The sequence below is a fragment of the Streptomyces sp. NPDC001668 genome (genome assembly GCF_042893155.1).
Lineage (GTDB): Bacteria > Actinomycetota > Actinomycetes > Streptomycetales > Streptomycetaceae > Streptomyces.
This window is the reverse complement of record NZ_JBIAUQ010000002.1, coordinates 747,865-805,535: the sequence shown is the minus strand read 5'-3', so window position 1 is coordinate 805,535 and position 57,671 is coordinate 747,865. Positions and strand designations below refer to the sequence as shown.

Below are 57,671 nucleotides of genomic sequence, written 5' to 3'. Positions count from 1 at the left end.
TACACGACCAGGTGGTCCGGCAGAAGTCCCAGGACCCGGGCCAGTTCGACGGCCTCGCCGAGGCCCAGCCCGTGCGAACTGGTGGACCGCGGTCCGTCCATGCGTCCGGCGTCGAGTTCGAGCCGGTGGATGCGGCCGGGGGTGCCCGGGTGCGCGTGGGCCGCGTCGATGACCACGGCCAGGGCGGCGCTCTCCCACAGCGCGATCAGTCGGCCGGGATCACCGTCGCAGGTCGCGAACACGGTGCCCGAGGGGAGCGGTCCGGCCTCGGCCCGGTCCCGGAGCCGTTCGACCACGGCCCAGCCGACGCCGTCGTCGCGCCGGAACTCGTTCCCGACGCCGATCACGGCGATGTGCGTACGCGTCCTCATGCTTCCCACCGCCCCCGCCCCCGCCCCCGCCTACGACGGCACGACGGCGACCGGGCACCGCGCGTGCTCCAGGAGGGCCAGTGCGGTGGAGCCCGGGGCGGTGTGCCGTCCGACCACCACCAGTCCGGACGTCTCCGAGGCGTGGGCCAGTGCCTCGGCCGGCGGGAACAGCAGCACGTCCTCCCGGACGTCGACGTCCGGGTACTTCCCGCGCCACGGGCGCAGCGCGTCGGACAGCAGATCCTCCTCGTGGTCCTCCCAGGTGCCACGGTCCGTCTCCGGCACCGGGACGGGCGACGCGGCGGCGCCCGCGGGCAGTGCCCAGGCGTGCACCGCGTGCAGTCGGACGCGGTGCAGCCGGGCGGCCTCGAAGGCGAAGCCGAGCGCACCGCCCGCCGGGTCCCGGGCGTCGACACCCACGGTCACGGCGTTGTGGCCCGGGACGTCCCTCCCCACGAGGGTGCCGGGCACCAGCACCAGTGGTCCGGCGCACCCGGTGGCCAGGGCCGCCCCGGTCGAACCGAGGGCGACCCCGGCATGCCGGCTCTCGCCGCGCAGACCGAGCACGACCAGTTCCGCGTGCGCGCTCGCCGCCCGCAGCTCGGGGACGGGTGCCCCGGTGAGGCTCACCGCACGGGCCGTCAACGACGGGTGCCGTGCGGTGAGTTCGGCGACCACGTGGTCCGCCACGGTGTCCGGGCGGTAGGGCCACTGCTCCACGGGGTCGAGGTTCTCGGGGGGTGCCACATGCACCACCCGCAGGGGCAGCCCGCGCCGCAGCGCCTCTCGGGCGGCCCAGTCCGCGGCGACGCGACTGCGCGCCGACCGGTCGACGCCGGCGATGATCACTCGTTCCATGGTGTGCCGCCCTCCAGGTCCGTGGCTCTACCACCATGACGGTCCGGGACGGGCGCGCGCTGGGGCCGAACGGACCCCGGTTGGAGACCTGGCGGCCCATACCTGCCGGTAGCCCGCAGGACGACGCTGGAGGGGAGGAGCAGACCGAGCGCAGGAGGTGCGGATCATGCTGCCGCCCGTCATCGCCGGAGTCGACGGTTCCGTGGAGAGTCTCGCCGCCGCCGACTGGGCCGCCCGCGAGGCGGCACGCCGCGACAGGTCGTTGCGGCTCGTGCACGTCTGGAACTGGCACCCCCGCCAGGAGGACGGCGAGCCCGTCACAGCCGCGCAGCGGCATCAGGCCCAGCGCGTCCTGCGACAGGCCAAGGCGAGGGTCCGTGCCGTTGCCCCGAACGTCCGCCCGTACGACGAGCAGGTGGAGGGTCCCGCGACCGCAGCCCTGCTGAAGGCGGCCGAGGGGGCCGAGGTGCTGGTGCTGGGTTCGCGCGGGCTGAGCGGTGTCACCGGGCTCCTGGTGGGCTCGGTCGCGCAGGGCGTGGTGGCCCGCGCCACCCGTCCCGTGGTTCTCGTCCGGGCGGACGAGGAACCCGCCGACGAACACCTTTTGGCGCGCGACGGACGTCCCTCCATCCTGACCGGCTTCCGGGACGTAGTCCTGGGTGTCGACCTGGGCGACCCCTGCGACGCGGTGATCGAGTTCGCCTTCGAGGCGGCACGGCTGCGCGGCGCGGGGCTTCGTGTGGTCCACGCCTGGCGGCAACCGTCCCCGCTGGGGCTCGGCCCCGGCGACATCGGCCTGGTGAGCGGACCGCAGCGGGCCGAGGAATGGCTCGGCTTCCTGTCCGCCGTACTCCAGGTGTGGCGCGACAAGTACCCCGGCGTCGAGGTCACCGAGACGGTCGCGGAGGGCCGGGCCCAGTCCGCGCTGCTCCGGGCCGCCTCGGGAGCGAGCCTCCTCGTGGTCGGCCGACACCTCACCGACCGTCCGGCGGGACCGCGCATCGGCCCCGTCACTCATGCCGCCATCCATCACGTCGGCTGCCCCGTGGCCGTCGTACCCCACGAGTGAGAGGCCCGAGTCCTGATGACCGTACCGACCAAGTACGTGTACGAGTTCGCCGAAGGCAACCGGGACATGGCCGCCCTGCTGGGCGGCAAGGGAGCGGGCCTGGCCGAGATGACCCGGCTCGGGCTGCCCGTGCCGCCCGGATTCACCGTCACCACCGAGGCCTGCACGGCCTACCTGAAGACGGGCGATGAGCCGCCCGAGTTCGGCGTCGAGGCGGCTCGCGCGCTCGCCGGACTGGAACGGGCCATGGGCCGCACCCTCGGCGCGTCCGACGACCCGCTGCTGGTGTCCGTGCGCTCGGGTGCCCGCTTCTCCATGCCCGGCATGATGGACACCATCCTCGACATCGGCCTCAACGACCGGTCCGTCACCGGGCTCGCCAAGGCATCCGGCCAGGAGCGCTTCGCGTGGGACTCCTACAGGCGGCTCATCCAGATGTTCGGCCACACGGTGATGGGCGTCGACGGCGACCTGTTCGAGGAGGCCATCACCGCACACAAGGCACAGCGTGAGGTGACCGGCGACCACGACCTTGACACCGCCGAACTCGCCCTGATCACCGAGGAGTTCAAGGCGATCATCCGCAAGGAGACCGGCGAGGACTTCCCCCAGGATCCGGCCGAGCAACTGGCCCGCGCCATCCGCGCGGTCTTCGACTCCTGGAACGGCGAACGCGCCCACATCTACCGCCACCGCGAACACATCTCCGAGGACCTCGGCACCGCCGTCAACGTCCAGGCGATGGTCTTCGGCAACCTCGGCGCCGACTCCGGCACCGGCGTCACCTTCACCCGCGACCCCGCCACCGGCGAACGCGGGATGTACGGCGACTACCTGCCCGACGCCCAGGGCGAGGACGTCGTCGCGGGCGTCCGCGACGCCCTGCCCCTGATCGAACTGAAGAGGCTCAACCCGCGCGTCTACGTCCAACTCGCCGATCACCTGCGCACTTTGGAGCAGCACTACCGCGACCTGTGCGACATCGAGTTCACCGTCGAGCGCGGCAAACTGTGGATCCTGCAGACCCGCGTCGGCAAGCGCACCGCCGAGGCCGCCTTCCGTATCGCCCACGACCTGCGCGAGGAGGGCACGATCACGCCGGACGAGTCCCTGGTCCGCGTCGACGGCGCCGAACTGACCCGCCTGATGTTCCCCCGCTTCGACACCACCCCGGCCGACATGCCCCTCGCACAGGGCATCCCCGCCTCCCCGGGCGCGGCAGTCGGCGTCGTGGTATTCGACTCCGCCGAGGCCGTACGACGGGCCGCGGCCGGCGAGGACACGGTCCTCGTCCGCCGCGAGACCACCCCCGACGACCTCCCTGGCATGATCGCCGCACAGGCCGTCCTGACCAGCCGGGGCGGCAAGACCAGCCACGCGGCCGTCGTCGCACGCGGTATGGGCAAGGTCTGCGTCTGCGGCGCCGAAGCCCTCACCGTCGACCCGGCGGCTCGCCAATTCACCACGGAATCAGGCGTGGTCGTGCACGAGGGCGGCACCGTCTCCGTCGACGGCACAGCGGGCACCGTCCACCTCGGCGCACTCCCGCTGACCGCGTCCGACGTCGGCCGCGCTCTGGAGACCGGCACCGCGAGTGGTCCGCTCACCGAGGCGGTCCTGGGCGCTCTCACCCACGCCGACTCCGTACGACGCCTCGAAGTGCGGGCCAACGCCGACACCCCCGAGGACGCCGTACACGCCCGCAGCCTGGGCGCCCAGGGCATCGGCCTGTGCCGTACCGAGCACATGTTCCTCGGCGAACGCAGGGCCCTGGTCGAGGCGATGATCCTGGCCCGCGACGACACCGCCCGCCAGGAAGCCCTGGCAGCCCTGCTGCCTCTGCAACGCGAGGACTTCACCGGAATCCTGACGGCGATGGACGGCCTGCCGGTGACCATCCGGCTCATCGACCCGCCGCTGCACGAATTCCTGCCGGACCGCACCGAGTTGGCCGTACGCCTGGCCCGCGCCGAGCACCCGGACCCGCACGACCGCGAACTCCTCGCCGCCGTCGAGCGCATGCACGAGCAGAACCCCATGCTCGGCCTGCGCGGTGTCCGGCTCGGCCTGGCCGTACCCGGTCTGATGGCCATGCAGGTGCGGGCGATCGCCGAGGCCGTGGTCGCGCGACTGCGCGCCGATGGCCGGCCACGCGCCGAGATCATGATCCCGCTCGTCGACGCGGTCGAGGAACTGCGCCTCGCGCGCACCGAGGCGGAGGCAGTCCTCGCCGAGGTCGAGGCGGAGACCGGCACGACCCTAGACTGCCCGATCGGCACGATGATCGAGCTGCCGCGCGCCGCGCTCACCGCGGGACGCATCGCCGAGTACGCCGACTTCTTCTCCTTCGGCACCAACGACCTGACCCAGACCACCTGGGGCCTGTCCCGCGACGACGCTGAAGCCTCCTTCTTCCCCCTGTACCTGGAGAAGGGCATCTTCACCGTGTCGCCGTTCGAGACGATCGACCAGGAGGGCGTGGGCCGACTCGTGGAACTGGCCGTCGAGGCGGGCCGCGCCGTCAACTCCCGCCTGGAGACCGGGGTCTGCGGCGAACACGGCGGCGACCCCGAGTCCATCCACTTCTTCCACCGGGTGGGCCTCGACTACGTCTCCTGCTCGCCGTTCCGCATACCGGCGGCACGGCTGGAGGCCGGACGGGCGGCCCTCATGGACACGACCGGAAACAGCGACAGCAGGTAGGTATAGCCGTAGGCACAGGTCTCACAGGTGGCCGAAGAGCGTCGTAACTCCAAGGCCACGGGACTTGTGCCAGCCTCGTTCAAGGTGGCTTCGCCGGTGATCCTGCGGGCCCACGAGGCCGATCCTCGCCAGATGGGGGGGCGCCGTCGCGCAGGAGCACATTGGCTCCGCAGGCCGACGAAGTTTTGGAATCCGCTCGAACTGGCCTTCGGCGTCGGGGAGGCGGCTTTCACGCGGAGGCTGAAGCGCTCCGGGATCGATGGAGGCTCAGGAGCGCCTCACATCGCACTCCATCGCGCCGTTCAACCGCGTCAGCCTCTGATCGTCAGCCGTTCAAACGTAGATGCTCAGGTAGCGGTGTTACTGCGGAACGTCTCCCGCATCCCCTGTCCTGACCTCTTCTGGGCGGTGCGCGGGGTCAGGGAGGGGGAGCGCGAACCATACGGCTTTGCCTTCCTGGGTGGGCAAGGTGCCCCAGGCGGCGGCAAGTTGGTTGAGCAGGGTCAGTCCGCGGCCCGACTCCTCGTCGAGGCCTGCGGTCCTGGCGTGGGGCAGGACGGGGCTGCCGTCGCTGACTTCGATGTGGAGTTCGTCCCTGGTGCGGCGCAGGCGCAGCCGTAGGGGGTCACAGGCGTGGCGCACCGAGTTGGACAGGAGTTCGGAGGCCAGGAGGCAGGCGGTGTCGGTCAGGGTTTCGCAGTCCCAGTCCCGCAGGGTGCGACGCAGGAAGCGGCGTCCGTCGCCCACGCTGACGGGCTGGGCCGGCAGGAGCGCGGAGACGGCGGTCACCGGAGTCGGAGGGATGCGGGCGAGCAGGAGGGTCACGTCGTCGGCGTAGTCCTGGGGGCCCGGCAGCAGGGCGGCGAGTACGGAGTCGGCGGCCGTCTCCAGGCAGGGAGTGTCGGCGGTGGCTTTTTCCAGGGCGATGGCGAGGGTGTCGATCTGCTCTTCGATGTCGCTGGTGGGGGTCTCCACCAGGCCGTCGGTGTACAGGGCGAGTACCGAGGCTGGTGGCACGGTGAGCCGGGTTTCCTGGTGGGGTACCTCGCCGACGCCCAGGGGGACACTGACGGGCACCGGGAGCCTGCGGACCTGTCCGGTGGAGTCCACCAGCAGGACCGGCAGATGTCCGGCTGAGCATACGGTCAGGGCGCTGTCGTCGGGGTCCAGGATCAGGTAGCAGCAGGTGACGAGTTGGTCGGGCAGTTCGCTGACGACCGCGTCCAGGGCTCGCATCAGCTGCCAGGGCGGCATGCCGGTCTTGGCCAGGGCGTGCGAGGCCGAGCGCAGTTGTCCCATGACGGCGGCGGCTTCCAGCCCGCGCCCCATGACGTCGCCGATCAGCACTCCTACCCGGCCGCCGCCCAGTGCGATGAGGTCGAACCAGTCCCCGCCGACGCCGGGGCCCTGCCGGGCGGGAAAGTATCGGCTGGAGGTGTCCATGCCGGGCACCGGGGCCGGTGAGCCCATCAGGCTGCGCTGCAGGGTCAGGGCGACGTGGCGCTGCTGTTCGTAGAGTTCGGCGAGTTGGGTCTCAGCGGCCTTGCGTTCGGTGACGTCGCGGATGGCGGCGGAGACCAGGGTGCCCTCCGGGGTTTCCAGGGGGCTGAGGCTGATCTCGACGGGGAACTCGACGCCGTCCTTGCGTAACCCGTACAGGTCCAGGCCGGCGCCCATGGGGCGTACACGGTGGTTGTCGACGTAGCCGTGGCGGTGGGCGGGGTGGTGGTGATGAAACCGATGGGGCACCAGGATTTCCACCCGGTGTCCCAGGAGTTCTTCGCGCCGGTAGCCGAAGAGGGCTTCGGTCTGTGCGTTGACGAGCTGAATGGTGCCGGCGTCGTCCACGATGACAATGGCGTCCGGGGCGGCCTCCAGCAGGGCGCGGAAACGGGCCTCGGCGGCCTTGCGTTCACTGACGTCGCGCACGGCGGCGGAGATCAGGAGTCCGTCGGGGGTCTGCAAGGGACTGAGGCTGATCTCGACGGGGAACTCGGCTCCGTCCCGGCGCAGTCCGTACAGTTCGAGGTCGGCACCCATGGGGCGGACCTGCTGGTTCGCGGAGTAGCCCAGACGGTGGCCCGGATGCTGGTCCCGGAAGCGCTGCGGGACCAGGATTTCGATGGGACGGCCGAGCAGTTCACTGCGGGGGTGCCCGAACAGCGTCTCCGTCTGGGCGTTGACCAGACGGATCACCCCGGCGTCGTCCACGATCACCATCGCGTCGGGAGCCGCCTCCAGCAGCGCGCGAAACGGCTCCTCGGATACGGGGATCGTGCGGAGTTGCGCCCTGCGCCTGCCCGGTTCCATGGAATATCTCAGCATCCATGAGCCCCCTTGCGGGACTTTTGTCGCTAAGCGTCTATTCATGATGCCTTACTTGCCGGAATGAACGCCGAATCAGCGCCTCCGGCAAAGTCGGACGTGATTTGATCGAGGGCTCCCGCAGTCGCGGCGGCTGCCGGCACCTTCCTGCGAGTCCCGCAGCTGCGGCTCGTTGTTGAGATGCGGCTTGCCCAACGTCTCGCGGCCGTTCGCCGGCAGAGCCCTGCCGTGGTGCTCGGACGTGCCCACGTCCAGAGCACAGGACACCTCGACCGACTTGAAGTCGCTGCTCACCTGGCTTCTCTCCCGGATTCGTGCCGGGTGGCCTGCCAGGGGCACCGGCGGTCGGCAGCCGTGTCGCGCAGCCCGCCCTCCGGCGGACACGTTCTCATCAGCGATCCCCCGGTGCCACCAGGATCGGCGACCGCGCCCCGGATCATCACCAGTCCTGTTGCCCGGGTCTGGCCGGGCAGCTGTTGAGAGGCCGTCACACACGCGAACGGCCTCAGGTCGACGAGTCACGTCGGTGGGCCGTTCGGGACGCGGCGGCCGGGACCAATGGTCCCGGGTGGGGATATTCGGCCACTGACCACGATCAGCGCCGCCGAGAAGGATCGTGCACAGATCGATCCCCCGTAACGACCCGCACAAGGAGCACCACCATGCCCAGGACCTCAAGAAGCAGTGAGGGAGCGGTTCCCAAGGCGGCACTCGGCCTCTCCGGTGCGACCGCGCTCGTGGTCGGCACCATCATCGGGACCGGGGTGTTCGCACTTCCCTCGGCTCTCGCGCCGTACGGGCCGATCGCGCTCGTGGCGTTCGGGGTCGTCACGCTGGGCGCACTCGCGCTGGCGGTGACCTTCGGGGCGCTGTCGAAGCGGGTTCCGGGGAGCGGCGGACCGTACGTCTACGCTCGTGAGGCATTCGGTGAGTTCGCCGGATTCCTCAACGCCTGGTCGTACTGGATCACCGCCTGGGCGGGGAACGCCGCGATCGTGGTGGCCTGGGTCGGCTATGTCGAGGTGTTCGTCAACACCGGCCACAAGACGGCGATTTCGATAGGCATCGCGCTGGTGGGGCTCTGGATACCGGCCGCGATCAACCTCACCGGCGTACGGAACATGGGCGCCTTATCCCGCTGCTCTTCATGGCCACCATCGGCCTGCTGTTCGTCGACCCGCACAACTTCGGTCCGTTCAACGCCAGCGGCCAGTCGGCGATGGGCGCGATCTCGGCCGCCGCGCCGATCGCGCTCTTCAGCTACATCGGCCTGGAGGCCGCCTCGGTGGTCGCCGGGCGCGTCCGCGAGCCAGACCGCAACGTGCCGCGCGCCACCGTCTACGGCACCCTCGCCTGCGCCGTCATCTACATCCTGGGCACCCTCGCCGTCTTCGGCACCGTCTCGCACGGCCGACTCGGCGTCTCCACCGCCCCGTTCACCGACGCCGCCAACAACATCCTCGGCGGCACCTGGGCCGGCAACACGGTCGCCGTCGCCGCGATCGTCTCCGGAATCGGCGCGCTGAACGGCTGGACCATGCTCTGCGCCGAGATGCCGTACGCCGCCGCCCGCGACGGACTCTTCCCCAGCGCCTTCGCGAAGCTGCGCGGCGAGAACGGCGTCCCGGTCTTCGGCATCGTCGCCTCGACCGTCCTCGCCTCCCTGATCACGATCTTCAGCTACACCCGCTTCGACGACGTCTTCACCAAGATCGTGCTGCTGAGCGTGCTCACGGCCGTGATCCCGTACCTGTTCTCGGCCGCCGCCCAGCTGTACTGGCTGCTGGCGCGCGGACGCGAGAGCATCGCCGGCCGACGCCTGGCCGGCGACATCACGGTCTCCGGCCTGGCGATGCTCTTCTCGTACTGGGCGATCCAGGGAAGCGGCTACCAGACCGTCTACTACGGCCTGTTCGTCCTGCTGCTCGGCCTGCCGGTGTACGTGTGGCTGAAGCGGGGCCAGGGCGTGTACGGCGAGGAGCCGGCCCCGGCGGCCGTCCCCGAGGTGCGGGCCCCCGAGACCGTGACGCCGCCGGTCAAGCGGATCTCCCGCGCGGTACCGACCGGCCGCATCGGTGGCCTCCGGCGCGACCGCCTCCGCAACCGCGATTGACCGCGCCCCGCGCCAGGCACCCACCCGTACGACCAGAGGAGCAGCCCCGCCATGAACGCCACCGCCTTCCACGTCGACTCCGAGGTCGGCCGCCTCCGCCAGGTGATCCTGCACCGCCCCGGCCTGGAACTCTCCCGGCTGACCCCGCGCAACGTCGACGCCCTCCTGTTCGATGACATCCTGTGGGCCAAGCGCGCCCGCGAGGAGCACGACGCCTTCGCCCAGGTCCTGCGTGACCACGGCGCCCGCGTCCACTACTTCGCCGACCTGCTCGCCCAGACGCTCGCCGATCCCGAAGCCCGCGACTGGCTGCTGGAGCGGGTCGTCACCCCGGCCACCGTCGGCCCGGCACTGATCGACCCCCTGCGAGAGCTGTGCATCGACCTCGACGGAGAGACGCTCGCCGGCCACCTCATCGGCGGCATCCTCAAGAGCGACCTGACGCTCCCCACCCCGCACAGCCTGGTCTGGAACACCCTCGACGCCGAGGACTTCGCGCTCACACCGCTCCCCAACCACCTCTTCCCGCGCGACAACTCCTGCTGGATGTACGACGGCCTGTCGGTCAACCCGATGGCCAAGCCTGCCCGGCGCCGCGAAAGCCTGCACGCCGAGGCCGTCTACCGCTACCACCCGATGTTCGCCGGCACCGTCACCACACCACTCCTGGACGGCGAGGTCGGCACCCTGGAGGGCGGCGACGTCCACGTCCTCGGCCACGGCGCCGTCATGGTCGGCATGGGGGAGCGCACCACCGCCCAGGCCGTGGAGAACCTGGCCTCCCGGCTCTTCGCCACCGGCACGGCAAGCCGGTTGCTCGCCGTCCAACTCCCCGCCGCCCGGGCCTACATGCACCTCGACACCGTGCTCACCATGGTCGACCGCGACGCCTTCACCATCTACCCGGGCCTCGCGGACTCCCTCCGCTCGTGGACGCTCACGCCCAGCGACGCCCGCGAGACCGGCTTCGAGGTCACCCCGAACTCCGACCTGGCCGGCGCCCTGGCCGAGGCCCTCGACCTGGACAAGGTCCGGATGCTGTCCGCGCCGCAGGACATCCGCAGCGCCGAGCGCGAGCAATGGGACGACGGCAGCAACTTCCTCGCCCTCGCCCCCGGTGTCGTCGTCGGCTACGAGCGCAACGTCACCACCAACACCTACCTCCGCAAGCAGGGCATCGAGATCGTCACCATCGCCGGCGCCGAACTCGGCCGCGGCCGGGGCGGACCGCGCTGCATGAGCTGCCCCATCGAACGCGACCCGGCCGCCTGACCCAGCAAGGGGACTTCACCATGACTGTCGACCTGCGAGGCCGTTCCTACCTGAGCGAACTCGACCACACCGCCACCGAGATCCACCACCTCCTCGACCTCGCCGCCGACCTCAAGGCGGCCAAGCGCAACGGCACCGAACAGCCCCGGCTGACCGGGCGCAACCTCGCGCTGATCTTCGAGAAGACCTCCACGCGCACCCGCTGCGCCTTCGAGGTCGCCGCCGCCGACCAGGGCGCCCGCACCACCTACCTCGGCCCCGGCGACACCCACGTCGGCAGCAAGGAGTCCATCGCCGACACCGCCCGGGTGCTGGGCCGGATGTTCGACGCCATCGAGTACCGCGGCTCCGCCCAGTCGACCGTCACCGAACTCGCCGCCCGGTCCGGGGTCCCCGTCTACAACGGCCTGACCGACACCGCGCACCCCACCCAGAGCCTGTGCGACGTCCTGACCATGGACGAGCACAGCCCGAAGCCTTTGCCCGACATCGCCTACTGCTACCTCGGCGACGCCCGCAACAACATGGGCAACTCGCTGCTGTCCATGGGCGCCCTGCTCGGCATGGACGTACGCATCGCCGCACCCACGGAACTGTGGCCGGCGGCCGAACTGGTCGCTGCCTGCAGGGAGTTGGGCGCGGACAGCGGAGCCCGCATCACCCTCACCGAGGACGTCGAGACCGCCGTACACGGAGCGGACTTCCTGCACACCGACGTCTGGGTCTCCATGGGCGAGCCCGCCGACTCCTGGCGGAAGCGGATCGAACTGCTCCTCCCGTACCAGGTGAACGACAAGACGCTGGCCGCCACCGGAAACCCGGACGTCAAGTTCATGCACTGCCTGCCGGCCCTGCACGACCGACGCACCCACCTCGGCCAGGACCTCTTCGACACCTACGGACTGGACGGCCTGGAGGTCACCGACGAGATCTTCTCGTCCCCCGCCTCGATCGTCTTCGACCAGGCGGAGAACCGACTGCACACCATCAAGGCCGTACTCGTCGCCACCCTGGAGGACTGAGCCATGCGTATCGTCATCGCGCTCGGCGGCAACGCCCTGCTGCACCGCGGCGAACACCCCGACGCGGCCGTCCAGGAGGCGAACATCGACCGGGTGACCACCGCGATCGCCGCCCTCGCCACCGAGCACGAGATCGTCATCACGCACGGCAACGGCCCCCAGATCGGCCTCCTCGCCATGGAGAGCGCCGCCGACCCGGCCCTGAGCGCCCCGTACCCGCTGGACCTGCTCGGCGCGCAGACCCAGGGCATGATCGGCTCCCTGCTGGCCCGCACTCTGCACGACGCCCTGCCCGGACGCCGGATCGCCGCGCTGGTCACCCACACCCTCGTCCGGGCCGACGACCCGGCCTTCGAGCACCCCGCGAAGTTCGTCGGCCAGGTGTACCCCTACGACGTGGCGTCCGCGCTCGCCCGTGAACGCGGCTGGCACATCGCCGCCGACACCACCGGCTGGCGCCGCGTCGTCCCCTCCCCGGCGCCCGAACGGATCCTGGAGACAGACACGATCCACGACCTGCTGGGCAGCGGCACGCTCGTCATCTGCGCGGGCGGCGGAGGCGTGCCCGTCACCGCCGACGCCGACACCGGCGCGCTCACCGGGGCGGAGGCCGTCATCGACAAGGACTTCACAGCAGCCCTGCTCGCCGAGCACCTCAAGGCCGACTTCCTGCTCATCCTCACCGACGTGCCCTGCGTCTACACCGGCTACGGCACCCCCGACCAGCAGCCCGTTCTCGGCGCCACCCCCGCCGATCTGCGCCGGGGCGGATTCCCCGAGGGCTCGATGGGCCCCAAGGCCGAGGCAGCCGCCCGGTTCGTCGAACACACCGGGGGACTGGCCGCGATCGGCGCCCTGGACGCGGCGTACGAGATCGTCCACGGCCGGTCGGGCACGCTCGTCCGCCCGGAGCTGCCCGTCGTGTGAGCGTCCGTGACGGGGGTGGGCCGTTCGGCCCCGCGAGAGGGCCGGACGGCCGGGACCAGGGCCCTGGCCGGCCCTCCCCGTGATCACTGCGTCGCAGGACCATCGATACAGAGGCATTCAGGTGCGGGGCAAGGGAGAGAACCGGCGATGACAACGACAGTGGTAGCTGGAACGCGCGCCTCCGAGGCATGGCGCGGCTTCGCGGGTACCTCCTGGCGCGAAAGCGTCGCCGTACGCGACTTCATCCAGGCCAACTACACCCCGTACGAAGGCGACGCGTCCTTCCTTGCCGGCCCCACCGACCGCACGCGAGCCGTGTGGGAGAAGGTCAGTTCCCTCTTCCCGGAGGAGCGCCGCAAGGGCGTCCTCGACATCGACACGGCGACCCCGTCGACGATCACCTCGCACGCGCCCGGATACATCGACCGCGAAAGGGAGTTGATCGTCGGCCTGCAGACCGACGCCCCGCTGAGGCGCGCGATCATGCCCAACGGCGGCCTGCGCATGGTCGAGAACGGCCTGAAGGCCTACGGCTACGAGCCCGACCCCTTCGTCTCGCGCGTCTTCGGCACCTACCGCAAGACCCACAACGACGGCGTCTTCGACGCCTACACCCCCGAAATGCGAGCCGCCCGCAAGGCCGGCATCATCACCGGACTGCCCGACGCCTACGGCCGCGGCCGGATCATCGGCGACTACCGGCGCGTGGCGCTGTACGGCACGGACCGCCTGATCGAGGCCAAGAAGGCCGAGCGGGCCCTGCTCGACGCCTGCGCCTCCTCCGTCGAGGTCATCCGTGACCGGGAGGAACTCGCCGAACAGACAAGGGCGTTGGGCGAGCTCACGCGGATGGCGGCCACGTACGGCTGCGACGTCTCGCGCCCCGCCGCCACCGCCCACGAGGCCGTGCAGTGGCTCTACCTCGCCTACCTGGCCGCCGTGAAGGAGCAGAACGGCGCCGCGATGTCGCTCGGCCGCACCTCCACCTTTCTCGATGTCTACCTCCAACGCGACCTGAACGAAGGCGTGTTGGACGAGTCCCGCGCCCAGGAACTGATCGACGACTTCGTGATCAAGCTGCGCATCGTGCGGTTCCTGCGCACCCCCGAGTACGACGCCCTGTTCTCCGGCGACCCGACCTGGGTGACGGAGTCCATCGGCGGCATGGGCGACGACGGCCGTACCCTCGTCACCCGCACCTCCTACCGCTTCCTCCAGACCCTCTACAACCTCGGCCCCGCCCCCGAACCCAACCTGACGGTCCTGTGGTCACCCCAACTCCCCTGCGCCTTCAAGGAGTTCTGCGCCCAGGTGTCGATCGACACCAGCGCCGTCCAGTACGAGTCGGACGAGCTGATGCGCCCGTGCACCGGCGACGACACAGCGATCGCCTGCTGTGTCTCGGCGATGCAGGTCGGCAGGCAGATGCAGTTCTTCGGCGCCCGGGTCAACCTCGCGAAGGCCCTGCTGTACGCGGTCAACGGCGGCCGGGACGAGATGACCGGCGAACAGATCGCGACCCCCACACCCCCGCTGACCGGCGAGTACCTGGATTACGACGAGCTGTCGGCGGCGTACGACCACGTCCTGGACTGGCTGGCCCGGACGTACGTCAACGCGCTCAATGTCATCCATTACATGCACGACAAGTACGCCTACGAGCGCATCGAGATGGCACTGCACGACTACCCCGTGCACCGTTTCATGGCCTGCGGCATCGCAGGTCTGTCGGTCGCCGCCGACAGCCTGTCCGCCGTCAAGTACGCGCGGGTGAAGGTGTTCCGGGATGCCACCGGCCTCGCGGTCGACTTCCGCACCGAGGGCGATTTCCCGGCCTACGGTAACAACGACGACCGCGCCGACAGCATCGCCGTAGGACTCGTCGAGTCCTTCATGGAGAAGGTGCGCCGGTACCCCACCTACCGGGGTGCCGAGCACACCCAGTCGGTGCTGACGATCACCTCGAACGTCGTCTACGGCAAGCACACCGGCAACACCCCCGACGGCCGCCTCGCCGGACAGCCCTTCGCGCCCGGCGCCAACCCGATGAACGGCCGCGACTGGCACGGGGTCGCCGCCTCCGCGCTCTCGGTGGCGAAGCTGCCGTACGAGCAGGCCCGTGACGGGATCTCGCTGACGACGACGATCACGCCCGAGGGACTGGGGCACGCGCCCGACGAGCGCGCCGGGCACCTGGTGGGCCTCCTCGACGCCTACACGGCCGCCGGCGGCTTCCACATGAACGTCAACGTCCTCGACCGCGCCACACTCGAAGACGCCATGGAACACCCGGACAAATACCCGGACTTGACCATCCGCGTGTCCGGCTACGCGGTCAACTTCGTCCGCCTGACCCGCGAGCAGCAACTCGACGTGATCAGCCGCACCTTCCACGGATCGCTGTGAGTACCGTGCGCACCGCGACCACCGGCCGGATCCACTCCTGGGACCTGTCCACCGGCGTGGACGGCCCCGGGATCCGATTGTCCTCTTCGTTTCCGGCTGCCCACTGCGCTGCCTGTACTGCGCCAACCCGGACACCGGGCACATGCCCGACGGCCGGGAGATGAGCGTCGACGCGGTGATGGCGGAGATCGGGAAGTTCCAGGGCTTCGTCACCACGGCCGGCGGCGGGGTCACCCTCACCGACGGCGAGCCGCTGCTTCACCGCGGAGGTCCTGCGCCGCTGCAAGGAGGCCCGGCCTGCACACCGCGCTCGACACCTCCGGCTTCCTCGGCGCCCGCGCCACCGACCAACTCCTCGCCGACACCGACCTGGTGCTCCTCGACATCAAGTCCTTCGACGTCACCACCTACCGGAAACTGACCGGCGGCGAACTCGCCCCCCACCCTCAACTTCGCCACCCGACTCGACCGCCTCGGCATCCCCATGTGGATCCGGTACGTCCTGGTCCCGGGCTGGACCGACGACCTTGAGTCTGTGGAGGCCCTGGCCGGCTTCGTGGCGGGACTCGGCGCGCTCGAGCGGGTCGACGTGCTGCCCTTCCACAAACTCGGCGCCGCGAAGTACGAAGCCCTCGGCATCCCCTTCGCGTTGCTCGACAACCCTGTTCCCGACCCCGACCTGATCGAGAACGTTCGCGAGCGATTTGAGAGGCACGGGGTTCAGGCTTACTGAGCGCCGAGCCGTGACCGGCGACGGCGGCACGTCGCTCACGCAGCGCCTGAGACACCCTGTCCCAGGGGAGGAGCAGCTGGTTCAGGCGCTGGGCTTCGCTGTCTGATGTCACATGGCCTGGCGTCCGGCGGCGTCTCCGCCGGGGGTGTCGGCGACCTGGAGGGCCGCGGCGATCCGCTTGCCCACCGGTTCCCGGTGAACACAGAAGGTCTGGCTCACCGCCATGACGATCTCCAGGCCATGCTGGCCGATCCGTTGTGGGTCGGCGGCCTGGACCGAGGGCAGCGTGGTGCTGCAGTCCCACACGCCGCGAGACCCTCCAGGGCACCCACGACCACGGCGACACCGACACCTGCCGCAGGACCGTCTTTGCCTGGCTGACCCGCTACAACACCCGCCGCCGGCACTCCGCCAACGGCCACCTCAGCCCCAACGAATACGAACACCGACACCACACCACTAAACTCACGCTCGCCGCGTGATCAATAACCGCGTGCCCACCTTCACGGGGGAAGGCCCCATGTGCGGGGTATATGGGATCTCGACGCTGGCAGCTCGGGTCGGTGCTCTGGCGTGATTGCCTACGGACGCGGCGGCATGATCGGTCGTGCTGATGATGCGACTGGCCTGCCTGCGCGTGGCGCATGCGTTCGCTCTGCTGCGTCTGTCGGCGGTGAGCGAGTGGCAAGGAGGTGGGAGGGACCCGGAAGGTGGTCGTACCCGCTGCGTCGGCTAACCTCCGCGTTTCACTTGCGGCGGTGTCCGGATCTTGATCGGAAACGCGAAAGTGCCTTCTGAGCTGGGATGATGAGGCTTGTCTAGGGCTTCTGTCACCACATCAGGAAGCCACTTTCTGCGTGCACACTACCGGGTCACCTCCCAAGCTTGTCGTGTCGGCGGACGGTCACAGGGACCGCTCCCGCCGCGTCATCACCGTCTTCTCCAATACGTTCGCCGAACCCGACATGGCCGGATACCAACTGATGAACACGCAGGTGAGGGCCGGTCTCAATCTTGACTGAACGTCAAACCTCAAGTTCCAGGTAAGTCGTGATTCGGTCAATTTGCTGAGGTGCTGTCTGGGTGGTGATGGGCAAGTATGAGGGCTCGTGGTGAGGAAATCCGCAGTAAATGAGCCCATAGGGTCAGAAGTTACTGTCGGGTCGTGAGCGAGGGGGCACCTCCACGATTCTCGCCAGGTCGTGTGGATCGGGTGGCACCCGCGGCTTCCAGCATGTCTAGTGACGCCATGAACGATCACGGGGGCGCTCGAAGCCTATGGGCCGACGAGGGGCTCACACGCAGGCTGAAGGCCCTGGCCTGCACGGCGCCCTTGCACGACCTCGACATTCGCAAGGCGAAGCAGCCCTGGTTGAACGGTGCTCAATACCAGATGGCCGAGGTGGCTCTGCAGATCATCGATCACGTGGCTGTCGCGATGGACTACGACACTGGAGCGAACCACGAACAGGTCCTGCTCAGGGCTGCGGGTTTCGTTGGCTGGCAGGCGCCGGACCGCCCGGCCGACGAGCACACACGGGTCGCCGGATGGGTGCTCGACTCCCTGATCAACGTTCGGGACACGGACAGAGGCTTCCGCCGCTACTACGGAGAGGTGGACGGCGCGGGCGCGTATGCGCTGAGGAAGTGGGACTTCAAGCTGATCGAAGAGCGTTCGGACAGTAACGGGGACCTGTATCTGCGTGCTTCCAACGAGGCGTTGAACGTTCTGGTCGGTGCGTTGGACACCGATGTGGAATCGGCTCAGATCGCCGCCGAAGTGAGGTTGCGCAACCTCATCGGCAGGGGGCGGTTGGCCGACGCGAAGGCCGTAGCTGAGCAGGCTCGTATCCGCACCATTCAATACGCGGAGATCATTCGGGCCCAACTCGACGCCACGAGCCGGAATGTGACAACGGTCGACTGGACGGACGAGATACCAGACCTCCTCAACGAGGCTCTGGACCACGTCGACCACCGTCTTGAGGAAGAGTCCGCGATCGCCCGGTCCGTTTCCACCGAGCGTGACCAGTCCGAGGACCCGGTCCGCAGGAGGCAGGCCGCCGACCTCGTCGACATCGTGGAGGACTGCATTCGTCGGCACACCCGGCTGCAGACCCGTTTGCGCGGCGCTCGCACGCTGTTCCTCGATGAACAAGACCGTCAACAGTTCTCCGGCACTGCCCTCAGAGCTCCGGTGGACGTGTACGGCGACCTCCTTCAACCGGTTCTCGGGCTCACGCTGGTCGATGCCTCCCGCCCGTTGCGGCCCTTCTACGAGCAGTCAGTGGGGCCGACGGTGGATGACCAGTTCTGTCTGGCCACGCTAGTTCCCGCGTTGCTCGCTCCGTCACCCGAACGAACCCGGTTCACGGGCGAGGAGGAGGAGCCGGAGCTCGTCCCGGTCGTGGAAGTGCGCGGGTACACCGACGAGCAGCAGCGCGTGGCCGAGTCCCTGCTCGATCTGGCTGACGAGGCACGGCCCTTGTCCGAGTTGCTGGAGGAGGCCGCCGCACTCGATCCGGAACTTCCCGACCTACTGGTCTTGTTGGCGTTGCGGGCTTTCAGCCCGCAACTGGGGGCGGCGTTGAGCGAGGGAGCCGACCGCGTCCTGCTCGCCGTACCGGCAGGGACCCCCTTGGACAGTCAAGGGTTCGAGGGCGACGACCTGTTGCTGACGTCAGCGGCGTTCGACCGAGCGGCTCTTGACGCCGACCGTCTGGAGAGGAACAACGGACGATCATGACCATCGAGACCATCGCCGACGACGCGGAGGCCGCGGGCAGGCTCATCGGCTACGGCTTCAGGCCCAAGGTCCGGCCTGTGCGCGACAGTGCCTACGCGGCACTCGTGAAGCGCTACGCCGAGGATCCGGACTTCGAGACCCTCGTCACCCGGTGCGCGGCGGGAATGGGGCTGAGGGTCATCGCGGTCAGCACGCGCGCTGGCATGGTGCACACCGCGCTGCCGGGGTCTGCCTTCGAGACTCGGATGGATCAGTATGCCCGGCAGGTGCGGATGCGGGAGAGCCGGGAGGCCGAACGCATCCTGTACGGCATCACGCACCTGGCGGTCGCGGCCCTGGCCTTCCCTCGGCCCGAGGACTTGGCCGATGACGGTTATCAGGGCAAGGTCCAGGTGTCTTCCATCGACCGGCTGGTGCGATCGGTGTGTCGTGTGCTCGCGGAACGCGTCGCCGAGAGCGAGGAGTCGCAGGATCCGCCGGCCGATGCCCTGGAACTGGAGAAGGCCTGGCGGGCGTACGAGCGTCGGCCCGAAGTCGCCCCCACCAAGGCCGGACGATCAGGGGCATCGGCCACCCGCACTCTCATCAGCCGGGCCCTCGCGCACCTTGTCGACCGCGGCATGTTCCACCAGGGCAGAGCCGACTCCGAGGATGGGGAGAAGATCTTCCTGGCCACCCACCGTTACCAGGTTCATGTGCGCGAACTTGCAAGCACACGCGCGTACGAGGAACTGACGGCACTCGGGGTGCTGCCTCCCATCACTGGGACCGGGACACTCCGTACCCCCCGCGCCGAGACGCTGTACGACTAGGAGAACCGTATCCATGTACGAGCTGTCCCGTGTCCGGTTGAGAACAGTCGGACCGGCTGGTGCCCGCTTCCACGACGTCACTCTGGACCTCAGCGGCGCGGGACGCCCGGTGGGCGTCGAGCAAGAAGCCCTCTTCGACACCGCCACCACGACCCACCGGCCCTCGCCCGCGAGCCTGATTCTGCTGGAGAACGGGGGCGGCAAGTCCGTTCTGCTCAAGCTCGTCTTCTCCGTCGTCCTTCCCGGACGTCGCCACACCGTGGGCACGACCAACACGCGCGTCGTGGAGAAGTTCGTCATGCCGAAGGACGTCTCCCACATCGTCCTCGAATGGATGAACCCGCTCACCGGGGAACTGCTGCTGACCGGCAAGGTGCTGGCATGGCGCAACCAGGTCGCCTCCGAAGTCTCCGACAATCTGCGCGAACGCTGGTACTGCCTGCGGCCGAGTGACGAGATCAACCTTGGCACCCTCCCGATGGCGGTCGGCACGAAATCGCGCACCCTGGACACATACCGGGACGAGCTCCAGGAGGCGTACGCGGCCGACCAGAGTCTGGCCCTGTACTGGACACGGCATCAAGGCGACTGGACGAATCGGCTGCAGTTGCTTGACCTCGACCCCGAACTCTTCCGCTACCAGCGGGAGATGAATGTCGACGAAGGTGAAGCGGCGAATTGGCTCAAGCTTGATTCGGACGTGAAGTTCGTCGACTTTCTGCTACGGGCGATCGTCAAGTCCGATGAGATGGACGACCTAGCGGCGCTGGTCACCGAACATGTGGAGCGGCTCGCAGGCCGTGGATTGCTCCTCACCGAGCGGGAGTTCGTCGCCGGTGCGCTCGATCTCCTGGGCCCGATCGTCGAACAGGCCGAAGCCGCGCGGCTGTCGCGGCGCCGAGCGGAGCAGGCCGCTCGTGACCTCGCGGAACTGGGCAGACGGCTTCTGGTACGTGCGCAATACGAGCACGATGTGGTGCTTAGGCAGCGAGCAAAGCTCGTCAAGTCGCAAGAGGAACTTGATGAGCTGACCCGTGAAGCTGAACGCGCCAAGGCGATCATCGCCGAGCTTCGGCGCCACTTGGCCGACTTGAGGCACCAGAGTGCTCAGCGGGAGATGACAGCGAGGGAGAAGGGACTGTCCGGGGCGCGAGACCTCGTCGACGCGTGGCGAGAGACGTCGACCGTGCATGAGTACGAGGACAGCATCACCCAGGTCAAGACATTGACCGAACTCATCGGCGCCGAGGAGGAGAAGGCGCGTCCTGCACTGGAAGAGCGCGACGTCGCAGCCCGCCGACTGGCGCGCAGCCTGTGGGCGACGGCTGACGATGCCGCGCAGATCGCCTCCGACGAACTGAAGCAGGTCTCGGCGCGGGAGAAGGAGAAGAGCGCGGCACAAGAACGTGCTCGCGCGGCGCACCGGGACGCCACGAAGGCCGAAAGCGAGGCCGCTAGATTTGACCAGCTGATCACACGTCTGAGCGAGGACATCGAAGCAGCTGTCGCCGACGGACTGCTGCATGACGCCGCCGCGCTGCCCCGGACCGTGGAGACCGTTCAGGAAGAACGCGACAACACAGCCCAGCGTGTCACAGACCTGGAACGAGAATGGGCGGAACTCGCAGACCGAGAGGCCCTCGCGCAGGACGAGTTGCGGAAGGTCGAGTCGGATGCGGGCGACCTGCGTGGGCGTCGTGAACAGCTCTCCGCCCGCCTGGACGAGGCCCGGACCCAAACAGCGCGCTTGGAGACGAACCCCCTCCTCGTGACGCTCCTCGACGTGCCGGACATCGACCTTGAACGTGACGTCGCCTCGCTCTTGGAGGCGTTGAACACCGCACGCGGTGAGGCCGAACGAGAACGGACCGAGCTGAGGGTCGCCGAGTCCATCGACGAACAGGCACGTCTCGCTCTGGCTGCGGGCGACCTCTTGCCGCCCGCCCAAGTGGTCTCCGACGCCTGTAAGGCTCTTGAAGACGCCAAAGTGGTCGCGGTCCCGGGATGGCGCTACCTCGCCGCCATCCCCGATACTAACCGGCGACGAGACATCGTGGAGCGACTGCCGCATCTGGCCGCGGGTATCCTCCTCCACGATCCTGACGACATCGACCGGGCCCGGGACGTACTCACTGCACTGCGTCCCCAACCGACTGTCTTCGTGTCGGTTGCGACAACCAGGACCTTCACTGACCCTGAGGCTGAACTGACAGACGGCGTCGAGGTGGTGATCCCGCCCCACCCCGCCCTCTACGACGTGGACGCCGCGGCCGCCGAGCACGAGGCGATCGATGCTCGGCACGCCGTACGCACCGCCCGAGGCGAGGAGTTGTCGGCCCGCATCGAGCGGGACGGCAATCTGACCTACGCTCTTACGGACTGGCGGACGCGTTACCCAGAAGGCAGCATCATCGCACTGACGGAAACACACGCGGGCGTGGTGCGGGAGCTCACAGCCGCCGATGCAAGGGTGACCGAACGCAAGGAAGCGCTTGAGACGCTCCAGGAACGGCGGCAGAAGATCAGGGAGGAGCTCCCACCACTACGTGAGACTCGGGACTCGCTCGCCAAACGCCTCGAACGTCTCAAGGTACTCGCCGACCGTAACGGTCACCTGCCGGAATGGACGGAGCAGGCCGCGTCCGAGAAGGAGAGGATGCGGGAGCGCCAGGAAGCCGCCGAGAAGGCAGAGGATGAGGCCGCCGAGCTCCAGAAGCTCGTCACAGAGCACCAACGCAGAGCCGATGAGTACCAACGCACCCTGCGTATCGTCAACGACGAACGGGCCAAACTCCCCGGGAGCGAGGACGTTCGCCGTTCCGACCCCGTGCCCGAACTCTCGACAGCCTTGCTGCGGAGCACGTACGACCAGGCCGCGGCACGATATCTCCGTGTTCAGGTCGGGAGCGACCTGTTGGAAGAGCGTGAGCGAGCCAACGAACGCGCCGCCAAGGCGAAGCAACGCTACTTCAAGCTCTCCGAGGATCTCCGCGGCAGGGCGGCCGCACTGCTGAAGAGCCCCGAGGGCTCCGACGAAGCGGCACGGGCGACTGCTCTGGAGAGCGCGGACCAGGCGGTGCGGGAAGCCGAGACCGTGGCACGCAAGGCGGCAGTGGCCGCGTCCCGCTGCGCGGACGAACTGACAGCTGCCGAAGGTCGCGTGACGACTCAGGTGGAGCTTGCTGAATACCCAGCCGATACCGAGTCCTGCGCCGAAGCCGTCGAGGAAGCCGGCCGACAGCAGGCGTCGAGCGCCCGTGAGGCGGCGGACCAACAGGAGGTGCACACCCGGCTCGGACATCAACTGGACGGTGCCGAGGCATCGGCCAAGGCCTTCCAGTTCATCGTCGACGGATTCACCAAGGACGTGTCCGAGGGCGACGACGAGACCGACGACATCGCGCCCTTCGAAGGGGACGCGGACGCTGCCCAGGACCTTGCCACCCGGCTGGCCAAGGAACGTAGGACACGCGAAGCGAATGCCCACACCGACGAACAGACCCTACGCACGGCAACGGAGAGGCTCACACACCACGCCGGCGCCGAGGATTTCAAAGACCTGCACGTTAGGGTGCAGACACAGATTCGTATCGCGGGTTGGGAAGCAGTGGCGATCCGTGCCACGGAGTGGTCCGACGCTCTCAGGCCGCGCCTGCGCGCCCTGAACGAGGAGATCGACCAGACGGAGCGGCACCGCACGTTGATCGTGCGGAACCTCAAGGCACAGGTCGACAAGGCGTTGGCCCTGTTGCGCCAGGCACAGCGGATGTCGCGGCTGCCGGCGAGCCTGGACGACTGGGCCGCTCAGGAATTCCTCCGCTTCCGCTTCACCCCGGCGCAGGACGACATCGCGCACCTGCACATTGGGGAGGTCATCGACGAGGCGGCGAAGGGCCGCACTGCGGACGGGCGGTCTGTGCGCAGGGACGGGATGTCGTTGCTGCTCGCGGGGGTGAGGGCAGCGGTGCCCAGGGGGTTCAGGATCGACATGCTCAAGCCCGACGCCGTGCTGCGCAACGAGCGCATCAGAGTCTCCGAAATCAAGGATGTCTTCTCGGGCGGGCAGCACCTTACGGCGGCCATCCTCCTGTACTGCACCATGGCCGCCCTGCGGGCGAGCAACCGGGGGAGGGAGAGGGACCCGCACTCTGGTGTCCTGTTCCTGGACAACCCGATCGGCCGAGCCAACGCGGACTATCTGCTCGCCCTCCAACGCAAGGTCGCCGAGGCACTGGGCGTGCAACTCATCTACACCACAGGGCTGTCCGACGACGGCACGCTGAAGCGCTTCCCTCTCATCCTGAGGTTACGCAACGACGCCGATCTCCGGGCGGGGCGCAAGTACCTGACTGTGACCGAGCGGGTCCAGGAGGCGCTTGACGAGTTGGCAGAGCCGGACGGCACGGGCAACGTCACCACCACCAGAATCTTCAAGCGAGAGGCGGAGGACGAACACATCCGTGAAACACAGGCAGAGTGAGTTCATCCGGCACCTGAGAGCCAGTGCCACCGAGGCGGGCTGGAACGGCGCACGCAGGACGCGCGTTGTGCTGGACGACATCTGGATCGCATTCCGAAAGGTGAACAACCGCAATCCGGACGGCGAATTCGAACCCTTGCTCATGTCGAGGCTGTTGGACGAACTCGAAGAGCAAGGCCTGATCGAGCAGATGAAACAACGCACCCGGGACAAAGTGTCCCTGCCTCTCAAGATCTGGCTCTGCGCCACCGCACCCCCGCGACCCCCGGCACCACCTATGCCGCATTGGCACCCCGATCTCTATCGGCTCGCCCGGGAGTGGCCGACGGCTACCTCGAAGCAGCGCTCCGCGTACGTCGCCGTCAACCATTGGCTGATGAGCGATCCGGACTTTTTCCCTGTGCCGCTTCGGGAGCGGGCTCTGGAGATCTTCGGAACGTACGGGAGCGAAGCAGATTTTCCCATGCCGGAAAAGACCTTCGACACCCTGCGCTCGGGGCCGATCTTCGGCGACTCCGACCGGCTGCACACGACGCTGCGTACTTTCACGACGCATCCGCCGCTGCTTACAGAGACGTTCCTGACCGAAATCGGGGACGGCTACTACCAACGTGTGGGCGGCGGCGACATCCTGCTCGTAGTCGAGAACTCGGCCACCTGGTGGTCTCTCGTGCACAGTCTCCCCGACAACCACCGGCTGGGGTACGTCGCCTGGGGGCTCGGCGGCACATTCCGTGCATCGGTCAACACACTCGCGGCCAAACACCGCATCACGGAGATCCGCTACTTCGGCGACCTCGATCTCAGCGGGATCCGCATCCCGTGCGCGGCATCCAAGACGGCCAGCGAGCGGGGCCTTCCAACGGTCCAGCCCACTGAGCGACTTTACGGCGCGCTACTGGAACTCGGACGCGCACGTGGTGCGAAGGAGAAGGCCATCGATGCGGTGGAGGCTCGTGTTTTGGTCGAGTGGATGCCTGTGGCGCACCGGGCGAAGGCGGTCGGCCTCCTGGTCGCTGGTCAGCGTCTGGCACAGGAGTGGGTTGGCTACCGATACCTGACCCGCAACACTGCTTGGCACGCCGACCTCGTTTGATCAGGTCCGGGCCCACCTCTGGGCTGGGGCGAGGGGATAACAGGCCCAGGTAGTCGGGCTGGTTGGAGAGGGCGAGGACCGCGTCCGCCGTCTTGCTGCCTCACATCATCAGCGTGTTGCGCCAGCGCGGACAGCATGGTGCTGCCCGGCTTCGCCGAACCGCATGCCCGGGGACTACTTGTTCGCCAACATCCGGCGAACGAGCATCCTGATGTACGTGCTGGTGCATCGGCTCTGGAACGCGGCCAGGAAGGCCGCGGGCGCCTCTCGGAAGATCACGCTACTTTCGCTGCGGCACTTCTTCGCTTCGGCCGGCCTTGCCGAGGGTGTACCCGCGACGGACATGGCGGTATGGCTCGGTCACAGTGATCCGCGCACGACCTACCAGACTTATGCGCACGTCCTGCCTGACGCTCCTGAGCGCTTGAGGTCGGTCATGGATGACGTACTCAGCCTCAAGACCCAGCTTGTTCTGCCGCTGCAGTTCGAAGCACTGCACGAGAGCGTGTCCCCTTGCTGAGGGCGGGACACACGACACGTGGCGAGGCCTCGCTGTTCGCGGTCGAGGGCAGCTAGATCGAGTGAACCTTGGCCGCGGAAAGGTAGAACGACAGTGCGTTGGACACGCCCAAGGGGAGACTGACTGCATCAGCGACCGCCGCCCTATGAATACGGTCTGTTACCGCTGGCCGAGGTTGGCTGGAGCGCGTCGCAGGTGCGTCCTGGATCGTCTGGTGGGTCTGTACTAGCACGGGGAGATCCTGGTGCTGGTTCGGTGCTGACTCGAACGCCCGAGATCAGTCAAACCCGCAGTTCCTAGCCCCGATCGAATGAGTTGTCGTACCACTCGATGGTGGTGCCGATGAGGCTGGCGGCGACGATGCGCTTGAGGTTGTTCGGGGCCGGTGGAGCGGTTGCGGGCGACGACATCGGCACCACTTCCTGGGGTGTGACGGGGAGGTTGGGGTGTCGCCACACCGTAGGAAGTCGCAAGACAGGCGCACATGTGCCGGGGCTACATAGTTCGAGGGTTTGCTATGCGTGCGGCCACCATGCCTGCTCGTGGAAAGGCGGTTGAGGTCCGACCCTGCTCAGTGCACCGGGATGATGTCGGGGGCGCCGAGCCGTACCGCGTCGGCGGTCTGGTCGTCCGGCTGCTGCTGGGCCTCGCGTTCGGCGGCCACCCGCTTCAGGTAGTGGTTGACCTCACGGTCCCGGTGCGCTTGGTCCCATCCCAGGTGAGGCGCCATCAGTTCCACGACGGTCTGCGCCGCGTCCACACCACGGTCCCAGGACTCGATGGAGATCCGAGTACGTCGGGCGAGCACGTCCTCCAGGTGGCGGGCACCCTCATGGGTCACCGCGTACACGGCCTCGACCCTCAGATAGTCGTCGGAGCTCGGCAACGGCTCGCCGAGCGAGGAGTCGGCTTCGACCATGGCGAGCAGCTCGTGCACCAGGGAGCCGTAGCGGTTCAACAGGTGCTCGACGCGGGCGACATGCAGACCGGAGCGCTCGGCGAGGTTGTGGCGGGAGTTCCAGAGAGCCGGATAGCCGTCGGCGCCGAGCAGCGGAACGCGGTGCGTGACGCAGTCGGGCACTTTCTCGTCCAGGCCGCGGGTCGCCTCGTCGACCGCGTCCTTGGCCATCACCCGATAGGTCGTGTACTTGCCGCCGGCCACCACCACGAGCCCGGGTACCGGGTGGGCGACCAGGTGCTCCCGTGACAGTTTGCTGGTTTCCGCGGCCTCGCCGGACAGGAGGGGACGCAGACCGGCGTAGACGCCTTCGACATCCTCCGGAACCAAAGGCGTGGTCAGGACGCTGTTGACGTGGTCCAGCAGGTAGGTGACGTCCTTGGAGCTGAGGGCGGGATGGGCCTTGTCAAGTGTCCAGTCGGTGTCGGTGGTCCCGATGATCCAGTGTCGTCCCCAGGGGATGACGAACAGCACGCTCTTCTCGGTGCGGAGGATCAGCCCGGTGCGGGAGTTGATCCGGTCACGGGGGACCAGCAGGTGTACGCCCTTGGAGGCGCGGACGTGGAACTGGCCGCGCGTACCGGCGAGGGCCTGGGTGTCGTCGGTCCACACGCCCGTCGCGTTGATGACCTGCTTGGCTCGCACTTCTGTCTCGTCGCCGGTCTCCAGATCCGTGACAGCGGCTCCCACCACCCGCTCGCCCTGCCGCAGGAAGCGGCTGACACGGGTGCGGTTGGCGGCCAGCGCTCCGTAGGCGACGGCCGTGCGGACGAGGAACATGGTGTGCCGGGCGTCGTCGACCTGGGCGTCCCAGTACTGGATCGCGCCGACCAGGGCGTCGGAGCGCAGCGCGGGCGCCTCGTGCAGGGCTCGGCGCTTGAGCAGGTGGCGGTGGTGGGGCAGCCCTCTGGAGGTACCGGAGGCCGCGGCCATGGTGTCGTACAGCAGCACACCCGCGCCGACGTAAGGACGCTCCCGGATCCGGTGTCGCAGGGGGTAGAGGAACGGCACCGGACGCACCAGATGAGGGGCCAGGAACTGAAGCAGGAGTCCGCGTTCCTTCAGGGCTTCGGCGACGAGCCGGAAGTCCAGCATCTCCAGGTAGCGCAGGCCGCCGTGGATGAGCTTGCTGGAGCGGCTGGACGTGCCCGAGGCCCAGTCCCGGGCTTCGACCAGGCCGACTCTCAGGCCCCGGGTGGCGGCGTCCAGGGCCGCGCCGGCACCGACGACGCCGCCCCCGACGACGAGGACGTCGAGCTCACCCTCTCCCAGTCGGACGAGGGCCTCCGCGCGAGCCCCGGGCGAGAGAGCCACCGCGTTCGCCATGGTGTCCTCCTCGTGCAGCGGGTGCGGGTGGGGGCCGCGCACGCGGCTCGCGCGGCCCCGTTCGGTCGCTCCCGGCCGGGACCTATTCGACCTTGGCCCAGTCGAGCGTGCGCTCCACCGCCTTCTTCCAGCCCGCGTATCCTTCCGCGCGCTGTTCCTCGGACCACTGGGGTTCCCAGCGCTTGGACTCCTGCCAGTGGGTGCGCAGTTCGTCCGTGTCCCGCCAGAAACCGGTGGCCAGACCGGCGGCGTAGGCGGCGCCGAGCGCGGTGGTCTCGGCGACGACCGGGCGGCTGACCGGAACGCCGAGGACGTCGGCCTGGATCTGCATGCACAGGTCGTTGGCCGTCACGCCGCCGTCGACCTTGAGCACGTCGAGGTGGACGCCGGAGTCCTGCTCCATGGCCTCCACCACGTCCCGGCTCTGGTAGCAGATGGCTTCCAGGGCGGCCCGCGCCAGGTGGCCACCGTCGTTGTACCGGGCGAGGCCGACGATCGCGCCGCGGGCGTCGGAACGCCAGTAAGGGGCGAACAGGCCGGAGAAGGCGGGGACGAAGTAGATCCCGCCGTTGTCCTCGACGGTACGCGCCAGGCGTTCGCTCTCGGCGGCGTCATTGATGATCTTCAGCTGGTCGCGCAGCCATTGCACCGCGGAGCCGGTGACGGCGATGGAGCCTTCGAGCGCGTAGATCGCCGGGCTGTCGCCGAACTGGTACGCCACGGTGGTCAGGAGGCCGTGCTGGGACCGCACCAGTTCCGTGCCGGTGTTGAGCACCAGGAAGTTGCCGGTGCCGTAGGTGTTCTTGGCTTCGCCCGGCGCGTAGCAGACCTGCCCGACGGTGGCTGCCTGCTGGTCGCCGAGCACCCCGGTGATGGGGATGGCGGCCCGCAGCGGCCGGGACGTACGGGTCTGTCCGAACGCCTCCCGGTGGGAGGACGGGCTGATGGTCGGCAGCATCGCCCGGGGAACGCCGAAGAAGCCCAGCAGCTCGTCGTCCCAGTCGAGGGTCTCCAGGTCCATCAGCATGGTGCGGCTGGCATTGGTCACGTCGGTGGCGTGGACGCCACCGTCGGGGCCGCCGGTGAGGTTCCACAGCACCCAGGCGTCGGTGTTGCCGAAGAGGGCATGGCCCTGCTCGGCCGCCTCGCGGACTCCGTCGACGTTCTCCAGGATCCACTGGATCTTGCCGCCGGAGAAGTACGTGGCCGGCGGCAGCCCTGCCTTGCGGCGGATGACGTCACCCTGGCCAGAGCGGTCCAGCGCCGCCGCGATGGAGTCGGTACGGGTGTCCTGCCAGACGATGGCGTTGTAGTAGGGGCGGCCGTTGCGCGGGTCCCAGACGACGGTCGTCTCCCGTTGGTTGGTGATACCGATGGCCGCCAGGTCCTCCGGCGAGAGGTTTCCGTGCCGGAGGGCGTTCTGGATCACCGAGTTGGTGCGCTCCCAGATCTCCACCGGGTCGTGTTCGACCCACCCCGAGCGCGGGAGGATCTGTGAGTGCTCCAGCTGGTGCCTCGCCACCTCGTTGCCGGCATGGTCGAAGATCATGAAACGGGTGCTGGTGGTCCCCTGGTCCACCGCGCCGACGAAGTCCGCCATGGGATGCCGCCTCTCCTTGGGCTCTCCCGGGGCAGCCGGATCAGGGCAACCCCGGGAGCCGGTCAGCTCTCGTGTCAGCTTTCGTCCGGGGCCGGGACCCGTCCGGGGGGCTCCGGCTCGGCGGTCGGCAGGAACCGGCCGATGAAGACCTTGTACAGGCCCGCTCCCAGCAGACCGCCGATCACCGGACCGACGATCGGCACCCAGAAGTAGAAGTTCCCGTACTGATCTCGCCACGCTCCGCCGTACCCGGTGAGGAAGCTGGCCAGCCGGGGACCGAAGTCGCGCGCCGGGTTGATCGCGTACCCCGCGTTGGTGCCCCAGGCCATACCGATGGCCACGACGATCAGACCCACGATGAACGGCGCCAGGTTGGCGCCTGGGGGCGTGTTGAGCAGGTCCGTGACCGCCAGGATCAGCAGCAGCAGGATCGCGGTGCCGATGACCTGGTCGCGGAATGCGCCCCATTCGTGGACCGGCAGGTTCGGGTTTCCGTTGGCAGGCAGCGTGGAGAAGACGCCCTGCGTCTTGATCGTGTGGGTGGGGTCCGCTTTCGCCAGCGCCTCGGTGTAGTTCCACCGGACGATCAGGGCTGCCACGAACGCGCCGGCTGTCTGGGCCAGCGCGTAGGGGGCCACTTTGCTCCACGGGAACCCCTTGAACGCCGCCAGCGCGAGGGTCACCGCGGGATTGAGGTGCGCACCGCTCAGCCTCGCCGCGACGTACACCCCCAGGGTGACGCCGAGGCCCCAGGCCCAGGCGATGCTGTCGTGGTTTCCCAAGCCGCCCGGCGGAGTCGTGAGAGCCCCGCCGGCGACCACCTGAGCCACCACGCCACAACCGAAGAGGATGAGGATCATCGTGCCGGCGAATTCCGCTGAAAGCTCGCCGACCAGCCCTGATCTCTTGAGTCGCTCAGCCATGGGTGCCCGCTTCCCGCCGGCCCAAGGGTCGGCCGTCGACTGCCCCGAGTCCTCCAGAAATGATTGTAGGACCGGCCAGAGCCATACGCGCGCGGGGCGACACTGCTCGCTTGCCCGGCCAGGGAGGAGACGGAAGTCCGCCCGCCAGCAGGACATTTGGTGCCGTCGCGGAACATCGCGAAGAGCACGTCGGCTCGTCGCGTTGCGAGGCAGAGGATGGCCTGGGTGTGGTGCTTTCCCTGAGCGAACTTCTTGTCGTAGTAGGTGCGGGAGGCGGGATCGGCCAGGGCGGCGAACGAGGAGAGGAAGAAGGCCCGTTTGGGCTGCTTGTTTCCTCGCCGGGAGGGCTGTTCACAGCGGATCGAGGGGGTCGACCTCTTTGTTGCCGGGGCGAGGCCCGCGTATGCGGCGAGATGGGCGGCCGACGGGAACGCGGTGCCGTCACCGACGTCGATGAGGATGCAGGCAGTTTGTGCTGGTGGAGGACGGGCTGCAGGGAGTTGGCAAGGCTGGGGAGGATCACCACCAGCTCCGCCGCCACACCCGCCGAGGAGTACGCCGCCATGTGCGGCATGTCTGCGTAGACGGCGGCGCCCTGGCCGCCTGGACCGGACTGGCCGCACCCCCGTCCTGGCACGCCGGCGACAGCGAGCACGCATCGCGGATGTCCACCGCGTGACGGCACACTGTTCGTGGGGCGTGCGATCGCGAATGCGCCCGCCGGTCACCGGCGATGCCTGAGCTCCGTGAGGTCACTGGGCAGAGGGTCGGCCGCCGGTTCCACCCGGGAGGTCCCATGAAGATGCTGATCAACAGTCCGGAGACCGTGGTCGTCGATGCCCTGCGGGGGGTGGCTGCCGCCCACCCGGAGCTCAACGTGGACGTGGAGCGGCGGGTGGTCGTCCGGCGAGACGCGCGAGAGGGCGGGCGGGTCGGGCTGGTGTCCGGCGGCGGTTCCGGGCACGAGCCACTGCACGCCGGGTTCGTCGGGTACGGGATGCTGTCGGCCGCGTGTCCCGGGGACGTGTTCACCTCGCCCGTCCCGGACCAGATGCTGCGCGCGGTGCGCGCCGTCGAGGCCGGGCAGGGCGTGCTGTTCGTCGTCAAGAACTACACCGGGGACGTGCTGAACTTCCAGATGGCCGCCGAGCTCGCCGAGGAGGACGGCGTCCGGGTCGAGCGTGTCCTGGTCGACGACGACGTCGCCGTCACCGACAGCCTGTACACGGCCGGGCGGCGGGGCACCGGGGCGACCCTGTTCGTGGAGAAGATCGCCGGGGCGGCCGCCGAGGAGGGCGCACCGCTGGAGCAGGTGGCCGCGATCGCCCGGCGCGTCAACGAGTTCTCGCGCAGCTTCGGCGTGGCGCTCAGCGCCTGCAGCACTCCCGCGAAAGGAGGCCCGACCTTCGACCTGCCGGACGGGGAGATGGAGCTTGGGGTCGGGATCCACGGCGAGCCGGGCCGAGAGCGGCGTGCGATGATGCCGGCCCGAGAGATCGCGGAAGTCGCGGTGGGCGCCGTACTCGAGGAGCTGGGGGAGGTGCCTCCGGTCGACGGGCCGGTACTGGCCCTGGTCAACGGGATGGGAGCGACGCCGCTGCTGGAGCTGTACGGGTTCCACGCCGAGGTGGTCCGGCTGCTCGAGGCCCGCGGCGTGCCGGTGGCGCGGGCGCTCGTGGGCAGCTACGTCACGTCGCTGGACATGGCGGGTTGCTCGGTGACACTCTGCCGGGCCGACGAGGAGATGCTGCGGCTGTGGGACGCGCCCGTGCAGACGGCCGCGCTGCGCTGGGGCCGCTGAGCCCATGGCGGCGGTGGAAGCGGCCCGGCTCACGCGGCGGGCTCACCGTCAAACTCCATCTGAGCGCCGACGGCCGCTGCCGCCTGCTGTCCTTGATCGTGACACCCGGCCGGCGGGCGGACGCTACCCGGTTCAGGAGATGCCGGGTTCCGGAGAAAGGCCGACGAGGGTGGAACCATGGGCGGACGATGGTTCGGAACGCTCTGTGATCAGTCCTCGGCTGCCAACTCAGGGCCCGACGGGTGAGCGGATGGTGAGCGTCGCCCCTCGGGGTCGCGCCGAGCAGTGCGACCCCGAGGGGCGACGACGAGTTGACGTGTGGGCTTCCGGACGTGGCGGTCCGTCAGTGGCGCACCTTCACCTTGCTGAGCGCGGCCACCCCGAGCGCGGCCACGGCGATCTGTATCAGCCACTCGACCCAGTCGACGCCTTTGGTGTCGGCGACATCGAGGCCTGCCGCGATGCCCGTGCCGATGAAGGCGGCGACGATACCGATCAGAATCGTCCACAGCATGCCGATGTGTTGGCGCCCGGGGACCACGAGACGGCCCAGCACGCCGATCACGATGCCGATGACAATCGCGCTGATCACGCCTGAGATCTCCATGCGGTGTCACCCCATCCGTAGTTGGTGACGCACGGGTGCCCGCCGAACGGCCACACACTCCACAGCCTTGGCCATTGCTTTGGGTTGAGACTGATGTCTCGCTGAGCGAGGAGGGACGCGTTCATCCGTGTGGTGAACCAGGCACTGTGGCTGGAGGTTTGCCTGCCCGGCCGCCGCCGAGCACGAGTACCGGGGCTGTCCCGCCGCGCGAAGTGCCGTACCCGCGCTGTCAGTTCCTCGAGTTGCCGAACAGCAGGCGGTAGCCGATCAGCAGCACCAGCGAGCCGCCGATCGCCGCGCCCCAGGTGTAGAGGTCGAAGAAGTGGCTCTGCACCGGGCGGTCGAGGAAGCGCGCGGAGAGCCAGCCGCCGACGAACGCTCCCGCGACCCCGATGAGGGTGGTGCCGATCAGGCCGCCCGGGTCGCGGCCGGGCAGCAGGATCTTGGCGATGGCTCCGGCGAGCAGACCCAGGATGATCCAGCCGATGATGCCCACGTTGTAGTCCTCCAGTCGGATCGGGGCCGGGCGGAGTCCGCCGGGCCCCGACACTTCGGTTGCCTGATTGCGCAAGCCTATGGACTGAGGGCGGTCGGACAATGGTCCGCCGGTCGCTGGTGACAAGTCGTCGATGTTCTTTCACGCACTTATTACATTGCGCAATCAACGAAGTGGAGGCGCCCTCGTGGGGTCCGCCCCACCCCCCTTACACTGAGACAGCACGCGTGCGTCGACGGTGACGGGGGCGGGACAGGAGGGGATCGTGGCGACACTGGCCGGTGGCTTCGAGGATCCGTCCGACGAGGTGCTGACCGAGGCGGCCGCCGTGTTCGGACTCCTCGCCTCCTCCGCCCGGCTCCACATCATGTGGGCCCTGTCCCAGGGGGAGAGCGACGTCACCCACCTCGCCGACCGGGTCGGCGGGGCGCTGCCCGCGGTCAGCCAGCACCTGGCGAAACTGAAACTCGCCGGGCTGGTCCGTTCCCGCCGCGAGGGCCGCCGGCAGATCTACTACGTCGACGACCCCGACATCGTCACCGTCGTCCGCGTCATGGTCGGCCAGCTCACCGCCCGTACCGCCGCCCCGGCCGCCGCGCACAGCACCGGGTCACGGCGCGCTTAGGGCCGCCGGATACGCCCCTGGGCATGGTCGAGCCGGTCGGCCAGGCCGGTCAGGTCGTCGGCGTGCAGGTCGAACCCGTCCGAGGGGGTGGGCGGGTCGCCGACCGGGCGGGCGACGTAGGCGGTGCGCAGGCCGAGGCGCTGTGCTCCGCGCAGGTCCCAGGCGTGGGCGGCGACCATCAGGAGCCGCTCCGGCGGCCGTCCCGAGACGGTGACGGCCAGTCGGTAGACCGCTGGGTCCGGCTTGTAGGTCCGGGCGTCTTCCGCGGACAGGGCCTGGTGCCAGCGCAGTCCGGCGTGGGCGTTGATGCCCAGCAGCGCCGTCCGGCTCGCGTTCGAGAGTCCGATCAGCGGGAACCGTTCGGCGAGGCGGGCGAGCCCTGCCACGGTGTCGGGCCACGGCGGGAGCCTACGACTCGACAGGGCCAGCGCCGCTACGGCGGCCGGGTCGTCGACTCCGGCGGCGTCGGCGACGAGCCGGGCGGCTTCCAGGTCGAGGGCATCGCTGGTGAGGTAGGGCCGGACGCCGTCGAGGATGCGGCGTTGCTCGCGGTCGATGTGCTGCTGCCACAGCGACAGAAGCCGCTCGACCCCGGGATCGTCGATCGACGGGGCGAGTTCACGGATGCCGGCGCGGATGCCAGCGGGTTCGTCGACGAGCGTGCCGAGCACGTCGAACACGACGGCATCGATCTCGAGCTCTGACATGGAGAGGTCTCCTGAACGAAGCAGAGGCGCAAGAGGGACTGTCGGCCGAACGCAGCGGGCAGCCGGCCTGATTCCCGGTCGGGCACGGTGGGCGAGGACCGAGGGGCACGGGAGGTTGCCGCGCTCCTCCATGAGATCTCTCACCCGTGAAAAGCGACGGGGTCCGTACTGGCCGGGCCAGGGGTTTGTTAGATTGCGCAACTACGCAACCTAGGCGGAGTTCCCGCTTGGCCTGCCCGTACACCGCCGCGCACGCCCGGCCGCGCACCCCATGGCCCGGCCTGAGGGGCCCGACCGTTTCGTGGGAGTGGTAGATGAGCGACCGGTGGGACAGTCCGGGCGGTCAGGCCACGCGCAGCCGCACCGGCTCGGTGCCGGGGCAGCGGGAGGGTGGGTCCGGTGGAGCGCCGCGGCCCGGCGGACGCGCCGCGGCCCGGGCGGCGGCCCGCTCGAAAGGGGGCGGGCGCTCGCGTCGCCGGGCCCGTCCGGCACGGCGCGGCAGGCGGGTGCTGAAGATCGTCGGGATGTGTCTGGCGGTCCTCGTCCTGGGCACGGCCGGGGTCGGCTGGTGGTTCTACCAGCACCTCAACGGCAACATCAACAGCGTCTCCCTGGACGGCAAGGGCGGTGCGGAGAAGGCCGACGCGTTCGGCCGTACCCCCATCAACATCCTGGTCATGGGCTCGGACGGTCGCACCAGCAAGGCCGACTGCAAACTGGGCGGCGGCTGCTCGCAGACCGGCGTGCAGACGGGGAACGGCAACGCGGACGTGCAGATGGTGGTGCACATATCCGCGGACCGCTCCAACGCCACCGTCATGAGCATCCCCCGCGACACCATGGTCGACGTCCCGGCCTGCAAGGACGGCGAGAGCGGCCAGTCCACGGCCGGCTACTACGGCCAGATCAACAGCGCCCTCCAGTACGGCCCCGCCTGCCAGGTGGCCACCATCCATCAGCTCACCGGCATCCCCATCGACCACTTCGTCAAGCTCGACTTCTCCGGAGTCGTCAAGATGTCCGACGCGGTCGGCGGTGTCTCGGTATGTGTCGATCACAACGTCTACGACACCTACTCGCACCTGAAGCTGTCCCAGGGCCCGCACATCCTCAAGGGCGAGGCGGCCCTGGAGTTCGTCCGCTCCCGGCACGGCTTCGGTGACGGCAGTGACCTCGGGCGCACGGTCTCCCAGCACATCTTCCTCAGCGCGATGATCCGGAAGTTCAAGAGCGCGGGCACGCTCACCGACCCCACCGCGGTCTACGACCTCGCCGACGCCGCCACCAAGGCGCTCACTGTGGACGACGGTCTCGGCAGCGTCAAGAAGCTGATCGCGCTCGCGGCCGACGTCAACAAGGTCCCCACCAAGCGGATGACCTTCACCACGATGCAGACCGCCGCCGATCCCAACAACAGCAACCGTGTGGTGGTGGGCGCGGGCGCCAAGGCCCTCTTCTCCAGCATCGCCGACGACCAGTCCCTGACCACCGGTTCCGGGAAGAAGTCCGCGGCGGGCTCCTCGGCTGCCCCCGCGGCGGCCACGGCCACTGCGGTTCCGGTCTCCGAGATCGCCGTCACCGTCGAGAACGGCACCCGGATCACCGGCCGCGCCTCCGACGTCGCGAACGCGCTGACCGGCCAGGGGTTCAGCTCCGCCACGACCACCGCCAACGCGCCGAGCCCCGCGACGACCACCACCCTCACCTACGGCACCGGCCGGAAGGCCCAGGCCCAGACGGCCGCCAAGGCCCTCGGACTGCCCACCTCGCACCTGGTGGAAGGCGCCGGAAGCGGTCTGACCCTGGTGATCGGGAGCGACTGGACGAGCGGTACCACGTTCCCGGGCGGTTCGTCCTCGCCGGCGCCCGCCGACACCAAGGCCGCGGTCTCCAACGCCCACGCCCAGACCGCCGACGAGGCCAAGACCTGCGCCAAGGTCAGCCCCTACAAGACCGTCTCCCTCAACGGGGTGCCGATGACGCCGGAGCAGGCCTACGCGGCGGCGAGGGGCAAGAAGGACTCCGACGAGTGAGGCGGCCGCGGGGCACGTGGTTGTACAGTTGCGCAAGCTGGCAACAATGAGCGTAGAGAAGGGACCCGCGGCATGCTGCGCAACGGACTGGAGCCCTGGCACCTGCTGATCGTGGCGATCATGATCATCCTGCTGTTCGGCTCGAAGAAGCTCCCCGAGGCCGCGCGTGGGCTCGGCAAGTCGATGCGCATCCTCAAGAGCGAGGCCAAGGCCATGAAGGAGGACGGCACCGCCCAGAGCACCGCCGCCCCGGCCGAGTCCGCCCCGCAGATCGTCCGGCCCGCGCCCGGCGAGACCACGACGGCCCACCGGGTGGCCGAGGGCAACCCGGCGTCGTAATCGCACAGACCGGCTGACTGCCGTGCTCCGGGTTCGGGGCCCGGGGGCCGGCGAACGCTGTCGGTGGGGGCCATTAAGCTCCCGCCCATGAGTGAGGCAGGCGAGGGCCCCGGCAGACGAGTCGTCGACGGGCGCTTCGAGTTGGAGGCCCGTCTCGGCGGCGGCGGGATGGGCACGGTCTGGCGGGCCAGGGACCTGGTGCTGCACAGGATGGTCGCCGTCAAGGAGGTCCGCCCGCCCGACCGGGACCTCGCCGAGTACGACCCCGACGGCGCGCGGACGCTGCGCGAGCGGGTGCTGCGGGAGGCACGGGCCCTCGCCCGGATCGACCATCCGAACGTCGTCACCGTCCACCACATCGTCGACGGCGGCGACGGGACCTACCCGTGGATCGTCATGGAGCTGGTCAGCGGCGGCTCGCTCGCCGACCGGCTCGCCCAGGGGCCGATGCCGCCGGGCGAGGCGGCACGGATCGGCCGGGGAGTCCTGGCCGCGCTGGCCGCCGCGCACGACGCCGGCATCCAGCACCGGGACGTCAAGCCCGCCAACGTCCTGCTCAGGCCCGACGAGCGCCCCGTCCTCACCGACTTCGGCATCGCCGCGATCCGCGAGACGACCAGCCTCACCGCCACCGGCTCCCTGATCGGCACACCCGACTTCATGGCACCGGAGCGGATCTCGGGCCACGAGGGCGGCTCCGCCTCCGACCTGTGGTCGCTGGCGATGATGCTGTACACCGCCGTGGAGGGCCACCACCCGCTGCGCCGCGGCAACACCCTCGCCACGCTCGCCGCCGTCCTCAACGACGACGTGCCGCCGCCCGTGCGCGCCGGCGCCCTGGGCGACGTACTGATGAGCGTGCTCGTACGGGATCCGGCGGCACGGCCGTCGTCCGCCGTGCTGGACCGGCAGCTGGCCGAGATCGAGTCGGGGCGGGGCGGCCCGGCGCACGTGTGGCCCCAGCCCACCTCGTACTCCCCGAACCCGCCGTCCGCCGGTACGGGCCCTTCGTACCCGGGGGCCTTCGCCTCGCCGACGGCTCCGCTCGCCGGGGCCCCCGCCGCGGCGGGGGCGGCCCCTCCCGCCGGTTTCGGACCGCCGCCCGGACTTTCCGGTCCCGGCCGGCCGGTGACCTCGCCGGTACGCGCGGGCCGTAGGAGCCGACCCGCGGCGGGAGTGGTGCTCGGCGTGTCGGGGGCCTCGCTCGCCGGCGCCCTGGCCCTGATGTGGTGGCTGCTGCCCTTCGGAGGCGACGCGGGGGACTCAGACGCCGCCTCCCCCGTCATCACGGCCCCGGGGCCCACCAGTTCCGCGGCCGCCGCACCGGCAGCCCGGCAGTCGAAGGACACGGCGACGGCGACGACTCTGCTCACACCCGGCGGCGTCCGCACCGCCATCAAGGCACTGGAGCGGGAGAGCGGCCGGAGCAGGTTCGGCGACTTCACCGTCTACGACGACTTCGTGTCGGCCGAGTTGATGGTCGACGGCAGCGACAGCAAGTACGACACCTACACCTACCGCCGGGGGCAGGGCGTCGAGAAGGGCATCATCAAGGGCACCCTGTCCGGCGGCGACCGGCCCTTCCGCCTCGACGGCTTCAACTGGGACAAGCTGCCCGCCCTGCTGGAGGAGGCCCGTAAGAAGCTCCATGTCGACCAGCCGAACGCCCGTTACGTGCTGGTGGAACAGCCCAACGACGTGTTCGACACCCCCCTCGGCATGGCCGTCTACCTGAGCAACGAGTACAGCCAGACCGGCTATCTGGAGGCGACCCCCAAGGGCAAGGTCACCCGCGTCATGCCCGCGGAGAACTGAGTCCCGCGGGCGCGGAGCGACGCCGAGGCCACCCGGATCGCGGAACCTGAAGGGGGCACGCGTGGACGACGAGCCTCACAGGCGGATCACCACGAGAGCCGTGTCGTCGGCGTTGCCGGTGGGCGGCAGCAGCTCCGTGAGGAGGGCGTCGGCCAGGGCCTCGGGGCCCGCGTGGCGGTGGCGGGTGAGCGCTTCGGTGAGACGGGCGAGGCCGGTGTCGATGTCCTCGGTGCGGCGCTCGATCAGACCGTCGGTGTAAAGGATCAGCGTGGCGCCCTCGTCGAAGGGCGTGGTGGCCTCCGGGCGGGTGGCGTGCTCGGGGCTGGCGCCGAGCGGCGGGTCGGTGGCCCGGTCCAGGAAGGACACCGTGCCGTCGGGGTGCAGCAGGGCGGGCGGGAGGTGGCCGGCGCTGCTGTAGGTGAGGGTGTGGGCGTCCCAGTCGATGAAGGCCGTCGCCGCCGTGGTGGACTCGGCGCCGTCGACGGAGCGGGCGTACAGCCCGAGGGCCTCCAGCGCCCGGGCGGGCCCGTCGGCGACCCGCGTGGCGGCGCTCAGGGCGCTGCGCAGCTGGCCCATGACGCAGGCGGCCGACAGACCGTGGCCCACCACGTCACCCACGGCGATGGCGAGACGGTCGCCCGGCAGGTCCACCAGGTCGTACCAGTCGCCGCACACGTTCAGGGCGCCGACGGCGGGCCGGTAGCGGACGGCCGCCTGGTGGTGGTCCAGGGGTCTGTGGGCGGGCAGCAGGGCCTCCTGGAGGGCCAGGGCCACCTCGCGTTCGCGGGCGTGGGCCTTGCGCAGGCGTTCGTTCACCTCCTGGAGCTCCCGGGCCCGGGTGTACAGCTCGGCCTCCAGGACGGGTGCCCGGCTGTCACCCCCCGGGCCGCCGTGGGCCCGGATGAGCTCGGTGACCTCCTCCACCCGGTGGACGAGCAGCGTCACCTTTCCGTCGGTGCCGAGGACGGGCGCGTTGACCGGGCTCCAGAAGTGTTCCTGCCAGTGGCCGGGCCGCTGGGGATCCTCGATGTCGTAGCGCACCACCGCCATGGTGTCGCGCTCGCCCGTGGCCACCGCGCGCAGCATCGACTCCCGTGTCTCCCGCATCCCGGCCGCGGCGGAGTCATGGGGGTTCTCGGGGAAGACGTCGAAGATGTAGCGGCCCACCAGCTGCTCGCGGGCCCGACCGGTGAAGCGTACGAAGTCGTCGTTGACGTCCACGTACACCAGTTCGGGCGTCAGCAGCGCCACCATGCCGGGCAGGGCCCGGAAGACCGCCGCGTGGTCGATCTGCGGTTTCCTCATGTGCAGCCTGCCTCGACACGAGCCATCATGATGTGATTTTCCACGATAGATGGGAACACGCCGCCGACTCGACAGCTACCGTCATCACGCGACAGCGAACGACTCGGTTTCGGATCCGTCGCGGGCCCGGCCCCAGGCCGGTCGCCCGACTCCCGGAAGGACCCACTCGTATGCGTCACGCAGTCCTCGGTACCGGCATCGTCGGCCGGACGATAGCCGGGAAGCTCGCCTCCCTCGGTCACGACGTCGTCATCGGCACCCGCGATCCCGGGGCCACTCTGGCACGGACCGAACCCGACGGCATGGGCAATCCGCCGTTCGCCCAGTGGCACGCCGACCACGGCCAGGTGCGCCTGGAGACCTTCGAGGCGGCGGCGGCCTTCGCGGAGACGGTCGTCAACACCACCGCCGGTCTGCAGAGCCTCGACGCGCTGCACGCGGCGGGCGCGGCCAACCTGAGCGGCAAGATCCTCATCGATGTCGCCAACCCGCTGGACTTCTCCGCCGGGATGCCGCCCACGCTGGACCCGGTCGGCACCGACAGCCTCGGGGAACGCATCCAGCGCGCTTTCCCCGACGCCAAGGTCGTCAAGACCCTCAACACCATGAACTGCTTCGTCATGGTCGAGCCGACCCGGGTCGCCGGAGAGCACAACGTGTTCGTCAGCGGCGACGACACCGGGGCCAAGAAGGCCGTCACCGCGCTGCTGGGATCCTTCGGCTGGCCCGAATCCAGCGTCATCGACCTGGGCGACATCACCAGCGCCCGGGGCGTGGAGATGCTCCTGCCGGTCTGGCTGCGCCTGTACGGCAACCTCGGCCACGGCGACTTCAACTTCCACGTCCAGGGAGCCCGGCCCGGGGCCTGACACCGGGCCCCGAGCCGTGGGGTACGCCGGGCTCCGGCCCGGCCTGCCCCGATCGGCCCCCGGTGAGTGGACCCTCGGCCCCTCACCCCGCCCCGGTGCGGCCTCCACACCCAGCCGTGGCGGCACCGGCTGGAGCCCGGCACCGTCACCCTGGAGGTGCGTCACCCTGGAGTCGCGGGCCGCCCCGGAACGGAGCCCGCGCCACGCGGACCCCGTCGGCCGCGCCCTGCACGTGTCGGTGGGCGCGTCCGTCCTCAACCTCCGGGTCGCCGCGGTCCACTTCGGCTGGTCACCCGTCGTACGGCTGCTGCCCGGCCCCGACGGCCACGGTCTGCTCGCCGCTGTCCGCCTGACGGCATGCCCGACCGCGACGAGGCGGAGCCGGTGCCGGCCTCGGCCGTCGCACGGATCCGCGGCCGTCATCCTGAGCTGTCACGACCGCGTCCGCCCGGGGCACCGCGGTCCTCACCGTCGTCGGCACCCGGGCCTCGGGCGGCTCACCGGAGCGGTGGTCGGGTCGGTGAGCCTCGGGCTGGCCGCGCACACCCACGGTCCGCTTCTGGTCGTCCGCGGCCTGGAGTGCGACACACGTCCTGTACTCCTGGGCCCACCGCGGGTGTGCGCGGCCAGCCGCAGGCACACCACGCCCGACTGCCGGGCGAGGAGGCGGGCCTCGTCGTGGTCGGCGCCCACCGCCACGGACACGGCGCGGAGCCGTGGTGCCGACTTGGTGACGCGGCATGACGCGGCATGACGGGACATGTCTTGACATGAGGCGCCCGGACCACAAGGGATGCCCCGAACGGCCCTGTCGGGTACCCGGCCGGCGGGCGGAAGGTGGTCATACGCCGACCGCGCGCACACGGCCCCGAGATCCACCCCGACATCCACACCGAGACCCGCCCCCAGATCCACCCCAGACCCGCCCCGGAAGGGAATCCCGATGTCCGTCGACACGCAGCAGGCGCCCGCCGAGCTCACGGACGACGAGCTCAAAGCCCTGGACGCCCACTGGCGCGCCGCGAACTACCTGTCGGTCGGCCAGATCTACCTCCTGGCCAACCCGCTGCTCGAGGAGCCCCTGCGCCCCGAGCACGTCAAACCGAGGCTGCTCGGACACTGGGGCACCTCCCCGGGCCTGAACCTTGTGCACACCCACCTCAACCGCGTCATCACGTCCCGTGGCCAGGACGCCCTGTGCGTCTGGGGCCCCGGCCACGGCGGACCGGCCGTGCTCGCCAACTCCTGGCTGGAAGGCTCCTACTCCGAGACCTACCCCGACGTCAGCAGGGACGCGGCCGGGATGGAGCGGCTGTTCCGGCAGTTCTCGTTCCCCGGCGGGGTGCCCAGCCATGTGGCACCGGAGACCCCCGGGTCGATCCACGAGGGCGGCGAACTCGGCTACTCCCTGTCGCACGCCTACGGGGCCGCGCTCGACAACCCGGACCTGCTCGTCGCCTGTGTCATCGGCGACGGCGAGGCGGAGACCGGGCCGCTGGCCGCGTCCTGGCACTCCAACAAGTTCCTCGACCCCGTCCACGACGGCGCGGTCCTGCCGATCCTGCACCTCAACGGCTACAAGATCGCCAACCCGACCGTGCTCGCCCGGATCCCCGAGTCCGAACTCGACGACCTGCTGCGCGGCTACGGCCACGCGCCGATCCATGTCACCGGCGACGACCCCATGACCGTGCACCGCGCCATGGCCGCGGCCATGGACGACGCCCTGGAACGCATCGACGCGATCCAGCGCGGCGCCCGCGAGGACGGCGTCTCCGAACGCGCCCACTGGCCGGTGATCGTGCTGCGCACCCCCAAGGGCTGGACCGGCCCCGCCGAGGTCGACGGCCTCCCCGTCGAGGGCACCTGGCGCTCCCACCAGGTCCCGCTGTCCGCCGTACGGGACAACCCCGAGCACCTGCGGCAGCTGGAGGCGTGGCTGCGCTCCTACCGGCCGCGGGAACTCTTCGACGAGCAGGGACGCCCGAGCCCCCAGGTGCTCTCCTGCGTGCCGGCCGGCGAGCGCAGGCTCGGCGCGACCCCGCACGCCAACGGCGGGCTGCTGGTGCGCGAACTGCCGCTGCCGGAGCTTCCGTCGTACGCCGTCGAGGTCGACAAGCCGGGCGCGACCATGCACGAACCGACCCGCGTCCTGGGCGATCTGCTCGAGTACGTCATGCGCCGCACCCATGACCGCCGCGACTTCAGGATCGTCGGCCCGGACGAGACCGCCTCCAACCGGCTCCAGGCGGTCTACGGGGCGAGCGGCAAGGCATGGCAGGCGCAGACCCTGCCCGTGGACGAACACCTGGAGCGGCACGGCAGGGTGATGGAGATCCTCTCCGAACACACCTGCCAGGGCTGGCTGGAGGGCTATCTGCTCACCGGCAGGCACGGACTGTTCTCCTGCTACGAGGCGTTCGTGCACATCGTCGACTCGATGGTCAACCAGCACATCAAGTGGCTGCGCACCACCCGCCGGCTGCCCTGGCGCGCACCCATCGCCTCCCTCAACTACCTGCTCACCTCGCACGTCTGGCGCCAGGACCACAACGGCTTCTCCCACCAGGATCCCGGCTTCGTCGACCACATCCTCAACAAGAGCCCCGAAGCCGTACGGGTCTACCTGCCGCCGGACACCAACACCCTGCTGTCCGTCGCCGACCACGTGCTGCGCAGCCGCGACTACGTCAACGTCGTGGTCGCCGGCAAACAGCCCACCTTCGACTGGCTGTCCATGGACCAGGCACACGCGCACTGCGCACGAGGCGCCGGGATCTGGGACTGGGCCGGGACCGAGGACGGCGGCCGGGAACCCGACGTGGTCCTCGGCTGCGCGGGTGACGTGCCCACCCAGGAGGTCCTGGCCGCCGCCCAGTTGCTCCGCCGCCACCTGCCGGACCTCGCCGTCCGCGTCGTCAACGTCGTCGACCTGGCCCGGCTGCTGCCGCAGGAGGAACACCCGCACGGCATGCCGGACGCGGAGTACGACGCGCTGTTCACCCGCGACAAGCCGGTGATCTTCGCGTACCACGGCTACCCGTGGCTGATCCACCGCCTGGCCTACCGCCGCGCCGGCCACGCCCATCTGCATGTGCGCGGCTACAAGGAGATCGGCACGACGACCACACCGTTCGACATGGTCGTCCGCAACGACCTCGACCGGTACCGGCTGGTCATGGACGTCATCGACCGCGTCCCCGGCCTGGCGGTGCGCGCCGCCGCCGTACGGCAGCGGATGGAGGACATCCGTCTCAGGCACCACGACTGGATCCGCGCCCACGGCACGGATCTGCCGGAGGTCGCGGACTGGACCTGGGACGGCTGAGCGGTACGGCGCCGCACGCCCGAGTGACCTACACGGGCACCACGACAACCGGGCCCCGGGCGGCACGCAGGACCTCTCGCGCCACCGTTCCCGGCTCACCGGTGCGGCTGCGGCCCACGACCACCAGGCCGGCGTCCGCGGACAGCAGGGCCAGGGCCTCGGCCGGCGGCAGGTGCCGTACGTCTTCCAGGACCCGCACGTCCGGGAACTTCCCCCGCCATGGCCGCAGCGCGTCGGACAGCAGCTGCACCTCGTGGTCCTCCCAGGCGGCCCGGTCCTCCTCCGGTATGCCGAAGGGCAGTTCGGCCGCGCAGGAGGGGAACCGCCACGCGTGGACGGCCCGCAGGCGGGCGCCCCGCAGCCGGGCGCAGTCGAAGGTGAAGCGGACCGCGCCCTCGGCGGGCCGGCGGGCGTCCACACCGAGCACGATCTCGGCGAACCGGTGCGAGGGGTTCTGCATGATCCTGCCTCCTGCGGGTCGGTGGAGTTCCGGGTGCTTCAGCCGGCGCGGGCGGCGGGTGGGCCGCTCAGCCCATGGTGGCGGAGGGTTGGGAGGTCGGCGCAGCGGTGTCCGCGGGGGACGGCTCGGTCTGGATCTCGAACACCCCGCCCAGTCCCGCGGCGCGGAGGATCCGCAGGAAGCGGCCGCTGCCGGTGAGCAGCCGGAGCCTGCCGTGGCGGGCGCGGGCCCGGCTGCGCACCCGGCACAGGACGGCGAGCCCGGCGCAGTCGATGAAGGACACGGGACGCAGGTCGAGGACCAGATCGGGACCCGGCCCCGAGGTGAGCGCGTCCAGGTGCGCCGCCAGTGGGGTCGCGGCCAGGAGGTCGATCTCGCCGTGCAGGGTCACGAAGGTGGTTCCGTCGACGGTGTGCACCGTCCGGGACGGCGCGGGCGGCGTGCGGTTTTCGGGCATGGCGAGATGAAAGCCGCTGCGAAGACCTCTCCGGAAGGGCCGACCGGCCCATGCGCTCCGCGCACTCGTGACGGATCCTGAAGACAGGCGCCGTACCCGAGCAGCACCGGAGGCCGCCATGCCCGGCACCCCGCACACCGTCAGTGACGTGATGACCCGCACCGTCGTCGCCCTGGGGAGCGGCAGGACGTTCAAGGACATCGTGAAGGCCATGGAACGGTGGCGGGTCAGCGCCCTCCCCGTCGTGGACGCGGAGCACCGCGTCGTGGGTGTGGTCTCCGAGGCCGACCTGCTGCCCAAGGAGGAGTTCCGCGACGGCGACCCGGACCGCTACACCGAGCTGAGGCGGCTCTCCGACCTCAGCAAGGCGGGCGCCCGCGTCGCCGGGGAACTGATGACGGCCCCCGCCGTCACCGCCCCGGCCGACGAGACGCTCGCGCGGGCCGCGCGGACCATGGCCGGGTTCAGGGTCAAACGGATGCCGGTCGTGGACGCCGACGGCGTGCTGCAGGGCATCGTGAGCCGGTCCGACCTGCTCAAGGTGTTCCTCCGGGACGACGAGGACATCGCCCGGCAGGTGCGTCGCGAAGTCGTCGCGCTCCTCTTCCCCGACCCCCTCGAACCGGTCCGCGTGCAGGTGCGCGACGGGGTCGTGACCCTGACCGGCCGGGTGCGGGACACCTCGGTCGTGTCCGTCGCCGCGCGCCTGGTGCGGGCGGTCGAGGGAGTGGTGGACGTGGACTGCGCGCTCCTGGGCGCGCCCCGCCGGCCGGACCTGGACCCGGACCTGCCCGCGGCGGCCCCGGTGAGCGGGACGGGCGGCGACCGTACGGGCCGGCCGGGCAGCCGATCGTCCACCTGAGGGCCGTGCCCGGCGGCCTCTTCGGAAGCCCGCCCGTAGAGGAGAGGGGGTGACGGATCATGGCGACGACGAGACCTGCACGTCTGAGGAAGGTGTGGTGGTGGCGGTGGCGGCGCAACCCGGTGCGGCGGCGCAGCGACATCGTGGAGGCATGGATCGTCCTGGCCACCTGGACCCTCGCCCTGCTGGGCGGCCTGCTCGCGGGAGCCGCGGCGGGCCTGGCCATGGAGGACGAGCTGGCCGCCCGCCGAGCCGCACTGCACACCGTGTCGGCCGTACTCACCGAGAACGCGAACCGTACGCCGACCGTGACCGGTGACGGCAGTGGCGAGACGGTCCGGGCGAAGGTGCGCTGGACATCACTCGACGGGTCCCCGCGCACCGGAGTGGCCCGCGTCGAACCGGGCACCGCGGCGGGCACGCCGGTCACCGTGTGGACCGACCGCCGGGGCGACCTCGTCCGCGCACCCCTCAACGCGGCGGAGGCCCGCCTGCAGTCCGTGCTGACGGGCCTGCTGGTCGCGGCGGGCACCGGCGCGGCCGCACTGGGAGGCGGCCGGCTGGCACGGCTGCGACTGGACCGGCGGCGGCTGCGGGACTGGGAGGCGGAGTGGGCGCGGGTGGCGCCAAGTGGCGGGCGGACATGAGCGGTTGACGGGGGCGGCCGGGTCTCTGAGGGCGCTGGTCGGGTCCTTCAGGACCTGTGAAGGGAGGTGAACGGCGGAGGCTGCCGCAGAACTCAGCCGACGGCCGGACCCGCGCCCACCGAATCCCGGATCACGAGCTGGGTGCCCAGCACGACGTGGTGGTCGGAGGTGAGCCCCACCTCGCGGTCCAGGGCGAGGCGTACGGCGGTGCGGCCCAGTTCCTCGTACGGAACCCGGACCGTGGTCAGGGCCGGGGTCAGGTCGGCGGCGAACGGGACGTCGTCGAAGCCGGCCACGGAGACCTCGCGCGGCACGCTCAGGCCGGCCTCGCGCAGGGCGGCCAGGGCACCCAGCGCGACCACGTCGGACCCCGCGAACACCGCCGTGAACCCGACCCCCGTGCGCAGCGCCTCCCGGGTGCGCAGATACCCCGACGCACGGGTGTAGTCCCCGCTCGTGTCCAACTCCTCAGCGTACGGCGTGCCGTGGGCGCGCAGCGCGTCCCGGTAGCCGAGGCGCCGCTCCTCCGCGCTGCTGAAGCCCGGCGCGCCGCACAGGAAGAGGACCCGCCGGTGACCGGCCGCGAGCAGGTGCGAGGTGGCCTGGAACGCGCCGCCGCGGTTGTCGTAGTCCACGACGGTGGCCGGCACCCCCGCGGGCAGCGGCGGCCGGCCGCACAGCACCAGCCGGGACCCAGCGGAGTCCAGAGCCTCGGCGTAGCGGGCCATACGGCGGTGGTAGGCGGCGTCCGTCACGGTGCCGCCGACGAGCACGACCGCCGCCGCGTGCTGCTCCCGCATCAGCTGGACCAGGTCGTCCTCCCGCCCGGTGTCGTCCTTGGTCGAGCAGACCAGGCTGAGCCTGCCCCGCCTGCCGGCCTCCTCCTCCACGCCCGCGGCCACATGGGCGAGGGAGGGGCCGGTGATGTCGCGCAGGACGAGGGCGACGGGCCCGGCGACCCGGCCGGACAGCGCCTTGGCGTGGACGTTCACGACGTAGTGGAGGGAGTCGACGGCCGCCATGACCCGTTGCCTGGTCTCCGCGGAGACCGGGTAGTTGCCCGCCAGCGTCCGGGAAACGGTTGCTACGGAGACGCCGGCCTTCGCGGCGACATCGCGGATCGTGCTGGGTCTGTCGGCCGCCCCCCTCTTCCGCTTCGCCCTCTTCGCCTCCGGGGCGCCGGTCGGCCGTTTCTCCTCGTCCGTCACGGCTCCGACGTTACTGCACGTGTTCGCGCCTGTGTGTCGGCCGGTGGGGAAAGCGCACCCCACGAGACCGGTAAACGTTTGTGAGAGCCGCCGCGTCAGCTCGGTCTCAGGATCACCGCCTGGCCGCCCGCCGGGGCCATGGCCACGTCGAGTGTGCTCTTGGCGGTGACGGACCGGGTGCTGACCACGACCGGGGTCTGGTACGGGGCGGCACCGGGGGTGCCGTCGGCGTACACGGTCGCCGTGTACGTCCCGCCGCCCAAGAACGACAGCGGGACGGACAGGGTCCGGGACGTCTCGTCGGTCATGGCCCCGAGGTACCAGGTGTCCCCGCTGCGGCGGGCGACCGCGACGTACTCGCCGATCGACCCGGCCAGGGTCCGGCTCTCGTCCCAGGTGGTGGGGACGGCGTTGAACCAGGGCAGTCCCGGCCAGTTCGCGGGGTTGGCGTACTTGGACGGCTTGTCGTACCAGAAGAGGAAGTTGAGCGGCTGGTAGTACACCGCGGCCATCGCCATCTGGTGGGCGTTGGTCGTCCTGTCCCGTGACTGGCCGTAGCAGATGGTGTAGTCCATCGGGCCGCCGATGTTGCGGGCGAAGGGCAGCGTCACGTTGTGCGTGGCGGTCGGGAACTGCTCGTTGCCGCGGACGCCCTCCAGGCTGATCCAGTTGGGGTAGGTGCGCTCGTAGCCGAACGGCCGGACGTCGTCGTGCATGTCGATCAGCAGCCGGTACCTGGCCGCCGTCTTGGCCCAGTCGGTGATCCGGGTCGTCATGGTCCGCGTGCCGTCGTTGATGAAGCCGAGCTTGACGCCCGCGACGCCCCAGCCCTTGTAGAGGGCGAAGAGGGAGTCCGCGTCGGTCAGGGCGAGCCGGTTGACGTAGAGGAAGACACCGATGCCCTTGTCCGTCGCGTACGAGATGACGGACGGGAGGTCGATGGCGGCGATCGGCGTGGTCGCGTCGGGGGTCGTGAACTCGGGGCCGTACCAGCCGGCGTCGTACTCGATGTACTCCAGTCCCCGGGCCACGGCGAAGTCGACGCCCGCGAGGCCCGCGGCGGTGCTGAGCTCGCAGCGGAAGACCTTGCCCGGCTTGATCCACGAGGTGTCGGTGAGGGCGTTGGGCGGGGCCAGGTTGAGGATCAGCTCGGCGTTGTCGACCAGTTCGGCATGGGTGGAACCGATCACCACGGCTCGCCACGGCGTGGCGAAGGGGGTGGTGACCGTGCAGGCGGTCTCGACCGGGCCGGTGCCGCGGGCGGTGTGCTCCATCAGAAAGGCGGACAGGGTGCCGGGCTGTCCGTCGACCGAACGGAGCATCAGACGCGGGAAGTCGAGCCGGGCCGACTCGCAGACGCAGGCGATGAGTCCGTCGCCGAGGGTGGCGGTGAGCGGCAGGTCGGTCAGGGGGCCGTTGTCCGTGCTGGAGCTTCCGGTGACCGGGATGGCGCCCGGTGCCACCGGGAGGTAGGCGTTCTCGTCCCGGGCGCTGTAGACGGTGGTGCCGTCCGGGAAGGCGAACGTGGTCAGCTCGTCGGAGACGGTGGCGGTGCCCTCGTCGAGCAGGAGGCAGCGCAGCGCGACACCGGTCCGGTAGGCGCGGACCTGGACGCCGAAGCGGGCCCCCGAGGTGTTGTCCCGCAGCTCCCAGCGCTGCTCCTGGTAGTGGTCGGTGACGGTGGCGTTGCGCCCGTACACCGGGTTCCAGGTGGTGCGGGCTGTCCCGTGCTGGTTCCGGGTCACCGTCACATCGCTGCCGAGGACGGTCCCGTCGTCGAGTGCGAGCCCCAGGACGGAGGTGTCGACCACCGTCCTGCCCCGGTGCCGGGCGGACCACGTGAGCGCCCCGTCCACCACCGACATCGTGATGGCGTTGGCGCCCATGCGCGCGGTCGCGCACACCGGCCGCGCCGCGGTGTCCGCCTCTTCACCCGCGTAAGCCGGCTCCGCCACGCTCGCCGCCGCGGCCAGACCGACGGTGACGGCCGTGCCCTTGAGCATCCCTCGACGCGACAGCGCCCCCCGGGTGGCGGCTCTGCCCGGCGCGGGCTCTTCCCGGTCCTCGGTGCTGGTCATGGCGGCGCGGCCTCCTCGGCTGGTAAACGTTTTCTATCCGGGAATGGTGTACGGCCGAGGAAGCCCGGTCAATACCCGCGTCCAGTTCTTCCGCATGCGGACGGCGACGAAGAACGGTGTCTGAAGCGTCTTGAGGTAGCGGCTCTCGTCCACGCGCCGCGCGGCCTCCGTGGCCCGCGGCTCCACGAAGCGCTCCAGGACGAACCCGGCGTCGAGGAGTTCTCCCAGGAAGGTCTGCATCGTCATGCGGCGATAGGAGTTGGTGGCACCGCTGTCCCCGAACCGCGTCTCGGCACGGCCCTCGTCGAAGTAGGAACCGCCGTGCCAGACCCAGTCGGCGGTCGGATGGACCGTGGAGAGCAGCAGGGTCCCACCGGTACGCAGGACGCGGTGCACCTCGGCCAGCAGTTGCCGGCGCGCCTCCAGGTGGTGGTGCACCAGGGCCATGACCACCAGGTCGAACGAGTCGTCGTGGAGGAAGCCGAGTGGTTCCTCCAGGTCGTGCTGGTGCAGGGTGACGGCGTCGTCGTCGCCGACGCGGGTGCGGGCATGGCGCAGCAGGGTCGTGCTGCCCTCGACGCCGACCACCTCCGCCGCTCCTCGTGACCTCAGTTCCGTGATGTAGTGCCCGGCGCCGCAGCCGACGTCCAGGACGCGCAGCCCGGTGACGTCACCGGCCAGGGCGAACATGGCGGGCCGGTCGGTGTGGGCGTTGTAGGGGCCGTCGGTCGCGTTGTCGGCGAAGTAGTCGCCGAGGGGACCTTCGTAGGAGGTGTCGATGCGCATCCCGGCATGCTGTCAGCGGGCTCAGGCACAGCAACAGGGTCAGGATCCGGAACAGAGAAGGAGCAGGGCGTGATCATCACGTGCGGCGTACGGCCCGCGCCGGTTCAGCCCTGGCGCTCCCCGGCGCGGACCAGTCCGGTCTCGTAGGCGATGACGACGAGTTGGGCGCGGTCGCGGGCGTCGAGCTTGGCCATGGCGCGGTTGGCGTGGGTCTTGACGGTCACGGGCGCGACGAAGAGTCGCTCGGCGATCTCGTCGTTGGACAGACCGGTGGCCACCAGGGACATCACCTCGCGTTCCCGGGGTGTGAGCGTCGCCAGGCGGCCGGGGTCGGCGAGGTCGCCCGCGGTGGGCTGGGACATCACGCGGGCGATGAGGCTCTTGGTGGCCGCGGGGGACAGCAGCGCCTCGTCGGCCTGGACGAGGCGGATGGCGTCGAGCAGTTGGGCCGGTTCCACCCCTTTGCCGAGGAAGCCGCTCGCGCCCGCCCGGAGCGCCTCGATGACGAACTCGTCCACTTCGAAGGTGGTCAGGACGAGGACCTTCACTCCCGCGAGGTTCTCGTCCCGGCCGATGAGACGGGTGGCCTCGATGCCGTCGACCTCGGGCATCCGGATGTCCATGACCACCACGTCGGCCCGCTCGGACCGGGCCAGCTGGACCGCCTCCCGGCCGTTGGCGGCCTCCGCGACCACCTCCATGTCGGGCTGGGCGTCGATGAGCAGGCGGAAAGTACCGCGCAGCAGGGCCTGGTCGTCGGCGAGCAGGACGCGAATCGTCATGGGTGGTGCTTCCTCGGGGCTGGTCGGGCGGTCGCGGGGGTGAGGGACAGGGGCAGTTCGGCGACGACCCGGAAGCCGCCGCCGGGATGCGGTCCGGTGGTGAGGGTGCCGCCGATGGCGGTGGCGCGCTCACGCATCCCGATCAGCCCGTGGCCGGTGCCCGGGCCCTTGGGGGCGTGCGGGCCGCCGTCGTCGGTGACGGTGACGCGCAGGGTCACGGCACCGTAGTCGAGGCTCACGTCGGCGTGCGTCGCGCGGGCGTGCTTGTGGGTGTTGGTGAGGGACTCCTGGACGATGCGGTAGGCCGTCAGATCGGTCGCCGGGGCCACGGGCCGGACCAGGCCGGTGCGATGCACCGTCACGGCCAGACCACCGGCCCGGATACCGCCGATCAGGGCGTCGAGGTCGGCGAGCCCGGGCAGGGGCGCCCGGGAGTCGGGCGCGTCGTCCGGCTGGCGCAACAGGCCGACGGTGGCCCGCAGTTCGTCCAGCGCGGCACGGCTGGTCTCCTTGATGTGGGCCAGGGCCTCGTAGGCGCGGTCGGGGTCGGTGCGCATGAGGTGGTGGGCCACGCCCGCTTGGGCGTTGACGAGGGTGATGTGGTGGGCCACCACGTCGTGCAGCTCGCGCGCGATGCGGACCCTTTCCTCGGTGACGCGCCGCCGGGCCTCCGCCTCCCTGGTGCGCTCGGCGCGTTCGGCGCGCGCCTCGACCCTCGCGAGGTGCAGCCGGCGGCTGCGGACGGCGTCGCCCAGGGCGGTGGCGGCGATCGCGAAGTCGAAGCGCAGCAGACTGGTCCCGACCAGGACGGGCTCCTCGTGGGTGGCCGCGTACACACCGGTGACGGCGACGGCGGCGATGACCCCGACCGTCCAGGCGGTGCGTCGGCCGCTGCGGGTCGCGAGGGTGTACAGGGCGACGAGGCTCGCGGTCGGGGTCGCCACGCGGTCGGGGGCCAGCGCCATGGCGGTCAGGTCGATCGCCAGGGTGAGCACGACGACGGGCAGCGGCCAACGGCTTCGGACGACCAGGGGGACGCAGGACAGCGCCGTCCAGGCCACGCCCGCGGCCCGGGGCGCGTGCCAGCCGGAGTCCCCCGCGGCCGCCGCGGCCACGGCGATGACGATCAGCACCGCCGCGGGGGACGCGTCCCTGATCCGCTCGTGCCGGGATGCCCACCGCCTCATCGCTGTCACCTGCATTTCCTCACTGTAAGGAGCGCGGGCCGGCGGGAGGCCGGGCCCTCCCCGGCCTCCCGCCGGCCCGCGTGTGTGCCGTCGCTACGACGTGACGGCCGGTCTCAGTCGGTCAGAGCGGCCGGCTGCGGCTCCCGGACCGGGTGCCGCGCGGGCTCCGGCTCCTCCGAGGGTCCCTCCACGGACACGTGGGGGAGTGCCTTGTCCAGCCGGCGCGGCAGCCACCAGTTCGCGCGCCCGCACAGATGCATGAGCGCGGGGACGACCACCATCCGGATCAGCAGCGCGTCGAGGGCCACGGCCACGGCGAGGCTCAGACCGAACTCGGAGATCACCCGCATGCCGCCGAACACGAAGGAGCCGAAGACACAGAACATGATGGCGGCGGCGACGGCGATGACCTGTCCGGTCTCGGCCTGGCCGACCCGCACGGCCCGGTGGCTGTCACCGGTGTGCGCCCACTCCTCGCGCATCCGGCTGACCAGGAAGACCTGGTAGTCCATGGACAGCCCGAACATGATGCCGACGACCAGGATCGGCACGAACGACTCGATCGGTCCGGCGGCGCCGAGTCCGAGGAGCGAGGCGCCGAAGCCGTACTGGAAGACGACCACGATCGCCCCGAAGGCCACACCGATGCTGAGGATGTTCAGTACGGCGCCGACGGCGGGGATGAGCAGACTGCGGAAGGCGACGGTCAGCAGGAGGAAACCGAGCGCCGCGATCACCAGCACGAACACCGGGAGCTTGGACATCAGGACCGAAGCGAAGTCGTCGTTGCTCGCGGTGGTGCCGCCGACGTAGACCTCCAGCGACGTGCCCCGCTCCGCCGGCGGGATCACGTCCTCGCGCAGGTGGTGGATCAGGTCGGAGGTGGCCGCCGACTGCGGGGAGCCGGCCGGGACGACGGAGATCACCCCGACCGACTGACCCGCCTTCATCGGGGCGGCGGTGGCACTGGCGACGCCGTCGACCTGCCCGAGCGCGGTGACGAGCTTCGCCTCGGCCGCCTTGTCGGCCGCCGTGGGTGCCTGCACGGCGAGGACCAGGGGGCCGTTGAAGCCGGGCCCGAAACCGTCCGCGATCATGTCGTACGCCTGCCGGTTCGTCGACGTCGTGGGCAGGTTGCCGTCGTCGGACGCGCCCAGGCGCAGCGACAGCGTGGGGAACGCGAGCGCCGCCAGCACGGCCAGGGCGAGCAGCCCGAGCGCCTTGGGCCGGTCCTGCACCCGCTGTGCCCACCGGGCCCACAGTCCGGTCCCGCTGTGCGCGGCGGTCCCGTGTGCGGCGTGTGCGCGGCGCTCGCCGCGGCCGAGGATCCGGGGTCCGATCATGCCGAGCAGCGCGGGCAGCAGGGTGATGGCCGCCAGCACGGTCAGGACGACGGTGACGGCGGCGCCGACGGCCATGCCGTTGATGATGCCGACGTTCAGGGTGAGCATGCCGAGCAGCGCGACCACGACGGTCAGCCCGGCGAACACCACCGCCCGGCCTGAGGTGTTGAGCGCTTTGGCCGTCGACTCGGCGACACCCATGCCCGCCCGCAGGTTGGCGCGGTGACGGTTGACGATGAACAGGGCGTAGTCGATGCCGACTCCGAGACCGATCAGCGAACCGAGGGTCAGGGTGGTGTCGGACAGCGTGATGAGGTGGCTGAGCAGCATCACCGCGACCGCGGAGGTGCCGACGCCGACGACGGCCGTGACGATCGGCAGCACCGCCACCCAGACCGCGCGGAAGACGAACAGCAGCACGACGAAGGCGAGCGCGATGCCCATGACGTCGGCGACCGCGTTCGGAGCGGGGTTGACGGTGAACGCCTGCCCGTTCAGCGCGATGTGCAGACCGTCCGACTCCGGCGCGGTCGCGAGTTCCTCGACACGGTCGACCTGGGCGTCGCTCACGTCCTGGTCGAAGGCGACCGTCGCGTACGCCGTCCTGCCGTCCTTGCTCACCTGGGCCGAGCCCGCCGCGGTGTACGGGCTGGTCACGGAGGCGACACCGGGTGCTTCGGAGATACGACCCAGCACACCGCTCATCGTCCGCTCGGTGGCACCCCCGGTGACCCGGTCGCCGTCGGCCTGCCAGACGACCCTGCCGCTCTTGGCCGCCGCGCTGTCGGAGGCCTGCTGGAGCAGGGCCGTCGCCTTCGCCGAGTCGGTGTTCTGCGAGGTCGGGCTGTTGCCGAAGGCGCTGCCGACGGCACCGACTCCGGCGCCCAGGGCGAGCAACAGGCCCACCCAGGCCAGGACGACGGCGAGCCGGTGCCGGTGACACCAGCGGGCGAGAGGGGACATCGACGAGCCTTTCGAGAAACGCACCACGTGAGCGGGCCGGTGATCCCGGCCCACCCTCACGCTCGCAGTCCCGCTTTCTCTCGTCGTTGGCCGAACGCAGACACTTGCCTCTACTGCGCTCGCAGCAGACGTGCGGGTGAGGAGCCGTGGGACACGGCCGACGACGAAGGCAGAGAATGCTGACCATGCAGAACAAGCCCGTGGACAAGCCCGTGGACCAGGAACTCGTCGAGGCCGCGGCGCACGTCGCCCGTACACGCTGCCGAGGTGACAACCACACCATGGCGGCCGCGGCACGTGCCCGCGACGGCCGGATCATCACCGCCGTGAACGCCTACCACTTCACGGGAGGCCCCTGCGCCGAACTGGTCCTCATCGGTACGGCGGCCGCCCAAGGTGCCTACGAGCTGGAGGCGATCGTCGCCGTGGGGGACCGGGACCGCGGGGTCGTGCCTCCGTGCGGCCGCTGCCGGCAGGTCCTGCTCGACTACTTCCCGGGCATCGAGGTCATCGTCGCCCCGGACGGCCGCACCCGGACCGTGCGCATCACCGACCTGCTGCCCGAGAGCTACGTCTGGGCCGATCACCAGCTCGACGCCGGGTGACGCGGGACGGCCGTATCAATGAGAGCGTGGCATGGTCGTCCATCCGCTGGACATCAGCGTGGACAGCAGCTCGGACAGCGGCTTCGTCAACCCGCCCCGGAGCCGGCGGCCGGCCCGAAACAAGGAGCGACACCATGCGGTACCGCACACTCGGCAGCTCGGACCTGAACGTCTCGGAGATCTCGCTCGGATCCTGGCTCACCTACTCCGGCGGCGTCGAGGCGGACGCCACCCGCGCGTGCACCGAGGCGGCCTTCGACGCGGGCATCAACTTCTTCGACACCGCCAACGCCTACGGACGGGGCGCCGCCGAGACGGCCTGGGGCGAGATCCTCTCCTCCCACCCCCGTGACTCCTACATCCTGGCCACCAAGGTCTACTTCCCGATGTCGGACGACCCGGCCGACCAGGGCCTGTCCCCGGCGCACATCGCCCAGCAGATCGACGCCTCCCTCACCCGCCTCAGGACGGACCACGTCGACCTGTACCAGGCGCACCGCTTCGACTCCACGGTGCCGGTCGAGGACACCGTGGAGGCGTTCCAGAAGGTCGTCGAGCAGGGCAAGGCCCGCTACATCGGCTTCAGCGAGTGGACTCCCGAGCAGATCCGGGCGGCGATCGACATCGCGGGGCCCGACCTGTTCGTCTCCTCCCAGCCGCAGTACTCCATGCTGTGGCAGGCCCCGGAGGCCGAGGTGTTCGGCCTGTGCGCGGCCAACGGCATCTCGCAGATCGTGTGGTCGCCGCTGGCCCAGGGGGTCCTCACCGGCAAGTACAAGCCGGGGCAGCCAGTGCCGGAAGGAAGCCGTTTCGCCTCCGCCGACATGGCGGTCTCGAAGGACCTCGTGTACACCGACGCCATCCTCGAGGCGGTCCAGCGGCTTGTGCCGATCGCCGAGGAGGCCGGGATGAGCATGCCCACCCTGGCGCTCGCCTGGGTCCTGCGCCGCGGCGAGGTCGCCTCCGCGATCACCGGCGCCTCCCGCCCCGAGCAGGTCCACGCCAACGCCGCCGCGTCCGGTGTGGAACTGTCCGACGACCTCCTCGCAGCCGTCGACCAGGCGCTCGGCGACGTCCCCGTCACGGAACCGACGCTCGCGCCCGGCGCGCAGGCCGGCGTCAAACACCGCTGAACCGGTGGGGCTGACGGGCCTGTTGGGTCTGGTGGAAAGAGCGTGAGGACGCAGCGCGGCCGCCGCTGGCCGCGATGGGACGCGCGGCCTGCGCTACTTCTCCCAGGCCGCCGTCGCGCTCGCTCGCGCCCGCCACTGCCGCTCACCCGGGCCGTCCGGCTCCCAGCGACGGCAGAACTCCCTCAGTGCCTCGCACCGGGCGATCATGGCGGCCTTCCGGACCGGCCAAGGGGGCACCTCGCCGCCGTAGGCCCGGAAGAAGTGCGGAAGTTCCTGACGCCGGTCGGGGTGGTGCATCCGTACCACCCACTCGCACCAGGCCAGGTCCTCCACCGGGTCTCCGAGGTGGGCGAACTCCCAGTCGACGACGGCGGTGACCTTGTAGGTGGCGGGGTCCAGCAGCACGTTGTTGGGGCCGAAGTCGCCGTGCACCAGCACCTTGGCGGCCTCGCGCGCGTCCGCCGCCGGCCCGCTCGGTCCGGTTGCGTGGACGCGACGCAGCACCTCCCCGCAGCTCGCCAGGACCTGTGCCGCCCGACCCGTGTCGAGGAGTTCCTGGCCGGGCGTGCCCTGCACGAAGCCGAGCGTGAGGGTGGTGTCGTCCGCCGCCTTCACCGGTGGCACGGGCAGCTGCCCGTGGAGCCGGGTGAGCAGAGCGTGTTCGCGGCGCAGCCTGAGGTCGGCATCGGGTCCCTCGTACGTCTTCTTCACGACGGCACCGTCGCTCAGGGTGATGTTGGTGTAGCCGTGCTTCAGCGGACGCATCCACTGATCATCGCGCACACCGGACGTCGGGTCCCGCGGGCGTTGCGTGATTGACGCCTCCGCGCACCCTGCCTACCGTCGCCCCAACACGTCTGAACAGGCAGGTCGACGATGACAGACACCTCGGGATCCCCCGACAACAGATCCACCGCCCGGCAGCTCCAGGTGGAGACGCACGGGCTGGACGTGATCGGCGACGCCGAACGCAAG

General features: G+C 70.1%; 43 protein-coding genes and 3 pseudogenes (2 of these 46 only partly in view). 25 read left to right on the top strand and 21 right to left on the bottom strand.

Annotated elements, in window-relative coordinates:
- Together ACFYZ8_RS09110 and ACFYZ8_RS09105 are read right to left on the bottom strand one after the other, a co-directional pair.
- A protein-coding gene (locus tag ACFYZ8_RS09110; RefSeq protein ID WP_388531062.1) for a hydrogenase maturation protease crosses the window boundary here: on the bottom strand, nt 1–371 show its 5' portion. It extends 136 nt beyond the left edge of the window; only the first 371 of its 507 coding nucleotides appear in the window; the start codon lies at nt 369–371; its stop codon lies off the left edge, out of view.
- Between the two features lie 30 nt (nt 372–401).
- Entirely contained in the window at nt 402–1,229 is an 828-nt protein-coding gene (locus ACFYZ8_RS09105; RefSeq protein ID WP_388531065.1) for a universal stress protein, read from the bottom strand.
- Nucleotides 1,230–1,395: 166 nt separating this feature from the next.
- Here ACFYZ8_RS09105 and ACFYZ8_RS09100 point away from each other — a divergent pair, with 166 nt between their 5' ends.
- The gene (locus ACFYZ8_RS09100) at nt 1,396–2,298 is read left to right on the top strand and encodes a universal stress protein (RefSeq protein ID WP_388531067.1); all 903 of its coding nucleotides are present in this window, start codon (nt 1,396–1,398) and stop codon (nt 2,296–2,298) included.
- Between the two features lie 15 nt (nt 2,299–2,313).
- Nucleotides 2,314–5,001, top strand: coding sequence for a pyruvate, phosphate dikinase (ppdK, locus tag ACFYZ8_RS09095; RefSeq protein ID WP_388531070.1), 2,688 nt, complete (start codon nt 2,314–2,316; stop codon nt 4,999–5,001).
- A 360-nt stretch (nt 5,002–5,361) separates the two neighbouring features.
- Here the strand turns inward: ppdK and ACFYZ8_RS09090 are convergent, their stop codons facing one another.
- On the bottom strand, nt 5,362–7,326 hold the full coding sequence (locus ACFYZ8_RS09090; RefSeq protein ID WP_388531073.1) for a PAS domain S-box protein: 1,965 nt from the start codon (nt 7,324–7,326) through the stop codon (nt 5,362–5,364).
- A 737-nt stretch (nt 7,327–8,063) separates the two neighbouring features.
- On the opposite strand from ACFYZ8_RS09090, the pseudogene ACFYZ8_RS09085 reads away from it, so the two are divergent.
- The 6 genes and pseudogenes from ACFYZ8_RS09085 to pflA all read left to right on the top strand — a co-directional run bounded on the left by ACFYZ8_RS09085 (nt 8,064) and on the right by pflA (nt 15,799).
- Nucleotides 8,064–9,439, top strand: a pseudogene (locus tag ACFYZ8_RS09085) (amino acid permease).
- Nucleotides 9,440–9,490: 51 nt separating this feature from the next.
- Nucleotides 9,491–10,711, top strand: a complete 1,221-nt coding sequence (locus tag ACFYZ8_RS09080; RefSeq protein ID WP_388531076.1) for an arginine deiminase — start codon at nt 9,491–9,493, stop codon at nt 10,709–10,711.
- Between the two features lie 20 nt (nt 10,712–10,731).
- The gene (gene argF / locus ACFYZ8_RS09075; RefSeq protein ID WP_388531079.1) at nt 10,732–11,733 is read left to right on the top strand and encodes an ornithine carbamoyltransferase; all 1,002 of its coding nucleotides are present in this window, start codon (nt 10,732–10,734) and stop codon (nt 11,731–11,733) included.
- Nucleotides 11,734–11,736: 3 nt separating this feature from the next.
- The gene (locus ACFYZ8_RS09070; protein ID WP_359028565.1) at nt 11,737–12,660 is read left to right on the top strand and encodes a carbamate kinase; all 924 of its coding nucleotides are present in this window, start codon (nt 11,737–11,739) and stop codon (nt 12,658–12,660) included.
- Between the two features lie 147 nt (nt 12,661–12,807).
- A complete protein-coding gene (gene pflB, locus ACFYZ8_RS09065) occupies nt 12,808–15,066 on the top strand; it encodes a formate C-acetyltransferase (RefSeq protein WP_388531083.1) in 2,259 nt (752 codons plus the stop codon).
- Nucleotides 15,063–15,799, top strand: a pseudogene (pflA, locus tag ACFYZ8_RS09060) (pyruvate formate-lyase-activating protein). Before pflB ends, pflA begins: the two are co-directional and overlap by 4 nt.
- A 108-nt stretch (nt 15,800–15,907) precedes the next feature.
- Here pflA and ACFYZ8_RS09055 read toward each other — a convergent pair.
- Entirely contained in the window at nt 15,908–16,105 is a 198-nt protein-coding gene (locus ACFYZ8_RS09055; protein ID WP_388531086.1) for a hypothetical protein, read from the bottom strand.
- 943 nt (nt 16,106–17,048) lie between these two features.
- On the opposite strand from ACFYZ8_RS09055, the gene ACFYZ8_RS09050 reads away from it, so the two are divergent.
- The 5 genes from ACFYZ8_RS09050 to ACFYZ8_RS09030 all read left to right on the top strand — a co-directional run bounded on the left by ACFYZ8_RS09050 (nt 17,049) and on the right by ACFYZ8_RS09030 (nt 25,453).
- Nucleotides 17,049–18,545, top strand: coding sequence for a hypothetical protein (locus ACFYZ8_RS09050; RefSeq protein ID WP_388531089.1), 1,497 nt, complete (start codon nt 17,049–17,051; stop codon nt 18,543–18,545).
- Nucleotides 18,542–19,357: a hypothetical protein gene (locus tag ACFYZ8_RS09045; protein WP_359028568.1), complete on the top strand. Its 816-nt coding sequence runs from the start codon at nt 18,542–18,544 to the stop codon at nt 19,355–19,357. Before ACFYZ8_RS09050 ends, ACFYZ8_RS09045 begins: the two co-directional genes overlap by 4 nt.
- A gap of 13 nt (nt 19,358–19,370) precedes the next feature.
- On the top strand, nt 19,371–23,837 hold the full coding sequence (locus ACFYZ8_RS09040; RefSeq protein ID WP_388531092.1) for a hypothetical protein: 4,467 nt from the start codon (nt 19,371–19,373) through the stop codon (nt 23,835–23,837).
- A complete protein-coding gene (locus ACFYZ8_RS09035) occupies nt 23,818–24,933 on the top strand; it encodes a hypothetical protein (protein ID WP_389049769.1) in 1,116 nt (371 codons plus the stop codon). The genes ACFYZ8_RS09040 and ACFYZ8_RS09035 overlap by 20 nt, the downstream gene beginning before the upstream one ends.
- A gap of 163 nt (nt 24,934–25,096) precedes the next feature.
- On the top strand, nt 25,097–25,453 hold the full coding sequence (locus ACFYZ8_RS09030) for a tyrosine-type recombinase/integrase (protein WP_359028571.1): 357 nt from the start codon (nt 25,097–25,099) through the stop codon (nt 25,451–25,453).
- A gap of 571 nt (nt 25,454–26,024) precedes the next feature.
- On the opposite strand, the gene ACFYZ8_RS09025 is transcribed toward ACFYZ8_RS09030, so the two are convergent.
- From ACFYZ8_RS09025 to ACFYZ8_RS09010, 4 genes and pseudogenes are all read right to left on the bottom strand, one after another.
- Entirely contained in the window at nt 26,025–27,737 is a 1,713-nt protein-coding gene (locus tag ACFYZ8_RS09025; protein ID WP_388531097.1) for a glycerol-3-phosphate dehydrogenase/oxidase, read from the bottom strand.
- An 82-nt stretch (nt 27,738–27,819) separates the two neighbouring features.
- Nucleotides 27,820–29,337: a glycerol kinase GlpK gene (glpK, locus tag ACFYZ8_RS09020; RefSeq protein WP_356591843.1), complete on the bottom strand. Its 1,518-nt coding sequence runs from the start codon at nt 29,335–29,337 to the stop codon at nt 27,820–27,822.
- 74 nt (nt 29,338–29,411) lie between these two features.
- Nucleotides 29,412–30,260 carry an MIP/aquaporin family protein gene (locus ACFYZ8_RS09015; protein ID WP_359028573.1) on the bottom strand — a complete coding sequence of 283 codons (849 nt, stop codon included), beginning with the start codon at nt 30,258–30,260 and terminating at the stop codon, nt 29,412–29,414.
- A pseudogene (locus ACFYZ8_RS09010) lies at nt 30,194–30,733 on the bottom strand (transposase); the annotation flags it as partial. The pseudogene ACFYZ8_RS09010 and the gene ACFYZ8_RS09015, both read right to left, overlap by 67 nt.
- Before the next feature lie 323 nt (nt 30,734–31,056).
- Here ACFYZ8_RS09010 and dhaK point away from each other — a divergent pair.
- The gene (dhaK, locus tag ACFYZ8_RS09005) at nt 31,057–32,061 is read left to right on the top strand and encodes a dihydroxyacetone kinase subunit DhaK (protein ID WP_359028574.1); all 1,005 of its coding nucleotides are present in this window, start codon (nt 31,057–31,059) and stop codon (nt 32,059–32,061) included.
- A gap of 343 nt (nt 32,062–32,404) precedes the next feature.
- Here the strand turns inward: dhaK and ACFYZ8_RS09000 are convergent, their stop codons facing one another.
- On the bottom strand, nt 32,405–32,668 hold the full coding sequence (locus ACFYZ8_RS09000; protein ID WP_069758748.1) for a GlsB/YeaQ/YmgE family stress response membrane protein: 264 nt from the start codon (nt 32,666–32,668) through the stop codon (nt 32,405–32,407).
- A gap of 229 nt (nt 32,669–32,897) precedes the next feature.
- Complete coding sequence (locus ACFYZ8_RS08995; RefSeq protein ID WP_351987573.1) at nt 32,898–33,164, bottom strand: GlsB/YeaQ/YmgE family stress response membrane protein; 267 nt, start codon at nt 33,162–33,164, stop codon at nt 32,898–32,900.
- 265 nt (nt 33,165–33,429) lie between these two features.
- Between ACFYZ8_RS08995 and ACFYZ8_RS08990 the strand changes: the two genes are divergently transcribed.
- Entirely contained in the window at nt 33,430–33,789 is a 360-nt protein-coding gene (locus ACFYZ8_RS08990) for an ArsR/SmtB family transcription factor (protein WP_388531102.1), read from the top strand.
- On the opposite strand, the gene ACFYZ8_RS08985 is transcribed toward ACFYZ8_RS08990, so the two are convergent.
- A complete protein-coding gene (locus ACFYZ8_RS08985) occupies nt 33,786–34,496 on the bottom strand; it encodes a haloacid dehalogenase type II (RefSeq protein ID WP_388531105.1) in 711 nt (236 codons plus the stop codon). The genes ACFYZ8_RS08990 and ACFYZ8_RS08985 overlap by 4 nt on opposite strands.
- A gap of 314 nt (nt 34,497–34,810) precedes the next feature.
- Between ACFYZ8_RS08985 and ACFYZ8_RS08980 the strand changes: the two genes are divergently transcribed.
- The 3 genes from ACFYZ8_RS08980 (at nt 34,811) to ACFYZ8_RS08970 (ending at nt 38,683) form a co-directional block, all read left to right on the top strand.
- Nucleotides 34,811–36,529, top strand: coding sequence for an LCP family protein (locus ACFYZ8_RS08980; protein WP_388531108.1), 1,719 nt, complete (start codon nt 34,811–34,813; stop codon nt 36,527–36,529).
- A gap of 72 nt (nt 36,530–36,601) precedes the next feature.
- Complete coding sequence (gene tatA, locus ACFYZ8_RS08975; RefSeq protein ID WP_359028578.1) at nt 36,602–36,868, top strand: Sec-independent protein translocase subunit TatA; 267 nt, start codon at nt 36,602–36,604, stop codon at nt 36,866–36,868.
- An 87-nt stretch (nt 36,869–36,955) separates the two neighbouring features.
- The gene (locus ACFYZ8_RS08970; protein WP_388531111.1) at nt 36,956–38,683 is read left to right on the top strand and encodes a serine/threonine-protein kinase; all 1,728 of its coding nucleotides are present in this window, start codon (nt 36,956–36,958) and stop codon (nt 38,681–38,683) included.
- 75 nt (nt 38,684–38,758) lie between these two features.
- Here the strand turns inward: ACFYZ8_RS08970 and ACFYZ8_RS08965 are convergent, their stop codons facing one another.
- Entirely contained in the window at nt 38,759–39,988 is a 1,230-nt protein-coding gene (locus tag ACFYZ8_RS08965; RefSeq protein WP_359028580.1) for a SpoIIE family protein phosphatase, read from the bottom strand.
- 170 nt (nt 39,989–40,158) lie between these two features.
- On the opposite strand from ACFYZ8_RS08965, the gene ACFYZ8_RS08960 reads away from it, so the two are divergent.
- Together ACFYZ8_RS08960 and ACFYZ8_RS08955 are read left to right on the top strand one after the other, a co-directional pair.
- Complete coding sequence (locus ACFYZ8_RS08960; protein ID WP_388531114.1) at nt 40,159–40,857, top strand: NADPH-dependent F420 reductase; 699 nt, start codon at nt 40,159–40,161, stop codon at nt 40,855–40,857.
- A 943-nt stretch (nt 40,858–41,800) separates the two neighbouring features.
- Complete coding sequence (locus tag ACFYZ8_RS08955) at nt 41,801–44,185, top strand: phosphoketolase (RefSeq protein ID WP_388531117.1); 2,385 nt, start codon at nt 41,801–41,803, stop codon at nt 44,183–44,185.
- 28 nt (nt 44,186–44,213) lie between these two features.
- Here ACFYZ8_RS08955 and ACFYZ8_RS08950 read toward each other — a convergent pair whose 3' ends face one another.
- Together ACFYZ8_RS08950 and ACFYZ8_RS08945 are read right to left on the bottom strand one after the other, a co-directional pair.
- The gene (locus ACFYZ8_RS08950; protein ID WP_388531120.1) at nt 44,214–44,645 is read right to left on the bottom strand and encodes a universal stress protein; all 432 of its coding nucleotides are present in this window, start codon (nt 44,643–44,645) and stop codon (nt 44,214–44,216) included.
- A 67-nt stretch (nt 44,646–44,712) separates the two neighbouring features.
- Complete coding sequence (locus ACFYZ8_RS08945; protein ID WP_388531123.1) at nt 44,713–45,102, bottom strand: STAS domain-containing protein; 390 nt, start codon at nt 45,100–45,102, stop codon at nt 44,713–44,715.
- 118 nt (nt 45,103–45,220) lie between these two features.
- Between ACFYZ8_RS08945 and ACFYZ8_RS08940 the strand changes: the two genes are divergently transcribed.
- Complete coding sequence (locus ACFYZ8_RS08940; RefSeq protein WP_388531125.1) at nt 45,221–45,964, top strand: CBS domain-containing protein; 744 nt, start codon at nt 45,221–45,223, stop codon at nt 45,962–45,964.
- Between the two features lie 59 nt (nt 45,965–46,023).
- Entirely contained in the window at nt 46,024–46,611 is a 588-nt protein-coding gene (locus tag ACFYZ8_RS08935; RefSeq protein WP_359028586.1) for a hypothetical protein, read from the top strand.
- A gap of 92 nt (nt 46,612–46,703) precedes the next feature.
- Here ACFYZ8_RS08935 and ACFYZ8_RS08930 read toward each other — a convergent pair whose 3' ends face one another.
- The 6 genes from ACFYZ8_RS08930 to ACFYZ8_RS08905 all read right to left on the bottom strand — a co-directional run bounded on the left by ACFYZ8_RS08930 (nt 46,704) and on the right by ACFYZ8_RS08905 (nt 54,958).
- The gene (locus ACFYZ8_RS08930) at nt 46,704–47,819 is read right to left on the bottom strand and encodes a LacI family DNA-binding transcriptional regulator (protein WP_388531127.1); all 1,116 of its coding nucleotides are present in this window, start codon (nt 47,817–47,819) and stop codon (nt 46,704–46,706) included.
- A 95-nt stretch (nt 47,820–47,914) separates the two neighbouring features.
- Nucleotides 47,915–49,897: a glycoside hydrolase family 97 catalytic domain-containing protein gene (locus tag ACFYZ8_RS08925; protein WP_388531130.1), complete on the bottom strand. Its 1,983-nt coding sequence runs from the start codon at nt 49,895–49,897 to the stop codon at nt 47,915–47,917.
- A 33-nt stretch (nt 49,898–49,930) separates the two neighbouring features.
- Nucleotides 49,931–50,683 carry a class I SAM-dependent methyltransferase gene (locus ACFYZ8_RS08920; RefSeq protein ID WP_388531133.1) on the bottom strand — a complete coding sequence of 251 codons (753 nt, stop codon included), beginning with the start codon at nt 50,681–50,683 and terminating at the stop codon, nt 49,931–49,933.
- A 104-nt stretch (nt 50,684–50,787) separates the two neighbouring features.
- Complete coding sequence (locus ACFYZ8_RS08915) at nt 50,788–51,465, bottom strand: response regulator (RefSeq protein ID WP_388531136.1); 678 nt, start codon at nt 51,463–51,465, stop codon at nt 50,788–50,790.
- Nucleotides 51,462–52,667: a sensor histidine kinase gene (locus ACFYZ8_RS08910; protein ID WP_388531139.1), complete on the bottom strand. Its 1,206-nt coding sequence runs from the start codon at nt 52,665–52,667 to the stop codon at nt 51,462–51,464. The genes ACFYZ8_RS08915 and ACFYZ8_RS08910 overlap by 4 nt, the downstream gene beginning before the upstream one ends.
- 98 nt (nt 52,668–52,765) lie before the next feature.
- Nucleotides 52,766–54,958 (bottom strand): MMPL family transporter, encoded by a 2,193-nt coding sequence (locus tag ACFYZ8_RS08905; protein WP_388531142.1) that lies wholly within the window; start codon nt 54,956–54,958, stop codon nt 52,766–52,768.
- Nucleotides 54,959–55,143: 185 nt separating this feature from the next.
- On the opposite strand from ACFYZ8_RS08905, the gene ACFYZ8_RS08900 reads away from it, so the two are divergent.
- Both ACFYZ8_RS08900 and ACFYZ8_RS08895 read left to right on the top strand, forming a co-directional pair.
- Nucleotides 55,144–55,563: a cytidine deaminase family protein gene (locus tag ACFYZ8_RS08900; RefSeq protein ID WP_388531145.1), complete on the top strand. Its 420-nt coding sequence runs from the start codon at nt 55,144–55,146 to the stop codon at nt 55,561–55,563.
- A 134-nt stretch (nt 55,564–55,697) separates the two neighbouring features.
- Nucleotides 55,698–56,696 carry an aldo/keto reductase family protein gene (locus tag ACFYZ8_RS08895; protein WP_359028594.1) on the top strand — a complete coding sequence of 333 codons (999 nt, stop codon included), beginning with the start codon at nt 55,698–55,700 and terminating at the stop codon, nt 56,694–56,696.
- 93 nt (nt 56,697–56,789) lie between these two features.
- Here the strand turns inward: ACFYZ8_RS08895 and ACFYZ8_RS08890 are convergent, their stop codons facing one another.
- On the bottom strand, nt 56,790–57,461 hold the full coding sequence (locus ACFYZ8_RS08890) for a phosphotransferase family protein (RefSeq protein WP_388531148.1): 672 nt from the start codon (nt 57,459–57,461) through the stop codon (nt 56,790–56,792).
- A 111-nt stretch (nt 57,462–57,572) separates the two neighbouring features.
- Between ACFYZ8_RS08890 and ACFYZ8_RS08885 the strand changes: the two genes are divergently transcribed.
- A protein-coding gene (locus ACFYZ8_RS08885) for a purine-cytosine permease family protein (RefSeq protein WP_388531150.1) crosses the window boundary here: on the top strand, nt 57,573–57,671 show its 5' portion. It continues 1,371 nt past the right edge of the window; the window shows 99 of its 1,470 coding nt (coding positions 1–99); the start codon lies at nt 57,573–57,575; its stop codon lies beyond the right edge, outside the window.

What these genes read in the sequence shown, in the direction of transcription:
- ACFYZ8_RS08890 (WP_388531148.1), bottom strand. Translation starts at nt 57,461, where the DNA reads ATGCGTCCGCTGAAGCACGGCTACACCAACATCACCCTGAGCGACGGT.
- ACFYZ8_RS08985 (WP_388531105.1), bottom strand. Translation starts at nt 34,496, where the DNA reads ATGTCAGAGCTCGAGATCGATGCCGTCGTGTTCGACGTGCTCGGCACG.
- ACFYZ8_RS08960 (WP_388531114.1), top strand. Translation starts at nt 40,159, where the DNA reads ATGCGTCACGCAGTCCTCGGTACCGGCATCGTCGGCCGGACGATAGCC.
- ACFYZ8_RS09080 (WP_388531076.1), top strand. Translation starts at nt 9,491, where the DNA reads ATGAACGCCACCGCCTTCCACGTCGACTCCGAGGTCGGCCGCCTCCGC.
- ACFYZ8_RS08925 (WP_388531130.1), bottom strand. Translation starts at nt 49,897, where the DNA reads ATGACCAGCACCGAGGACCGGGAAGAGCCCGCGCCGGGCAGAGCCGCC.
- pflB (WP_388531083.1), top strand. Translation starts at nt 12,808, where the DNA reads ATGACAACGACAGTGGTAGCTGGAACGCGCGCCTCCGAGGCATGGCGC.
- ACFYZ8_RS08920 (WP_388531133.1), bottom strand. Translation starts at nt 50,683, where the DNA reads ATGCGCATCGACACCTCCTACGAAGGTCCCCTCGGCGACTACTTCGCC.
- ACFYZ8_RS09090 (WP_388531073.1), bottom strand. Translation starts at nt 7,326, where the DNA reads ATGCTGAGATATTCCATGGAACCGGGCAGGCGCAGGGCGCAACTCCGC.
- ACFYZ8_RS09030 (WP_359028571.1), top strand. Translation starts at nt 25,097, where the DNA reads ATGCCCGGGGACTACTTGTTCGCCAACATCCGGCGAACGAGCATCCTG.
- ACFYZ8_RS08940 (WP_388531125.1), top strand. Translation starts at nt 45,221, where the DNA reads ATGCCCGGCACCCCGCACACCGTCAGTGACGTGATGACCCGCACCGTC.
- dhaK (WP_359028574.1), top strand. Translation starts at nt 31,057, where the DNA reads ATGAAGATGCTGATCAACAGTCCGGAGACCGTGGTCGTCGATGCCCTG.
- ACFYZ8_RS08910 (WP_388531139.1), bottom strand. Translation starts at nt 52,667, where the DNA reads ATGCAGGTGACAGCGATGAGGCGGTGGGCATCCCGGCACGAGCGGATC.
- ACFYZ8_RS08980 (WP_388531108.1), top strand. Translation starts at nt 34,811, where the DNA reads ATGAGCGACCGGTGGGACAGTCCGGGCGGTCAGGCCACGCGCAGCCGC.
- ACFYZ8_RS08895 (WP_359028594.1), top strand. Translation starts at nt 55,698, where the DNA reads ATGCGGTACCGCACACTCGGCAGCTCGGACCTGAACGTCTCGGAGATC.
- ACFYZ8_RS09070 (WP_359028565.1), top strand. Translation starts at nt 11,737, where the DNA reads ATGCGTATCGTCATCGCGCTCGGCGGCAACGCCCTGCTGCACCGCGGC.
- ACFYZ8_RS09025 (WP_388531097.1), bottom strand. Translation starts at nt 27,737, where the DNA reads ATGGCGAACGCGGTGGCTCTCTCGCCCGGGGCTCGCGCGGAGGCCCTC.
- ACFYZ8_RS09015 (WP_359028573.1), bottom strand. Translation starts at nt 30,260, where the DNA reads ATGGCTGAGCGACTCAAGAGATCAGGGCTGGTCGGCGAGCTTTCAGCG.
- ACFYZ8_RS08955 (WP_388531117.1), top strand. Translation starts at nt 41,801, where the DNA reads ATGTCCGTCGACACGCAGCAGGCGCCCGCCGAGCTCACGGACGACGAG.
- ACFYZ8_RS08935 (WP_359028586.1), top strand. Translation starts at nt 46,024, where the DNA reads ATGGCGACGACGAGACCTGCACGTCTGAGGAAGGTGTGGTGGTGGCGG.
- ACFYZ8_RS08965 (WP_359028580.1), bottom strand. Translation starts at nt 39,988, where the DNA reads ATGAGGAAACCGCAGATCGACCACGCGGCGGTCTTCCGGGCCCTGCCC.
- ACFYZ8_RS09045 (WP_359028568.1), top strand. Translation starts at nt 18,542, where the DNA reads ATGACCATCGAGACCATCGCCGACGACGCGGAGGCCGCGGGCAGGCTC.
- ACFYZ8_RS09000 (WP_069758748.1), bottom strand. Translation starts at nt 32,668, where the DNA reads ATGGAGATCTCAGGCGTGATCAGCGCGATTGTCATCGGCATCGTGATC.
- ACFYZ8_RS08945 (WP_388531123.1), bottom strand. Translation starts at nt 45,102, where the DNA reads ATGCCCGAAAACCGCACGCCGCCCGCGCCGTCCCGGACGGTGCACACC.
- ACFYZ8_RS08900 (WP_388531145.1), top strand. Translation starts at nt 55,144, where the DNA reads ATGCAGAACAAGCCCGTGGACAAGCCCGTGGACCAGGAACTCGTCGAG.
- ACFYZ8_RS09050 (WP_388531089.1), top strand. Translation starts at nt 17,049, where the DNA reads ATGAACGATCACGGGGGCGCTCGAAGCCTATGGGCCGACGAGGGGCTC.
- ACFYZ8_RS09040 (WP_388531092.1), top strand. Translation starts at nt 19,371, where the DNA reads ATGTACGAGCTGTCCCGTGTCCGGTTGAGAACAGTCGGACCGGCTGGT.
- ACFYZ8_RS09100 (WP_388531067.1), top strand. Translation starts at nt 1,396, where the DNA reads ATGCTGCCGCCCGTCATCGCCGGAGTCGACGGTTCCGTGGAGAGTCTC.
- ACFYZ8_RS08950 (WP_388531120.1), bottom strand. Translation starts at nt 44,645, where the DNA reads ATGCAGAACCCCTCGCACCGGTTCGCCGAGATCGTGCTCGGTGTGGAC.
- ACFYZ8_RS08905 (WP_388531142.1), bottom strand. Translation starts at nt 54,958, where the DNA reads ATGTCCCCTCTCGCCCGCTGGTGTCACCGGCACCGGCTCGCCGTCGTC.
- argF (WP_388531079.1), top strand. Translation starts at nt 10,732, where the DNA reads ATGACTGTCGACCTGCGAGGCCGTTCCTACCTGAGCGAACTCGACCAC.
- ACFYZ8_RS08915 (WP_388531136.1), bottom strand. Translation starts at nt 51,465, where the DNA reads ATGACGATTCGCGTCCTGCTCGCCGACGACCAGGCCCTGCTGCGCGGT.
- ppdK (WP_388531070.1), top strand. Translation starts at nt 2,314, where the DNA reads ATGACCGTACCGACCAAGTACGTGTACGAGTTCGCCGAAGGCAACCGG.
- ACFYZ8_RS08970 (WP_388531111.1), top strand. Translation starts at nt 36,956, where the DNA reads ATGAGTGAGGCAGGCGAGGGCCCCGGCAGACGAGTCGTCGACGGGCGC.
- glpK (WP_356591843.1), bottom strand. Translation starts at nt 29,337, where the DNA reads ATGGCGGACTTCGTCGGCGCGGTGGACCAGGGGACCACCAGCACCCGT.
- tatA (WP_359028578.1), top strand. Translation starts at nt 36,602, where the DNA reads ATGCTGCGCAACGGACTGGAGCCCTGGCACCTGCTGATCGTGGCGATC.
- ACFYZ8_RS09105 (WP_388531065.1), bottom strand. Translation starts at nt 1,229, where the DNA reads ATGGAACGAGTGATCATCGCCGGCGTCGACCGGTCGGCGCGCAGTCGC.